Origin of the sequence: uncultured Parabacteroides sp. (assembly GCF_902493135.1) — a bacterium.
Classification (GTDB): Bacteria; Bacteroidota; Bacteroidia; order Bacteroidales; family Tannerellaceae; genus Parabacteroides.
Genome location: NZ_CABUOD010000023.1, coordinates 1 through 57,671 on the forward strand (window position 1 = coordinate 1; position 57,671 = coordinate 57,671).

Below are 57,671 nucleotides of genomic sequence, written 5' to 3' on the forward strand. Positions count from 1 at the left end.
ATAAGCTGGCATAGTCCATAGATAAAGGCGGTTAGCATATTTTGCTGCCCCGAAAGTGACGAAGAACCGAAAACTTTATCTATATTTGTTTTTCCATTGATGTATATGGTTAATGATTCATCCATTGTTCTCGAAAATATATTGTTTCGTGAGGAATACGTATAGACACACAATTGTGTATCTATACGTTGGTGATTATGAAATGCTTAAGTGGATGCCGGGGTCAGGACGAACGTATTCCCTTTTTGTGTATCGAACATCGCTTGGTGATATTCCTTGCCGTCCGATCGGATAGGGGAGGAAGTTGTGACAACTTTGCCGTCTTGTTTGACTGTAAAGGGCTGGCTTGCACGCAACGTGCAGCTTTTCCCCGACAGCGAACGGATATTGGCCTCCGTCAATTTTCCCTCTTTCCAGTTCATCGCGATCTCGAAGTTTCCCCGTGCTTTCAGACCTGAAACAGAACCTTCCGTCCATACGTCGGGCAAAGCAGGCAACAGATGAATGTATCCGGCATGGCTTTGCAACAATATTTCAACGACACCTGCCGTATAACCGAAGTTTCCGTCGATTTGGAAAGGAGGATGTGCACACAGTAAGTTCCGGAAGAGTCCTCCTCCTTTATGTGCACTGTTTCCGAATCCGACAGGATTGAACAGGTTGGCGATGATTTTGTAAGCATGGTTGCCGTCCAACAGGCGTGCCCAGCAGTTTATTTTCCAGCCCATCGACCAGCCGGAAGCCAGATCGCCCCGCAGTTCGAGCGTTTTGCGGACCGCATTGAACAGCTCCGGTGTCTTGTCCGGCGTGATCTGGTCGCTCGGATGGAAACCGTACAGATGGGAGAAGTGGCGGTGCTGAGGTTCCCGTTCCTTGAAGTCATATATCCATTCCTGCAACTGTCCGCGTTCCCCGATTTGATAGGGCAGCAAGCGTGCCAGTTTGTCTTTCAATTCATCCCGTAACGGTTCGTCCAGGTTGAACATTTCCGAAGCCTCGATCGTGCGGGTAAAAGTCTCGCGGATGATCGCCATGTCCATCGTCGGACCCATGCTCATAGCTGCCGTTTGCCCGTCTTCTGTGACGAAACTGTTTTCCGGGGAGACGCCTACCGGAGTCACCAAATGACCGTTGCCGTTGTCTATCAGCCAGTCGGCAAAAAACTCGGCGGCCCCTTTCATCAACGGATAGGCTTCGTTTTTCAGGAATGTTTCATCTTGGGTGAACTGGTAGTGTTCCCATAAGTGGCTGCACAACCACCCTTGCACCATCGGCCAGAAAGAAGCTGTCGGCACGTTGTCGTTCGGCAGGGATTCCCGCCAGATGGATGTGTTATGATGGGCCACCCAACCGCGACGGTTATACATGTTCCGGGCTGTTTCGGCTCCGGAGACAGACAGTTCCCGGATCATCCGGAAAAGAGGTTCCTGGCATTCCGACAGGTTGGTGAGTTCGGCCGGCCAGTAGTTCATTTCGGTGTTGATATTGATCGTATAGCCGCAGTTCCAGGCCGGAATGGTGTCTTTATTCCACATGCCTTGCAGGTTCAAAGGCTGCCCGCCTGGGCGCGATCCGCTGATCATCAGGTAGCGTCCGAACTGGAACAGGAGAGCTGCCAAGTCGGGATCGGCGTTTCCGGCAAACTGTTCGAGACGTTTGTCGGTCGGCATCGCCTTTTGTTCGGGAGAGGAAAACAGTTCGAAATCGACTCGGTCGAAAAGGGAACGGTAATCTTCCGTATGGCGTTGTTTCAGAGTCGGGTAATCATAGGCGAGCGCTTTGTCCAGTATTCCGGCGGCTTTGGCGGATGGATCGATACCTTCCCGGCTCGGACTCTTGTCGAAACCGTTGAAGCCGGTTGCCATGCTGAGTACGAAATAGACTTCATCCGTATCGTACACATGGATGCCGGAGTCGGTAATCTCACATTTCCCGTCTTTAGGGAAGACCGGTTTCAACTGGGCTTCGAAAAACATGCCTTTCCCGCCGATCTCGTCGCCGTAAAGCATCCGTTTGTCGAACTTGCGTTTGCCGTTCGCATCGTAGAGTTCAGGGTGTTTGTATTGGTCGCCCCATTGTTCGATTTGCTCGAATGTACGCCGTTCCACATAGCCGGGAGCCTGTCCGTGCAGGACCAGACGGTCGCCGGTCCCTTTTTGCAGGGCTGTAGGATGGGGTGAAGTGAAATCGAGTGAGATGTCGATACCGTCCGGAGTGTCGCTTTTCAGGCGCATCACGATCACATCGTCCGGTTGGGAGGCAAACACTTCCCGTTCGTATTTCACGCCGTTTTGTTCATAGGCAGTCGTGGCAACCGCATCCGAGATGTTTAATGCCCGTTTGTACCCGACGGCATCTCCCGGCTTGTTGTTTTGGATATGCAGGTCTCCGAACGGTTGGTAATATTGATGCAGGCGTCCCAGCCAGTTCTTGCAAACCAGGTTGGAAGCTGTCTCGTATTTTCCGGCCTTCATCAGCCCGACCACTTTGTCGAACATCTCCGGTGTTATTTTCACATCTTTGAAAACGACTGACGGTTCCCCGCTGTATAACGTGTTTTCATTCAATTGAAGTTGTTCTTTTTCAATTCCTCCGAAAACCATTGCTCCACTTCGCCCGTTACCGACTGGAAGAGCTTCGTCCCAGTTCCGGGCTGGTTCGTCGTACCATAAGGCGAGCGGTTCTTTTTGTGATGTTCTCGCACACGCGACCAACAACAAGAATGAGATCAAATAAGTAATAATGCGCATATACATGGTATTTTTAAGATTATACAAAAAAAGTATCCGGATGCAAAGATATGCAATTCATTCGGACACTTTGAAAGTTTATTTGTAATTAATATCCCGGATTTTGTTCGATCGTGGCATATGCGTTTCGCGCAACAGGCTTTATCGAATGAAAGACCGGATAAACGATAATTTGAAGCAAGTGCCTGATAACTCGATGCAAGGAAAAAATGGTACGTGCAGAATAATAATCCAAAAGTGTCAAATATTTTGACGCTCGCTTGCAAGGTAACAGGGAAGCGGATAACTTTACCGGAAAAAGATCCTATGCAAGCCGGAACTATCCTGATCGTTGATGACAACAAAAGCGTACTGACCTCTCTCGAACTGCTTCTGGAAGATGAGTTCGAAGAGGTGGAGACTGCCTCGAACCCGAACAGTATCCTTTCGGTCCTGGACAGCCGGCCGGTCGATCTTGTCTTGTTGGATATGAATTTCTCTGCCGGTGTCAATACCGGCAACGAAGGGCTTTTCTGGCTCCGTCGCATACGGGAGATCGCACCGGGACTGCCTGTTATCATGCTGACAGCCTACGGGGATGTCGAACTGGCAGTCAAGGCGTTGAAGAGCGGGGCGGCCGATTTCATATTGAAGCCCTGGGAGAACGATAACCTGATCGGGAAGATACGTGCCGCCCTGCACGAACGGAAATCCCGTCAGCCGGTGCACCCGGTACCGAGGCCGAGCGAACCGGCTATGATTATCGGGCATTCTCCTGTGATGATGAAACTGATCAAAGTGGTGACAAAAGTAGCCAAGACAGATGCTAATGTCCTGATCACCGGAGAGAACGGTACAGGTAAAGAGATGCTGGCACGTGAGATACACCGCCTTTCGCTCCGCGGCGGCCGAGAGATGGTCAACGTGGATATGGGAGCCGTCAGTGAATCGCTGTTCGAAAGCGAGTTGTTCGGGCATGAACGGGGGGCTTTTACGGATGCACGCGAGAGTCGTCCGGGGAAGTTCGAGGCGGCACACGGGAGCACGCTGTTTCTCGACGAGATCGGAAACCTGCCGTTAGGATTGCAGGCCAAGCTCCTGGCAGCCTTGCAGAATCGCGAGGTCACCCGCCTTGGGAGCAACCGGAAGATTCCGGTCGACATACGCCTGATTGCCGCCACGAACCGCAACTTGCCGGAGATGGTGGCGCAGTCGCTTTTCCGTGAAGACCTGTTCTACCGCATCAATACGATACAGATCGAGATTCCGCCTCTTCGGAACCGGCGGGAAGATACCGCCCTGTTTGTCGATTATTTCCTGAAAAAATATACGGACCTTTACAGTCGGCCGGGACTAACCCTGCATCCGCAGGCGTTGGAGAAGCTCGCGAACTATGACTGGCCCGGCAACATCCGGGAATTGCAGCATACGATCGAGAAGGCGGTGATCCTGGCGGAAAAGAATGTGATCCGTGCCTCCGACCTCTTTATCCGTCCGGGAAAGGCACTCTCTTTTAGCGAAGTGCCCAATTTAGAAGAGGTGGAGCGGCAGGCGATCTTGGCGGCTATCACCCAGAATGAAGGGAACCTGACGGCTGCGGCGGAGCAGTTGGGCGTGAGCCGGCAGACGTTGTATAATAAGATGAAGCGATTCAATCTCTGATTTTCCGCCGGTATGTTCAGTGTCCGTCTATACATACGCATTCTTTTGCAAGTAGTCGCCATCGTATTGGTGGCGGGCTTGGGCGTGGCCGGCATTGTTACGGGACGGGCGGTCATACTGGGTCTTGTGGCTCTCTTTATCGCAGCGTGGCTGATCAGTCTCCTTGTCTATTATCTCAACGCATCGAACCGGAGGATACAGCTTTTCCTGGATGCCATCGAGGACGACGAGTCGATGCTCAATTTCCCGGAAAATATCGGCAGCCGGGAGCAACGTCGCTTGCATGCCGCTTTCAACCGCATTCACAGGCTGATGACCGAGAACAAACGGAAGGCGTTCGACCGCGAGCTGCACCGTAAGGAATATGAATCGTGGGATAAGCTGATGCATGTCCTGACACACGAAATCATGAACTCCATCGCTCCGGTCGTCTCCCTCTCCGGCACGCTCCTTTCTTATTTCCGGACGAAAGACGCGCCGAAGAGCAGCGGGGAGATCACCGATGCCACCATCCGCAAGACGATACGGGGATTGGACACCATCAAAAGCCAGGGGCAGACCCTGATGCATTTCACCGAATCGTACCGCCAGTTTGCTTACCTGAAGGAGCCGGCGCCTAAGCCATTCCCGCTTACGTATCTGCTGCAAAACCTGCAGACCTTGTACTTGCCGGATATGCAACGGCAGCATATCGATTTCTCCCTCGTTCTGTTTCAGCCGGAGATAACGGTCCATGCAGACGAAAAGCTGCTGTCACAGGTTTTGATCAACCTACTGAAAAACGCTATGCAGGCACTTGAAGGGCAGGCGGATGGAAAGATCCGCATGGAAGTCGATACGGAGAAGAACCAATTGCTTATCCGGGTGACGGACAACGGTCCCGGCATCCCTTCCGACCTGATGGAAGATATCTTCGTCCCCTTCTTCACCACCAAGGCTACGGGGAGCGGTATCGGGTTGAGCCTTTCCCGGCAGATCATACGGATGCATGGAGGAGAATTGTCGGTGGCTTCGCAACCTTACCGGGAAACCTGCTTCACGGTTTCTTTACCTGTAAAGCCTTAAGAATTACCGTCTCTTGATTTCTACCCGCGAAGTGAGCGGATAGCGCAAGCCTTTGGAGGACTTATAATAGACTTCGGCCGCGCCGATCTTCAGCTTGGCGCGTATCTTGATCGGGATATGGTTCTCGTCGTCGCCGATCCAGATCTCGGCGGCTTCCTTGCTTTGGGTAAAGGCGTCGTCGTAGATGTCGATATAGAAATGGCGGGTCCTGTACTTCAACGTCTCGCTCCGTTCCACGATCTGCTGCCCGGTATAGCGGAAACTGATGTTGATGCGTTCGCGCCCGATCGCCACCTGGAAGGGAAAGCTCTCGCCGCTCTTCATCTTGTCCCAGTCCAGGGAACGCAGATACATCGTTGCTCCCAGCATGTCGAACATGTGTGGGTCTTCCGTCACGAGCATCGTGTCGATCTTCGTGCGGGTGGGCGTATAACGGTGGGAATGAGCGAGTATCTTCTTCCGGTCGTAGGAGAAACGGATGTCGTCTATCAGATAATAGTCATTCTCGTTTACCCGCTTCTCACTCCGTAGAAGCAGCATGTCGGGGGTAAAATGGCAATCGATCGTATCTCGCATCTTATAGACCTTCTCGATAATGCCGGAGGTACGGAAGATGAGCCGGTAGTGATAGGACGGCTCGCCCTCGTATTCCGCGTCGCGGATGGAAAGTGTGGCGTGGCCTGCACGGGGCATCAGAAGGCCCCATTTGAAGTATAACTCATACTGCACTTCCTCGCCGGGGCTGAACCTGTGGCGGACCGGGATTTCCTGCGCTTTCGCACACACGGCCGATAGCAATAGCAAAAATATCAGCCACAGGCGGACGATGTCAGAACGGCATTCCCATGTTGCCGCCGCTATTATTCCTTGACGATGATTGTTGACTTTCATCTTTGTAGTTTCTTTTCTTCTTGGTTGCTTCCTTCGGCTTATTCTTCGTTATCTCAAGAGGCTTCTGCTTGGCCAGCGGGGTGGAGTTGACATTCCAGGTCTCTTCGACTTGCCAGTTCTGCATGATCTCGTACATCTTGGGAGAATAATAAACCTCTTCGGGCTGCCGCTTTTCGGCATAATTACCGGTATCCCACACTCCGTTGCCGTTCGTGTCGATCACGATACGAGCATAATACTTATCGGGCTTCAAGTCCATGAAAAGCACTCCGCCGTCTTTTACTTTCGCTTTGCGGACAGGGGCGTCTCCACTACTGAGCAATTCGACGAAAGCGGTCGTGTCCACACCGTTGATATTGAGATAGAGATGGCCGTATTCGTCTTCTTTCTTGATCTTGAACTCGCCGGTGAAGAAATCGTTCCACTTCCCGTAAAGGCTGTGGATGGCGGCGGAGTCCACTTCGATGCGGTATTCTTCCCCATACTTCCACGGACGTCTGATAAAGTAGTTCAGGCTGTTGGTCGAATCGGGGAAGAAGTCGAAATCGACCGTGTTCCAAACGGTATCGACCTTTTGGTCGAGGAAGAACATCTCTTTGTTGATATCCAATACCGGTTCGTTGAAGGTTACGGATATCGTATCGAACAAGTCCATCGAACCGGGAGCGTCTACCTGCATGCCTAAGAACACGATCGGATCGGGTTCGTCTTTCTTTTTCTTCTTTTTCTTTTCTGCCGGACGGCGGCGCAATACCAGTTGGACCGTGTCGGTTTGCGGGCGCAGGATGTTCAGGGAGTCGCTCTTCGGATAGGAGACCTGCACCTGCAGGGTGTCCTGCTTCCAGACGGTCGAATCGGCAAGCCAGTAGTTAACGGCCGCGCCGCCTTCCGTCTGCTGCACAAAATACCAGGTGCTGTCTTCCGGGGTGAAATTGATGGGGACAGGCACCGGTACGGTGTCCAGCTTCGTATTGAAACGCAGCGTAAAGTATTTCTCGTCCGGGCGTTCGGGCTTTACCATATACTGGCGTTCGAATTTTTCCTTGAACAGGCGGAGTTCGATGTTGTCCGGGAAGAAACGGGTGTAACCGACCGTCCGGATCGTATCGATCGTCAGACTGTCCTTCCAAGCCGTATCCTGTCGGGTCGTCAGTTCGAAGGAAGGGACGATGACGGAATCCAGGAACGCGATATCCTCGCCCGGCTGGTCGAATTTATAATCGCGGTTCACATCGTTCAGTGCGAAAATATGATAGGTTCCGGGGGCAATGTTACGGATCGTGAACTGCCCTTTGTCATTTGTACGGGAGGTGCGGTCGAACGGGAGTTTCATGAATGCGGAATCTGCCAGGTCGCGATGCAGGCCGATCGTAATGCCGGGCATCGGTTCGAGGTTCTCTGCATTCAACAAGACTCCCGAAACTTCGAGTGTGTCGATCATGTCTCCGGTAGAGAAAGCGAAAGAGAAGTTCTCGAACACGTTTTTCTCATTATTATCGGAGATGGAATTGGTGAAGTCGATCGTATAGGTAGTGTTGGCTTTCAACGTGTCTTTCAGTTCGATTACCGCCTTCTTCCCGGCAGAGCGGATAATCGGCAGCTCCATCTGGGGCGGAGTGATAATCACATTCTCCGAAGGTTTATCGATCTGGATCAGTTCGTCGAAGAGGATTTCGATCTTTTTCCCTTTATAGTTCACCTGGTTCGGGATCGGCGTGCTGCTTACGAACTTGGGAGGCGTTTCGTCATAGGGTCCTCCGTTCGGACTACCGATATTGGCGCACGAATAAATGACCACCAACAACAGCACCCCATACAACAGGCGGAATGAATTTCGTATATATTTCGTATCCATTTATGTCTATTTCAAATACATTTGACAAACACGCGCAAAAATAGGGAAAAATCCGGTGAAAATTAGTAGGATATCCTGCCATTAATCAATCTTTGCATTTAAACGGTCTTTTGTTCGATTGTCGTTTTCAACATCCTGAATCCGATCCTGCAATACAAACATTTCTTCTTTTCGCAATATTCGCGTTTTAATTGGATCAATGCCTGGCTGTCGCCGGCGTGGCGGACGGTGATACCGGCGTTGCAGAAGGTGGAGACGATGGTGTTCTTTTCCGGGGGGATACTTTCTAAAAGGCGGGTGGCACGTTCGCAATATTCGGGTCGCTTGTTGTGCAAGCCGTAGGCAAAGAGCATCGGGACGACCGTGTTTATCAGCAGGATGTTCAGGGCGTTTTCGCCTATGGTCTTTTCCTTCCGGGGAGAAGCGTACCGGAAATGATAGTGTGTCTCCCAATAACCGGAAGGAGGAATCCTGAAATACTTTTTGATCTCTCCGGTACTCCCGGCTTCAAGGATGGCTGAGAACAGGGTGTCGTGCCGTACCCAAAGAGCGGCCAGCTGCGCCACTTTCAGATACGGGAAATTGAGAGGGCGTGTCCGCAGGTTCTTAAACACGAAATCTTCCATTGGCGAAAGGCCGAACTTATGGCGGAGAAAATCGTACTCCCGTTGCAACAGGCGGTAATAATGGTCGTCATTCTCCTCCGCTAACATCCCCGCCTGCCCGAAAAGCATCGCCTCTATCTGAGATTGGCTGCTCCGCTGCTTTTGGATGCAACGGAGCGGCAGGCTCTTCGCCAGCCTTTCAAAAGCGTCATTATTCACGCCAAAGCCGAAGTTCCGGGTTAAAGTAATATAAAAGACTTCGTTCCAGTCTGCCTGATACGCATCCAAAAGGAGGAAAATGTCATGTGTTTTCCGTTCCAGCCGCTCGCTCAGCAAAGCTTCCATCCAGCAGGCTATATGCAACGGGTCGATCCCGGTTATATAGTCGAGGCACGGAAGAGCCGCCTCCCGGTAAAGCAACCAGTCTATACTGCGGAGAACATTCTCCGGAACGGTCAGGAGCATTTGTGGGATCGGCTCCCCGTTCGTCCGGACCGGCTGGAAGTCATCAATGCCTGTAATATGAAGGATTACACCGTCATAAGCCTTATCCGTCTCATGATGATGAAGCAGCCAGTCGGAGGATTTATCATGAATTTCGACACTTCCCGCCCATAGCGTTCCGTCTATTTTGATTTTCGCATTGAAGAAATCGGGGCCTGCGTCCGTATTCTGCATTCCGGGATCGATTACCTGTACGGGGCGTCCGTCTGTGGTTGCCAATGGGGTGGCTGTGTAAAGTTTGTATTTCCAAACATAATGTAATAAACGTTCCATCTTTTTTCAGAGTTAAGATTTATGCCCCAAATCTAAGCATTATTCTTTATATTTGCAGCACGTTATCAGTTGAAAGTTGAAAGTTTAAAATTGAAAGTTAAATATATAAGTATGAAGATTGCACTTATCGGTTACGGAAAGATGGGAAAAACTATCGAACAGATAGCACTTGGCAGAGGACACCAGATCGTGTCTGTCGTAGATATCAATAACCCCGAGGAAATACACTCCGACAATTTCAAAAGTGCTGACGTCGCGATCGAGTTTACGACTCCTGCAACAGCATTCGACAATTATATGCAATGTTTTGCTGCTGGCGTTCCGGTTGTTTCCGGTACGACAGGCTGGCTCGACAAGATCGGACAGGTCAGAGAGATGTGCGAAAAAGAAGGTAAAACCTTTTTCTACGCTTCCAACTTCAGTATCGGTGTGAACATATTCTTCGCCCTCAACAAATATCTGGCAAAGATTATGGATAATTTCCCCGCCTACGATATTAAAATGATGGAAACCCATCATATCCATAAATTGGACGCTCCCAGCGGAACCGCTATCACACTAGCGGAAGGAATCCTTGAAAACGTGGACCGTAAGGACCGCTGGACTTTGGAAACGGCTGAGAAAGCAACCGATATTCCTATCCATGCCATTCGCGAAGGAGAAGTTCCGGGTATCCACGAAATCACTTACGAGTCGGATGTCGATATGATCAGTATCAAGCACGATGCGAAGAGCCGTGCCGGATTTGCCTTGGGCGCCGTTATTGCCGCCGAATTTACCGCCGGAAAGAAAGGTTTCCTCGGAATGGACGATATGCTTAAATTCTAATTAATAACAGAAACAAATGAAGAAGTTTTCCAAGAAACAATGGATTAAATTCAGCATAGCAGCCGTTCTCTACCTGCTTTTCACGCTTTGGATGCAGAATGCCTGGTTGCTGTTGGGCCTGATCGTCCTTGTCGATATTTTCCTGACCGGGTATATCCCCTGGGGAGCCTGGAAACGCACCAAGAACCCGCAGGTGCGCAATGTGTTGGAATGGGTGGATGATATCTTGTTTGCACTGGTTGCCGTCTATTTCATCAATATTTTTATTTTCCAGAACTATCAGATTCCCAGTTCATCCCTGGAGAAATCCTTGTTAGTGGGCGACTATCTGTTTGTCAGCAAGCTAAGTTATGGACCGCGCGTGCCGAACACGCCGGTCGCTTTCCCGCTGGTACAAAACACATTGCCGTTCTTCAACTGTAAGTCGTATCTGGACTGGCCGGAGTGGGACTACAAACGGGTGAAAGGCTTCGGCCATGTAAAACGGAATGATATCGTCGTGTTCAACTTTCCTGCCGGCGATACGGTCGCACTGAAGGTCCAGAACCCGGATTATTACCACTTGGTAGAACAATACGGACGGGAAGCTATCCTGTTGAATAAAGCGGATTTCGGTGATGTGATCTACCGTCCTGTCGATAAACGCGAGAATTATGTCAAACGGTGTATCGGTATGCCAGGCGATACGATTGAAATCCGGAACAATCAGGTCTATATCGATGGCGTTGCCGCCAAGAATCCGGAAAAAATGCAATTTAACTATTTCGTCGAGACGGACGGTTCCATGTTGAGTGAAGAGCAGTTCCGTTTGTTGGATGTCAGCAAAGCCGACCGTGTGTTGATCGACGGGAGCTATAACCCCCAATATATGTCTATGTTGAACATCCAGCCGAACGCCAACGGAAAGTATAACCCGGTTTACCATTTCCCGCTGACTCAAAAGACATTGGAGGTGGCTAAAAAACTTCCGGTCGTGAAACGTGTGGTTCTCGAACCGGACCCCGTAGGGGCCGATTCCTACTATCCGGTAGATTATCAGACCGGCTGGAGCCGTGACAATTACGGACCGCTATGGATTCCGAAGAAAGGAGCCACGATCCCGCTGACGGAGCGCAATATCGCTCTTTATAAACGTTGTATCGTCAACTACGAACATAATAAGCTGGAAGTGAAGGATGGCAAGGTCTACATCAACGGCAAGCCGGAAACGACCTACACATTCAAATATGATTACTACTGGATGATGGGTGACAACCGCCATAACAGTGCCGATAGCCGTTCCTGGGGCTTCGTGCCGGAAGACCATGTCGTAGGTAAGCCGATCATGATCTGGCTCTCACTGGACAAGGATCGTAGCCTGTTCGACGGCGGTATCCGTTGGAACCGTATGTTCCGCTGGGTGCATCCTGACTAAGCAAATCGCCATGGGGGAAAAGGTGAATGATAATATGAACGGGACGGGCGACCGTGAAGGTCGCTCTTACGTGGGGTGGGTGGTAACGATCGTTATCGCCTTTCTCATTGTTATACCTGTCCGCCGTTTCTGTATCGAATCTTACCGGATCTCGACGAATGCGATGGAGGAGGCGTTGCACCAAGGCGACTATATCTTAGTGAATAAATTACCGCTCGATGGGAATCCGGGACGGAACAAAGTCGTGTTGTTTACCAGTCCGCTTCTGAAAGACACGGCGAGCAGCCCCTTGTTCCTGAGCCGTTGCATCGGTATGCCGGGCGACACGATCCTTGTAAGCAATGACGGATATGAGGTGAACGGGAAACTGTTGCCCCACTCCCCGCGCTCGCTCAATACCTATTTCATCACTCAGAAAGGAGCTGACGACTTCCTGAAAGTCTTGCAAAAGCTGAATATACCGGTGCGGAACTGGAAGAACGAGACATTCGGCTTTTCTTTCTCCCTGACTACCTTCGAAGAATATCAATTGCGTGAAGAACTGACGGAAGAGATGAACATTCATTTCATCCGGAACCAAGTCGCCCCGTACAAGCTGGTCGTCCCCCGTAAAGGCCGGGCATACCGCCTGGATGAAGCTGCCCTTACCGCCTGCAAGGAAGCGATACTGGCCGAGGCCGGAGAAAAGGCAGCTTTCCGTGATGGAAAACTATATTTAGATGGAAGGGAAACTACGTTTTTCTTCTTTGAACAGGATTATTACTGGATGCTCTCCGACAACGTAAACGAATCGGTCGATTCCCGCCACCTGGGCTTTATCCCGCGTGACCGTATCATCGGAAATGCCTGGTTCTGCTGGTTCAGCCGTGACAAACAACGAATCTTTAAACCCGTAAACTGATGCAACCTGTCTATATTTCTACAACCTACCTGGGCCCTGTCCAGCAGTATTGCAAATTGTTCCAATATCCGGAAGTGCGCCTCGAAACAGCTGAAAACTATTTGAAGCAGACTTACCGGAATCGTTGTACCATTGCGGCTGCCAATGGGCCGTTAGCCTTGTCCGTCCCCATTGTAAAGCCGGAAACTTTGAAGTGCCCGACCAAAGACATCCGTATCTCCGATCATGGGAACTGGCGTCACCTGCATTGGAACGCTTTGGTCTCGGCTTATAATATGAGTCCGTTTTTCGAATATTACGAAGAGGATTTCGCTCCTTTTTACGAGAAGAAGTATGAGTTCCTATTCGATTACAATGAGGAACTGCGCCGGTTGATCTGCCGCCTGCTCGACTTGCATCCGCATGTTATTTATACCGAAGAGTATCAACCCGAAGTTCCGAACGATTTCCGCGAGATCATCCGTCCGAAACATGAAGGAGAGGATCCGTCCTTCTCTCCGAAACCTTATTACCAGGTTTTTCAGGACAAGCACGGATTCCTTCCGAATATGAGTATTGTGGATTTGCTGTTCAATATGGGACCGGAAGGGCTGTTGGTGCTGAAGGATTCCATTGTGGCACCGGAACAGCCCTGATCGAGGTTATGTCAATTCTTTTTCATTGTATAATCTTTCACCCCTAACGAATCGTATGCCTGTAACAGGGCTTCATCGTTATCGGAAATCATCAGGAGCTTGTCGTTTTCTTTCAGTTCCGTATTGCCTTTCGGAATGAAATAATGCCCGTCGCGTTTCACCATGACGGCAAGTGTATGGTCGGGCAAGGTGAGTTGCATCAGCTTGTTTCCGTGAGAAAGGACAGCCGGAGTGATGTCTATTTCACTCATGGCACTCTTGATATCTTCCGGCAATTCGATACCGAACACGTCTTTCCGTTCCGGCTCGTCGACAAGTCCGAGCCATTTGGCTGCTTGCGTTACGGTTGTTCCCTGTATCAATAGGGAAAGGATCGTAATGAAAAACACGATATTGAAGATCATGCCTCCGTGATCGACCCCGGCAATCCAGGGATAGGTCGCGAAGATGATCGGAACTGCTCCTCGAAGTCCCACCCACGATATATATAGTTTTCCTTTTGTCGTAAAGTTCTTAAACGGAAGCAAGCACAGGAAAATCGTTGCCGGACGCGCTATCAGTATCATAAATACTCCCACCAACAGGCCGACCGGAGCGACAGGCAGCAACTCATGCGGGTTCACTAACAGGCCTAACGTAAGGAACATCACGATCTGCCACAACCAGGCAAAACCATCGAAGAATGTCCCCATGCTCTTTTTATGTACAATCTTGGCATTCCCTACGACCAGGCCGGCGATATATACGGCCAGATAACCATTCCCCTTGCATAAGGTCGTAGCCGAGAAGGTGAAAAAGGCGGTTGTCAACAACAAGATCGGGTATAGCGATTCATTATCCATATTGATCTTATTGATCATCAAGACGGCAAGCTTGCCCAACAGGAAACCGGCAATCGCACCGACCGACAATTGGATGACCAATTGCAGGACTGCCTCCTGGAGATTCATGCCTCCGACTTGTATATAGGCGATAATCAGCAAGGTAAGCATATACGCCATCGGGTCGTTGCTACCGCTTTCCAGTTCGAGGGTCGGACGCAGGCGTTGTTTCAGATAAACGCCTTTGCTTCTAAGGATGGAAAAGACGGAGGCAGAGTCCGTAGACGACATCACCGCCGCCATCAGCATAGATTCTGCTACCGTAAGTGTTTCATAACCTGTAGACCACAAAAACACATAATAGATAAAACCTCCTGTTATAAGAGTCGTCAGCAAGACGCCTATTGTCGCAAGGACAACCCCTTCCGTGGCTATCGGTTTGATCTCGGACATTTTCGTATCCATACCACCCGAAAACAGGATGATACTCAACGCCAACATACCTATAAATTGTGCCGCGCTGGGATTGCTGAACTGAATGCCCAAGCCGTCGCTACCGAACAGCATTCCGACCCCTAAAAAAAGAAGCAAGGCGGGAAGGCCGAAACGGAAACCGGCTTTACCGGCAATAATACTGAAGAAAAAAATAATCGAAGCAACCAACAGGATTGCTTCCGGATTCTCGAAGATTTGTAATTCGTGGAACATAGGCTACTAACGGTTTACTCTATAATTTGTCACTTCAAAGTAAAGAAAAAATAACGATATGCACAACAGCTTAACACTTAAAAGACAGGGTTATCTACTGACTAATAAATATATTCCGTATATTTGTGCTGATAAAATTAACGCTATGATTAAAACAAATCTATTCCTACTATTGTTCGTTCTCCTCGCGGGAACTTCATGCAATAGACAGCAACATTTCATTTCGGACGACACGTTTCGCGCCGAAGTGGAGAAGGATTTCCGGGCAAAGCAGGCTGCTCTGCCGGATGGAGACCTTTTTTCAGTCTTTAACCAAAAGATGACGCCCGACGAAAAGGAGGCGCTGACTTTCTTGTATGCCTATATGCCGATCGGGGATATCACGGATTATGACGGGCAATTGTATCTCGACAATATCCGCAGCTCGTTCCGCGCACGGGTGGAAATGCCTTGGGGAGACAGCATACCGGAAGATATCTTCCGCCATTTTGTTCTTCCCGTACGTGTCAACAATGAAAATCTGGACGAGAGTCGTATGGTCTTTTATGAAGAGTTGAAAGACCGGGTGAAAGGCCTTTCCCTTTATGACGCCGTGTTGGAAGTAAACCATTGGTGTCACGAGAAAGTGATCTATACACCGTCGGATGCCCGGACAAGCTCGCCGTTGGCATCTGTGAAGACTGCTTACGGGCGTTGTGGCGAAGAGTCGACGTTTACCGTAGCCGCCCTCCGTTCGGTCGGCATACCGGCTCGCCAGGTCTATACGCCGCGTTGGGCGCATACCGACGACAACCATGCCTGGGTGGAAGCCTGGGTAAACGGCAAATGGTATTTCCTCGGAGCCTGCGAACCGGAACCGGTACTCAACTTGGGATGGTTCAACGGACCGGCTTATCGCGGTATGTTGATGCACACGAAGGTATTCGGCAAATATAACGGACCGGAAGAGGTCATGGACGTAACCGACGGCTATACCGAGATCAACGTGATCGACAATTATGCCCCGACCGCCAAAGCGACGATCACCGTTGTGGATGAAAACGGCCGGCCGACAGCCGGAGCCGATGTCGAGTTCAAGATATACAACTACGCCGAGTTCTACTCCGTAGCCAATAAGAAAACGGATGCCGAAGGGAAGGCTTTCCTTTCCGCCGGTAAAGGCGACATGCTGGTATGGGCGACCAAAGACGGCAAGTTCGGATACGGCAAGGTGTCGTTCGGCAAAGACAACAATGTCACGATCACCCTCGATAAGAAACCTGGCGACATCGAAACCGTCACACTCGACGTCATTCCTCCGGTAGACGGCTCCATTGCCGCCGAAGTGACGGATGAACAGAAAGAGGCCAACGCCAAGCGCCTCCATGAAGAAGACGTGATCCGTAATAAATATGTAGCTACTTTTTATACGGAAGAGAAGGCGAAAGAGCTTGCCAAAGAATTAGGTATCGACCCGCTGAAAACAGCCGATTTCATGATCGGCAGCCGGGGAAACTGGCGTGAGATCGAGCAGTTCCTTCGCGAGACGCCCGCCGACAAACGCCCGATGGCGATGGACTTGTTGAATGTCATCTCCGCTAAGGATTTGCGCGATACGCCTGCTTCCGTATTGGCGGACCATCTGAACAATGCCCAAGCGGTACAAAGTTCCCTGTTCACCGAATATATCCTCAATCCGCGTGTGGCAAACGAATTCCTGACACCTTACAGGAAGTTCTTCGCCGCCAGTGTCGATCCGGTATTGGTGAAGAAGGCTAAAGCCGATCCGCAATTAATTGTTGACTGGGTGAAGGAAAATATCAGTATCAATGACAGCCTGAATCCGCAACGCATTCCGATTATGCCGATGGGCGTATGGAAATCGCGCGTGGCCGACAAAGGTTCCCGCAACATATTCTTTGTTGCCGTATGTCGTAGCTTAGGCATTCCGGCACGAATCGAACCTGTGGCGGGAAAAGTGCAATATGCGAAAGGCTTGAACTGGGTGGATGTGGATTTCGAAGCCGCCGAGCAGATGGTTGCCAAGCAAGGCAAAGTCATTGCCTCCTACCTGCCGATCAAGGCGTTGCAGGATCCGAAATACTACAGCCATTTCACAATTGCCAAAGTATTGCCGACCGGCAAGCTACAGACGCTTAACTTCGAGTCGGGCGATGTCGACATGGGCGGTGGCGACACTTGGAGCGCTCTATTGAAAAAGCCGCTTCCGATGGATGAAGGCCATTATGTGCTGGTAACCGGTACACGTATGGCGAACGGTAGCGTACTGGCTGAAATATCCTTCTTCAATGTGGAACCCGGCAAGACAAGCAATATCAAACTGGAAATGCGTGAAAGCGAAGATGATGTGCAGGTAATCGGCAATTTCAACTCCGAAAACAAGTTCAAACGGGCCGATAACGGCGAAGAAACAAGTCTGTTGGCTACTACCGGACGCGGCTATTACATCGTTGCCATCCTTGGGGCACGCCAGGAACCGACCAACCACGCCATGCGTGACATCGCCGCCGTAAAGAAGGACCTCGAAGAATGGGGGCGCGGCATGGTCTTGCTGTTTCCCGATGAAAAGGGTTTTCAGAACTTCGATCCGAAAGAGTTCGGAGAGTTGCCAAGTACCATCACCTACGGTATAGATATCGATAAAACGATCCAGAAAGAAATTGCCGCGGCTATGAAGTTGCAGAATGCCAATACACTTCCCATCTTCATTATCGCCGACACTTTCAACCGCGTCGTTTTCGTTTCACAAGGCTACACGATCGGCTTGGGAGACCAGTTGATGAAGGTGATACATAAGTTATAAGCTTTCGACAAAGAGGGTGTCAAAAAACAACTTACTAATAGACATAATTTAGGCACGGATTTCACGGATTTACACGGATGAGTTTATTTTCTTTCCGTGTTTTCCGTGAAATCCGTGCCTAAAAGATCGTGATGTAGGTGTTTTGACACACTTTCTTTATATATGATTAGGAAAAGCTTTTACCGACGGCGGCGTACGCTGCGGACCGGGGAGCTTTTCTGGGCTTTCGGAGCCTTGACTTTGGCCTCTTTCTGTTTGTTTTCTTTTACGGCTTCCGTCTTTTTACCACGGGCGGAGACGGTTGCACTTTTGGATTTCTTGCCTTTTGTGTCAGCAGCCAACTGGGCTGTATCCGGTTGCAGATAGAGGGATTTCTCGAACGTGACCAACTGGTTCTCGATACGTTCCTGTTCGCGTTTCATCGAATCGGGTGTCGGACAGTAGGCTTGAAGAGGCTGGTTCATCAGGTTCTGCGTCTTGAAGATATCGCCCTCGAACATCCGGCGACGGAAATAGTCGTCGAGCGTGAAGGTCATGGCGTTGTTGATGTTGGACGTCATGATGTAGGCGGTATTGATATAGGGACGCAGGTTTTCATAAGGGATCCAGAACATCGGCATGGTGTTCTGTCCCATATCGTCCACGATCGTCAGGATCGGGCAGATTGCCAGTGTCTTGACATCGAATACGGAGTTGTTCTGGTCGAAATACCAGGCTTCCTTTATATAATAGGAGCGGACATCGCCGGAAGGAATATCGCTTTCGTTCACGACAAAACCGGCGGGCTCGTTGTCTTTGCCCGGCGTCTCTTCATAGAAGATGCGGCAGCGGTCCAGCATGACTTTCAAGTCGAGCTTACGGTTGTCGCTGAAATCCTCGTAACCGTCCAGATATTCATAAGCGGACAGCTTGCCCTCGCATACCAGCTGGAAGATGATCGAGAACAGGTTCATCTGTCCGTTCATCGGTTGGGTGGGATAATAGAGAGGAGCATTCTGTTCTTTCGTCAGGTCGATCTGGCGGTAGATGACACGCATCCAGCGGGCATTGCCGATATGCTGCGTCATCCGCTCGTTCATATCTTGGGCACGGACGGTCAGTTCGGGCATGCCGTTCTCTTTTTTATCTTCTTCACGGGCGCCACGGCTCGATACGGGACCACGGCGTCTTTGTTGCTGCTGCTCTGTATTGCCGGCCTCTTCCTGCGCCTGCATGGGGTAGGAAGCGAACAGGGCGATGGCGAGGGTTGCTATGTAATATAAACGTTTCATATATCTTTATACATTACGGGACGAGCAGACCTCGTCCCTACGTTATGTTAATTGACGATTACTTCGACGGTCGGAATGATACGTTCCTTGTTGTCCGGGCCTAACACTTTCACATGGGTGATGTAGAAGCGTTTGCCTCTTGCCAGACGGCGGATATAATCTTTCTGGCGCTGTGAGAACTGGTTGCCTTGCGTGACTTCCGGAATGATGTTGCCCATCGAATCGTAGAAAGTCAGTTCGAAACTCAATACCTTGAACGGCACGTTCAGCAGGTCGTCGTCGATAGCAGCCTGGATGCCGTCGGCTTCCACCAAATTGCGTTTGGAGAACTGGCCGCCACGGAACTTGCGCATATTACCGTTCTGATCCTTATATTCGATAAAAGGCATCGGGTCGGGCAGGGCACGTACGCGGAATGTCGTTTTCGCCATCTCGACGCTACGTCCATCCGCCATTTTAGCATGGACGGAAACGATGGCGTCTGTTCCGACCGTAGCGGGACGGGCTTCCCACTGGTCGCCTTTGCGGACCAATGTCCCGTTTGTCATGGTCGCCGTCACGTTACCGCTCGGCACACCCGGCACGGCAATACGGATCGGGTTGGCGATTCCGGCATACAACACATTCATCAACATCGGGGCGACCGTCGCACTCGGTTCCGTCACGAAATACTCGCTTTCGAACTCGCGGCGCATCACGCTGCCGTCGCTACCCGGCATTTCTATATATCCTTTGACCGGATAAGTGCCCGGAGTACCGGCTACAGCCGTAAACATGCCGTTTGCATCGTATGGCAATTCCTTGCCGTTCACATAAACGGTCGGACGTTTCGTCGAGTCGACAGCCGATAGGACGATATTGGCCTTGTACTGGCTGCCACGCATGACGATCTGGCTTTCCGGGATCACCTGTGCCGTGATCTGGTTTACACGATAGTCGCGCATGTCGACACTGCTCAGCAGGTTCGACAACACTTCACCTTCGGCGTAGCGGATATCGCTTTGCAATTTCGTCAACAAGGTAACGGCTGCCGCCACCGGCATACTTTCAAACAGGGCTTCCTCCCAGGTGCGGGTATTGATACCGGCCTTGTGAGGCGGTGTCGTCGAGAGGCTGGCTTCGATGATGCGCGTCTTGGCCGAGTCTTCCACCATCTCGCCCATCAGCGTCCGGTATTTTTCGATGCTCTGGCGTAATTTCTTGCCTTCGCCCGAAACGGGAGACAACATCACGCGGGAAGCCGCTTCGAGGTCGTCCTTATGATCGATATTGTTGACATCGGCATCCTTGCCGTCGGCAATCTGCGCAATACGCACTTTCAGATCCTGCACATAATTGTATAGGCTGTCGGAGGCCTGCTTCACCTTGTTCCCCTTCTCGTACCATTCACGTACTTTTTCAGGGTTTGTCTGATAATAAGCCTCCAATTCCTCCGTAACGATCTCATTACGGGTCGAGGTATTATCGATAGAAGTCCGCAAGCTGCCTTCCACCAGTTCGAAACCGTCAAGTACCTCCGACGACACATTGAGTGCCATCATGGCGATGAACACCAGATACATCAGGTTGATCATCTTCTGACGGGGCGAATTGGGATTATTTGCTATTCCTGCCATATCCGGTTACTTCATTGGGTTGTTTGTATAGGGAGCCTGCTGCTGATATCCGTAGGGCTGCTGATAGGGCTGCTGGTAATGCTGCGGCTGTGCGGGCTGCGGTTGCTGCTGTTGGTAAACAGGCTGCTGCGGTTGTGCAGGTTGCTGATACCCCATATTGACCGTCATGGCCTGCAACAGGCGGCTGTAGACCTGGTTCAATTCGGCCAGCTGGCGTGTCATCTTTTCCGTTTCGTTGCGGAACACGGAACTGTCGACCACGGAACCGTCGTACATTTCGCGAATGCGGTTCAGGCCGCCGTTGATATGTTCGATCGATTCGATCTGCGAGCTGATGCTCTTCAACTGTATTTCGTAGATCGTGTTCAAGCCCGAAATGTTGCGGTTCAGCATTTCCATCTGCTGCACGTAGCCGCGCGAATTCTGGTTGATGCCATCGGAATTATCCGTAATGCTCTTGTACGAGTTCAAGAGCGTGTCGGAAACGTCGGTCAGCGAGTTGGTCACCTGGCTGAAACGTTCCATGTGTTCGGACATGCCCGAAAGCTGTTCCAGATATTTCTGCGTCGCTTCCGTCAGTTCCGCCATCTTGGAGATTTGTTCGGCTGCACCGCTCAGTTTCTTGATACTGTCGGAAAGGTTTTTCGTATCTTCTTCGCTCACATCCAGGCCGAGATTACCCAATCCGGCAGCCTGTTTGCCGCCTAAGTTGAAGTTCAAACCGCCAGCGACCTCATCGTCGGCTGTGTTCTCTGGCGAATTGACCAGGCTGGACATAGGCGTATTGGCGAAATCCGGACGGTCGAGCGGATTCTTCGATTTCAAGACCGGGAACACTTCTTCCCAGTGATATTCGTTGAACGGTTTCTCAAATGCAGAGATAAAGAATACCAATGCTTCGACCGTCATGGCCACAAACAGGATCTGGTTACCATACGGCAAGTGCAACAATTTGAACAAGGCACCGATAATGACGATGGAGGCACCCCAGCTATAACAGAAATTCAGTACCCGCTTGCCTTTTTCACTGGCGAGGTACATTTCCACTCTGTTTTTATATCTTCTATATTTTCCCATAATATGATGTATATTCGTTAATTAGAGAGGACGGGAGAACCCTATCCCTGCGTTATTTTTTACCTTTTGCTCTCGAAAAACCGATTTGTGTACGGGCGCAACGGAAACCGATGTATGAACGGGTTTCGTTCTGGTATTCGAAGGTGCGCATATCCGAACGGATAAACTGTGCCACGTCTTTCCAGGAACCGCCGCGTACGACTTTCTTCTTCATTGCGTACGGGTCTTCCTTCGCGGCATTGTAGCGCAAGTCCGGATTCATGTCGCTCATCTGGCTTGGTCCGGATTCGGAATAAGAGGTCGATGTCCATTCCGCCACGTTTCCGGCCATGTCATAGAGGCCGAATTCGTTCGGGGCGAAAGAACCGACACGCGAAGTGATCAGGTGACCGTCTTCCGTATAGTTACCCTTGCCCGGCTTGAAGTTGCCTAAGAAGCAACCTTTTCCGCTCACCAGTTCATCGCCGGCCCACGGATATTTGTTTTCGTTCTTGCCTGTACGGGCCGCATATTCCCATTCGCCTTCGGTCGGCAGGCGGAACGGTTCGATGGCCTGTCCGCTGGGGAAGTTCAGAGATTCCTTGAAAAGGTTCGTGCGCCATACGCAGAACGCGGTCGCCTGTTCCCAGGAAACACCTACCACAGGATAATCGTCATAGCCCGGATGCGAGAAGTACATACGCATATAGGGCTCGTTATAGGCATTGTTGAAGTCGTTCACCCAGCAGCTTTCGTCCGGATAGATATTCACGATGCGGGTATGAAGGAAATCCCACGGCCCGCTAAGCCGGCGCGTGATGGTTTCGTTCACGATCTCGCCTTCCTCGGTGATGTAGGCCGTATCTTTGGATATCATGATCACTTCGTTAGGATCGACCTGGATATCGGTGTTACGCACGCGGGCTGCCGGATCCAGGTTATGTTTGCGAAGGGCTGCCGACGTATAGTCGTACCATTCGTAACGATAGACCATCTGTTTCGGGTCCAGCGTCTTTTCGCCTGTCACCGGATTTACGGTATAGACGCTTTCGATCGCCCGGACCTCGTCTTCATTGGCGCGTTTCCAGGGAATCGGGCGGCTCCAGTCCAGATGCGGGGTTACCGGTTCGCCATATTTGTCTTCGGTAATCTTAAACAGGTCGTTGCCGCCATAAGCCGGATCGGCCAGGCGTTCGCGGATAATGGAATCGCGCACCCAATACACGAACTGGCGGTATTTGGCATTCGTCACCTCTGTCTCGTCCATCCAGAAAGCATCGAAAGAGACGCCTTTCGTTTCCGGATTGATCCCCCACAAGGAATCCTTATCAGCGGGTCCCATCTCGAATGAGCCTCTTTTGATCAGAACCATCCCGTAAGGGGCAGGTTCGTTAAACGCAACCGAGCGTACCCCCGTCACTTCGCCCCCGCCACCGGAAAGGGTTTTGCCACATGAGGTAAACAGGGCTACTGCCGCAAGTACTAACAATACTTTTTTCATATACTATAATATACGTACACTTTTGTGTCTATTCTTTCCTGACTTCGATTTTTTCAACTTCAACTTGTAGCTCACTACCAGCTCGTGGCTTCCACTCGTGGCTTTCAAGATGGGTATGGTAGAGATCGGAAAATCATACGCATATCCTACCTGGAAACTCCCGATCTTGGCTCCTAACAACAGGATCAGCGACTCATTCACACGCCAGGAAAAACCTCCGTTAAACATCTTATTATAAAACAGCCGGGCCGTTATGTCCGCCTGAAAACTCTGCATGTCTGTTTTCAAGAATACAGACGGCTGTAATTCATACAACGGGTTCCGAAACTGAATATTGTATCCGGCTATCAAATTATATGTACTGGCAAGATACATGGAAGAATAATCGTCCAATGAGATCTCTGTCTTGTTTAAGTGCGTGACGCCCAAACCGGCATAGAGATTCTTGCGTTGATAGTAAAGTCCGGCATTCATGTCGAAGCCCATTCCGCTTGTCTGCGTCTGTGGAATCGCCTGGTCTTCCTGTTGATGGAACTGGCTGGTCGGATAAAAGACCTTTTCTCCGTCGAACGACTGGTTTACCACTCCGAACTGCATTCCGATACTGAGCGTGCCGCCAAACAGTTTCTGCTTATAGGCATATTGCAAATTGACATGTGTATTGACGAAAAGCCCGATCCCTTCGGTAAAGACGACCAGCCCGACGCCATGATTGGTTTTCCCGATCTTCAGCGGCATATCCGCATTGATGAAGAAGGAAGTCGGCGCCCCGTCGATCCCGACATATTGCAAACGGGACAGCGCCAACATATTCAAATCTCCCGCAACACCCGCATACGCCGGATTATAATAACTCAATGCCATGAAATACTGGCTCAGCTGCGAGTCGTATTGCGCCCGCGCTCCCGTGAGGCCGGTTACCAAAAGGATAATAAGCAGGAGATATTTGTTCATATATCAAGAAACGGAATAAATCCGAATAAATTGTATAAAAAGCAAACGAGGCGGCGGGACATAGCCCTGCCACCTCGTTATTATTTCATGCCTGTACGTTTTTATCGCACATTAATATTCTTCTTCGTTGAAGAAAAAGTCTTCTTTACTTGGATAGTCGGGCCAGATATCTTCCATGCATTCATAAATCTCGCCTTCGTCTTCCATTTCCTGCAAATTCTCAATCACTTCCAGTGGCGCACCAGAACGTTGTGCATAGTCAATCAATTCATCCTTGGTTGCAGGCCAGGGTGCGTCTTCCAGTTTTGAAGCTAACTCTAATGTCCAATACATAGCTGTCAAGTATTAATAACCACCTTGCGGCGGTCGGGTTCTCAAATTTTCCGCAAAAATAAGACAATATTCTTTAGATGCAAGTATAATCCCAGATAATTTCTTTGCCATTATTCCGTATGCATTCCTTACGTGCCAGAACAAACAGATAATCAGACAGTCTGTTCATGAAAACCAGGACAGGCTCTTCAACGGGGATCGTCTCCGCCAAACGGTAGATCTGTCGTTCGGCACGCCGGCAGATCGTCCGGCACACATGCGCCAAAGAGGCCGAACGGCTTCCTCCCGGCAAAACGAAGTTGCGCATCTTGGGCAATTCGTTATCCAGGCGGTCTATTTCCCTTTCGATACGGGTGATCGTTTCCGGCATCACCTTGCTTTCTACTTTCAGTTCCGTGTTTTCCTGGTCGGTCGCCAGGTAGGAACCGATCGTGAACAACTTATGCTGGACAAACAGCAGGAAATCTTGATCCGCTTTCTCTTCGAGCGAAGTGATCAACAACCCGATAAACGAGTTCAGCTCGTCGACCGTACCATAACTCTCGATGCGTTGGTGCGCTTTCGACACCCGTTCGCCGCCAACCAGGGAAGTAGTTCCCTTGTCGCCGGTCCCTGTGTATATAATGCTCTTTTTCATATGACAATAACTTATCGTTTTATTATATAATCGCACATCCTTGCCGGATGTTGCAAAAAGGAGTACAATATTCGTCAGATTCCGGGATTTGTGCAAGGATTCGGATTATTTATTTTGATGGAAAAAGCGAATTGTCAGGTTTAACATGTTATTCCGATTGATGGATATATCTGTATTACATTTCGCTTGTATCCGGATAAAAAGTCAGAAATAAACAATATAATCCCTCTTATGCAGCCTCTTGTTGAAAAACACGATTCCCATTGAATACAGGTCGATCGTCACCGTTACTTCGGGATGGGCGCATACTTCCTGCCAGAACTCGCGCATCTTGCGGCTGGCTTTGATACCTTCGAAGACAAAGACCGTATCGCCGTGCACATGTTTCAGACAGGTTTCAAACAGCCAGCTATTGTTTTGCTGCTCATAGAGGGTATTGAAAAAGACAAAATCGAGTCGCTCCATGTCTTTCAAGGCTTTCGGTAGTAAGTCCTTATATTCTCCGACACGAAGGTCGACCGGGTTACGGGCGGCTTTGTCGAAAGCGATACGGGCGATGGAGGCAAACTCCGGGACGTTTTCCAGCGCGATACATTTCAGATCGGATGCATATGAAGTCAGATACAAGGTAGACAGGCCCATAGAGGGGCCAATCTGAAGGATATGCTTCGATTTGAAATAGTTGGCAAGACGAAAAAGCAAGGCGCCGTGCTTGGGACGGATCGCTTCGCGTTCGACAATCCGGCCGATCGTGCGGCGACGCATCTTCCCCTTTTGCCGGCGGTCGGGATAAGTGATCTCGCCATTCTGGAAAAGCAGCTGCTTACGGATCAGTTCGATGTCATAGAAGCTATAGTATTGGCAACGCTCCTCGATCACTTTCGTGATCAGGTTGAAAACGAAGGGGGAGTGAACCCCGAAGCCTTTGCGGTAACGGATGCCCCGGTATAAAAGTACGCCTTTTCTTAGTGTATTAGCTTTGGGAATGATCTGCATATCCTAACTTTTTATTGTTTTAATCATGAAACATGTCCATGATTTTTCCGCTAAGCTGCAAAAGGGATATTTCGCATATCTTGGTGGAATATTCGGCGATGGACTGGCGCTCTTCTGCTTCCAGCAGGCTGTTCTGGGCTTCACGCAGTTCGATACCGGACAGGTCACCCAGTTTATAGCGGTCGATCGCAATCCGGTAATTCTCCTGTGCCGCGACCAAATTCTCTTTTTCCAGGCTCCATAAATCCAGGTTGTTGCGATAGGCCATCCAGAAATTGCTCATATCGGCCCGCAGCCCCAGTTCCAGTTCCTGCATACGTAATTCCTGGTTCTGAATCTGTATCCGCGCATTCCGCTGTTCGCGTTTGCGGTTGAAACCGTCGAACACGTTGATGCCGACCGTCACCCCGTAATTGAGTCCGAGGCGGCGCTGGAGGTCGGTCGTTCCCACCTCGTACCAGTTCGTCGTATAGCCGTATCCGGCATTCAACTTGACATACGGGTAGTTACGGCTTTTTATCTTTTTATAGTCCAGTTCGGAAATCACCTGGTTCTTCTTGGCGATCAGCAGAGATGAATTGGAGGCAAGCGTGCTCTTCCAGAGTTCCACCTCGTCTAAGAACGGGTTGGGGGTAATCAGGGAGTCTTTGATCCGTATCTGTTCCTCTACATCTTCCAAAGCCATCAGCCGGTTCAGGCGGATACGGGAAGTATGCACTTGTTCCAACTGGTTCAGGACATTCGAACTGTCGGCATTGAAGTCGACCTGTGCCTGCTGGAGGTCCAGGCGGGACATCGAGCCGATATAATACCGCTCTTCCACGATGCGCAGGCGTTCGCGGGACAGTTCGAGCGTGGAACGGAGGTTGCGCAGGCGGATCTTCTGGCGGATCAGGTTGTAGTATTCGCTCGAAAGGTCGGCAACGAAGTCCTCGATCGTCAGGCGGGTGTTCAGTTCGCCTAAGTTCTGCAATTCTCTGAGTTTGTCGTAAGTGGCCTGTATGCCCAATCCGTCGAAGACGGTCCAGTTCACGTTCAGGCCGATATCTGCCGTCTCGTTGTTGACACCGTTCGTTTTCTCGGTCGTTCCGTCGGACAACTTATTATTGGTATCGGTAAGCGTCCCGCTGAAACCGCCGCTCAGATCGACTGTCGGCAAATAGCCGGCATTGCCGGGGGTCGCATTGTTCGCGCTGACCTGTTGTTCGTTGCGGATGATGCGGATGGAGTAATTATGCTCCAATCCGGTCCGGATGCAGTCGTCCAGGCTGAATACCCGTTGCGCACCGGCCGGAACGACCGCAAATGCTATACATATTAATAAAAGAAACCTCTTCATCCTCAATCGCCTTATTTTTTAATTCTTAATTCTTAATTTTTAATTTTTAATTTTCGATTGCCTGTCCGTCGAGATAAAGCTATACATCGCCGGGACGATGAACAACGTCAGGAATGTCGAAACGATCATACCGCCCACTACGGCGATACCCATCGCAATGCGTCCCTGTGCCCCTTCGCCCGATGCATATACCAGCGGAACCAGTCCGAGGATCGTTGAAATACTGGTCATTAGGATCGGACGCAGGCGCTGCGTGGCAGCCGAACGGATCGCTTCCGCCATTTTTTGGCCGGCTTCCTGGCGCTGATTGGCAAACTCCACGATCAGGATACCGTTCTTCGCCACCAGGCCGATCAGCATGATGATACCGATCTGGCTGAATATATTCATGGTCACACCCGAATAACTCATAAAGATCAACGCCCCCGCGATAGCCAACGGAACCGTGAACATCACGACCAACGGGTCTTTGAAACTCTCGAACTGCGCCGCTAAGACCAGATAGATCATAAACAGCGCCAGGATCATGGCAAACATCAGGCTGGACGAGCTTTCGCGGAACTCTTTCGATTCGCCCGACAGAGCCGTACGGAAACTGTTGTCCAACGTTTCCGCGGCGATACGGTCCATCTCGTCCAGGCCGTCGCCGATCGTATAACCTTTGTTGAGGCCGCTGGAAACCGTCGCCGACACAAAGCGGTTGTAACGGTACAGCTGGGGCGGCGCGACGTCCTCTTTCAACGTGACGAGGTTATCCAGCTGGATCATCTCCCCGGCATCGCTGCGGACATAAATGGATTTCAAGTCCAACGGCGTGTTGCGTTGCTGGCGGTTGATCTCACCCAATATCTGATACTGTTTCCCGTTCATGTAGAAATATCCCATACGCTGGCCGCTCAACGCGTACTGCAACGTCTGTGCGATCGTACGGGTGCTGACGCCCAATGAGGAAGCCTTGTCGCGGTTGATCTCGATACGGGCTTCAGGCTTTGTAAACTTCAGGTTCACGTCCGCCATCTGGAACACCGGGCTTTCGTTCACTTTCTGCATGAAAGCGGGCAGAAACTCTTGCAGTTTCTCCAGGCTTGTCGCCTGCAAGACATACTGCACAGGCATTCCCCCGCGACGTCCGCCGAAAGTGGACTGTTGCTGGACGAAAGCACGTGCTTCCGTCTTGCCGCGCACATGTTTGGAGAGGACATCGGCGATCTCCATCTGCGAACGTTCACGTTCCTTGATGTCGGGAAGCAGAACGGTTATGAATCCCATGCTGTTATTCGCGCGTACTGTCAAGGCCTGTCGCTCCGGAGCCAACGTGTCCGCCATCGCTGCAATCTGATCCGTGAAATTACGGATAAACTCGAAGGTAGCACCTTCCTGGGCCGATATGCGGATAGAGATGGAAGAACGGTCTTCTAACGGGGACAGTTCGGTACGGATGGTCCGCCAGAAATAGCCGATGGAGCCGAACAAGATCGCGACAACCGGTATGGACCACCACTTATGGTCCAGGAATGCATTCAGGGATTTTGCATAGATCGTATTCATGCCTTCGAAGAAAGGTTCGGTCTTCACATACAACCATCCTTTGCTTTCACGTTTCTTCAATAGTTTAGTCGCCAGCATCGGCGTAAAAGTCAACGCTACAAAAGAAGAAATCGTCACCGAACCGGCGATCACAATGCTGAATTCCTTGAACAAACGCCCTGTCATCCCTTCCATAAAGACAATCGGAAGGAATACGGACACCAATGTCACCGTCGTAGACACGACGGCGAAGAAGATCTCTTTCGACCCCTCTATACCCGCCTCTTTCGGTTCCATTCCCTGCTCGATGCGGACATAGATGTTTTCCGCCATCACAATCGCATCATCCACCACCAATCCGACCGAAAGCACTACCGCCAACATCGTCAGCACATTGATGGAGAAGCCGGAGATATACATCACGAAGAAAGCTCCCACGAGCGACACCGGAATTACCACCACCGGGACCATCGTCACACGCCAGTCGCGGAGGAACAGGAAGATGATCAACACGACAAGCAGGAAAGCCACATAAATGGTCTCTTCCACCTCCTTGATCGAGGCACGGATAAAACGGGTATTATCGTACACCATCTCGACTGTCACGTCTTCCGGCAAGTCTTTCTTCAGTTGCTCGATACGCTTGTAGGCCTCATCGGCAATCTCGATCTGGTTAGCACCCGGCTGCGGAATGATGACGTCGATGACCATCGGTTCGCCGTTCTTGCGCATCACACTTCGCAAATCCTCCGGACTCACCTCGGCGCGTCCTACGTCTTGGAAACGGATGATGTTTGCGCCGTCCCGTTTGATAATCAAATCATTGAACTCTGTTGCCGTGTGCATCAGTCCTAACGTACGGATAGACAAATCGATCGTATTTCCTTCGATACTGCCGGAAGGAAGTTCCACGTTCTCGGCATCCACCGCGTTCTTCACATCCAAGGGAGTAACGCCATAACCGGCCATCTTGATCGGATCGAGCCACAAACGCATGGAGTAGCGCTTCTGTCCCCAGATATCCACGCCACTCACGTTCGGAATGGTCTGAAGCCGCTCCTTCACCGTCAGTTCGGCAATCTCGCTCAGCTCCATCAACGAACGCTTGCTGCTTCGGATACCGATCTGCATGATCGGGGTCGCGTCGGCATCCGCCTTCGACACGGTCGGAGGGTCACAGTCGCGAGGCAGATACCGCTGGGCACGCGAAACCTTGTCGCGCACGTCGTTTGCCGCCGTTTCCAGATCGACGGACAGTTCGAACTCTACCGTAATACGGCAACTTCCCTGGCTGCTGACGCTGCTTAATGAACGAATCCCCGGAATACCGTTGATATTCTGTTCGAGCGGTTCCGTAATCTGGTTCATGATTACCTCGGCATTGGCACCCGGATAAGATACGTTCACCGAAATAATCGGATTGTCCACGCTCGGAAACTCACGAACCCCCAGGAATTTATAGCCGATCATCCCGAACAACAGGAGGATCAGCATCATCACGGTCGACAGTACCGGCCTTTTTATACTTATTTCAGAAATATTCGCCATACTGCTTCGTTACTTCAGGTTATCAATCGACACTTTCATCCCCGTCCGAAGCTGCATCACGCCGGAAGTGATCACCGTATCACCCACGCTCAGTCCTTTCAAGACCTGCACCTGGCTCTCCGTGCGAAGTCCCAGAATGATCTCGGCAGGTTCCGCTACCCCGTTCTTATATAGGTAGACGATATTCTTTCCCATCTCCGGGATCAATGCCTCGCTGGGGATCGCCAGTGCCTCTTTGATCTCACGACGGGTAATTTCGACAGAGGTATAACGTCCCGGCACGATCGATTCGTCCCGGTTCGGATAGGTCGCACGCACTTTCAGCGAGCGGGTCGCCTCGTCGATTTTGCTTTCCACGGCATAAACGGTCGCTTTGTAGTCCTGCATCATGCCGACAGACGAGTTCATCCTGAACACGATCGGCGTACCGTCCTTTATATCCGCTGAGTAGCGTTCGGGGACGGAGAACTCGATTTTCAGAGGAGAGATCTTTGTCAGTTTGGTGATCACGGTCGAAGGAGAGGCATAGGCGCCTTCACTGACATTTCGGAGGCCGATGATCCCGTCGAACGGTGCCCGGAGTTCGGTCTGGGCGATATTGGCTTTTACCAGTTCGATATCCGCCATCAGTTTTTCATATTCGGTCGCCACCTGTTCATAGGCTTCCTGGCTGACTGCATCTTTTTCCAAAAGCGTATGCTGGCGATACACGCGATCCTTTGCCAGCGGCACCTGCGCCTCTAACTTTTTCAGTTCCGCCTGCAGCGGCTTGTCGTTGATCTTGGCAAGCAGGTCACCGGCTTTCACATGCGTTCCTTCCGTAAAATAGATGGCCACGATCTTGCCCGACGATTCGAACGAGAGGTCTACCTCCTCATCCGGGATCGTGCTGCCGGTTACAATGGTCTTATCGGTAAGGGACTGATATTTCAGTACTTCCGCATTAATATTCAACACTTGTTTCCGAACTTGGCTTCCGGCTGGCGGAACCATTTCGGCAGCATCTTTGGATGCTTTCATACGGCTTTTAATCTGCGGGTAAGCGATCATTCCGGCAATCATCAGAACAATTGCGGCCGTCACGCTCCACTTCACTCTCTTCGTCATATTTTCCAGGTATTCTACTTAAAAACACTTATCGACACGTAAATATATACAAGTACGCGGAATTATAGACGAATTAGGAGCAAAAAGGTTTAATAAAAAACAAATTTTTATTTTAATCCGGTAGAAAAAAGACAGCAAGGACCTTCACAGGCGCTTGCTGTCAAACACAAATTATGTTGAAAATCGTTTAGTCTTCCGTGATAACGGAAAACTCAGCAATTCCAACATGTTTTACGTTATCCACTATGCGTGTTGCCTTAAAAACTAATTTTTGGCCTTTGACAGGCGCAAAGCGTATTTCTTGTTCGATCGGGTTGTGCTTGATGTTCGAAAATTCACCGGAAGCTACGACTTTGCCGTCCACCAGCAATTGGTAGTTCGAGATATGCCCCTGCGAGTCGCGCCCTTGGTTAGGAGTATAGATAAAACCGCTGATCGTGTGAGGTGCAGCCAGTTCCACTGCTATTTCATTCTTGCCTTCGGGCAGATAATAGGTAGAATAGCCATTCCCGTCAAACATGAGATTCGTCCGTTCGTCAACGGGACTCACCACCTTATAGTCGGCAGCCGGCAAATCAAAATCGCGAATAGCAACAGGACCGGTTTTACCGGACTGGGCGTCGTAAGTAATCGCCTTGACAGTCCCTTTCTTGTCGAGTGTGAATGGGGCTTCATATTTTGCAGACTGCGCCGTCGGCTCCGTTCCGTCTGTCGTATAATAAATATCAGCTCCTTCGCTTTCCACGTCTATGCGTACTTCATTCTTCGTATTCCGCATGATACGCGGTTGTTCCAACAGCGGGGGAGCCAGGAAAGCTGCCACGTTATTGATGCACAACGGCCCTTTTGCCTCCGTGAAATGGATGCGCAAAGCATCAGCCGGGGTCGTTTTGAAACGGACGATACGTTTGTAACCTACTGTCGAAAGCGTATCGGTAGTTTCTACCGGTAGCCATTTGCCATCCTTTTCCACTTCAATCGTAAAGGCGCATACACGTTGTCCGAGCGGGATATACTCCTGGATCATCACCCGGTTGAGCGAAGTACCTGCCGGCAGCGGAAAAATGAGCGAGCCTGACGTTACACCATCGGAAGTGGCCCAGTAAGAGTCCCAACTCTCATCCGTCACATTCGACGCCTTATAAGCGCCGCCACGGGTTTCGCTCGCTTTTGGCTTGACACCGGCCAACAGGTTGTCTTTCAACTCTGCCAGGATCGTATGATACCAGTCGACGGCACGTGCCGAATCGACCGGATGAATCTGTCCGCTCAATGCCACAGGGAAGTTCAGCAGGAAGTTGGCATTATGTCCCACGCTGCGATAATACAGGTCGACCAGATTCGGAACGGTGCGCACCTGATGATCTTCACGATGGTGATAGAACCACCCCGGACGAATGGAGACGTCACATTCTCCGGGCAACCATAGATTCCCGTCTTTCATTCCCCATTGGTTCTGAGTATAATGGGTTTCCTTATCCAGAGAATAAGGCGACCAGTTCGTTTCGCCAGCCCAACCGGACTCGTTGCCGATCCAGCGGATATCGGGAACCGTACCGCCGAAGATCATCGCTCCCGGATGTTTCGACTTGATCATTTCGCGTGCCTCCTCATAGCCATAATAGGTTTTCGGATCGATCGAACGCGTTTCGTTCGTTCCGCCGTACCAGCCGTTTCCGCCGTTCGCCCCGTCAAACCAGAATTCGAACAGCGGGCCGTAGTTGGAAGTCAGTTCGTCGATCTGCTCGTGATAGGTTTTCTGGTATCCTTCCCGTCCGTATTCGGCATTGTGGCGGTCCCAGGGAGAGAGATAAAGTCCGAACTTCAAGCCGTGCTTTTTGCAGGCATCGGACAGTTCCCGGACCATATCACCCTTTCCGTTTTTATAAGGAGAGTTGGAGATATTATAATCGACGGTTTTTGTCGGCCAGAGGCAAAAGCCGTCATGATGCTTAGCTGTCAGGATCACCCCTTTCAGGCCGGCTGCCTTGATGATCCGCACCCATTGTTCGCAATCCAGGTCTGTCGGATTGAATGTTTCGGCAGGCGTATTTCCGTACCCCCATTCCAAATCATTAAACGTATTCAACCCGAAATGCACAAATGCATAATTTTCCATTTTCTGCCACTCGATCTGTTCCGGCGTCGGAACCGGCAAAACAGGTGCAGGCGGCTCCGCTTCCTTGCAGGAAAGGGACAGCCCGGCAAACATACCGGCGATTAAAAGATTCTTTGTGTTCATGTTGTTATTTTATAAATGAGACTTTCCGGTTCTTCCCTTCTTTTATCAGAGAAGCAAATTTGTATGTATCCGTTTTCACTTTGCCCTTGACAAACTCCGGGATGTTATACGATTTGGTGAGAAACGTATAATAATCCGTCGATTTTTGGGGTAAGACGAACGGTTTGGAGAGGACGCCGCCTTCACCGACGTGTGCGATGAAAGGACGTGTGTATAAGCCATCCAAGCGACGGCTGCTGAATACCACCCACTTGCTGTTGGACGACCAGGAATGATAGCTGTCCGTATCGGGACTGTTTGCTTCTTCCGTCGGGATCTGTTCACCTGTGTCCAAGTCGAACATACACAGATCCGCGTCTTTATGCCAGATGGGGAACGTTCCGTAGGAAGTCGTTGTACAGAGCAGATATTTCCCGTCCGGGGAGACACGGGGGAACAGGATGCTTCGCCCTTCTGTTTCCGCCTGAAAGATCGTGTCGACAACCGAACCGAACGTTCGACTTTCAGGATCGAAGGAGACGCGGCAAAGACTATAGCGGAGATCGCGCAATTGGCCCGGAACTTTCAATGCCGGGGCGGAACAGAAATAAAGCTCCTTCCCATCCGGCGAAAAGGTTGGGAACGTTTCAAAACGGCTTTTCGAGAACAAAGTTTGCGTTGTGACAATTTCCTGTTTCTCCACGTCGTAGACGACTACATCCGATGCCTTGTCATATACTTCCGTACGGTGCACTGGATGCGTGTCTTGCGTCGTATTGTTGACGGAAAAAGCAACAAACTTTCCGGAAGGATGCCAGGAAGGATAGACCAGGGCCGAGATCGTCTGGTCGGTTTTCGTATCGAGCGTTTCCACCCGGTCGCCATCCACCAACACGGTGCAGCCATACTTTGCACGGACATGGAACAGCATTTTATCCGGATCCTGCATGCAAAACGAATGACAGTTCATGCAATTATTATCCGTCAGGCGGTTTTCCAGAATCGGTTCCTGATCGAAAGAGGATAATTCGCGTTGGTAGATTCCCATTTCATTCCATAGCTGGTAACCGGGATCGATCAGGCGGTAAGCGATATACGGATCGACCGGATCTTCGGAAACCCGGATATGAAACGGGAGAAAGGCCTTCCATTTCCCCTTTTCTTCTGTCAGGACAGATACCTCCACCTGTTTGCCTTTTGCCGCAGCTAATAACTTTTTCCAGTCTGCACCGGGAATGGAAAAGGCTCCGCCGGAGGCGTAAACGGCAAATGTATATCCTTCGGTCGTAAATACCGCACACGCTTTCCCATCCGTCCGTATGGCAAAATTCAAAGGAGCGATCGATTGCGGCACAGTCACACCGGTATAATCCGGATAGATGGCCGGAAGTTCATCTATTTGCACGGAGACGGCTGGCGGCCGGTCGGAAGAGCATCCTATCAACAACAGGAATATGTAGAAAAACAATTGTTTCATTTGTCCATCGTATTAAACATATAATAATACCAATACGTCTTGCCATATTCGGAAGCCAAAGCCACCGCAGGATTCTGACCCGAACGGGAAACTTCCTGTACCTTCTGCATAAAAGCAAGCGCCTTGTTCCTCACTTTGATGCTCACCCCGTGCTCCAGCCAGAAATGCGGATCATTAGGACTGCAAATCACGATTGCCTCCTGCTGGCATTCGGTCATATCGCGCCAGGCGGGAGAACGGTACAGGTTTTCCTGCAAGGTTTTATAAGTCTCTATATCTTTGTTCAGCAGTAAAAACGAAGTCAAATATTGTAAGCCGGCACTGTTTTCCGGACAAGCAGGAACCAGATGAATCAAAGTGCTGACCGGGTCCGTATATAATTCGGGAATAAGCGTTTCCGCTTTCCAACAACGGCGTCTCGCTCCTAATTCCTTATCTCTTTCGACAGCTTGGTCATTATAAAGGAAATAGCGATGTGCAGCCGCCCAATCCTTATAATACCAGGTATTTTCCAATAGCCGGATATATTTTTCGGCAGTCGGATAAGCTCCCGTAATAAGGTTGGTTTCCACCAGCCTTTTCAGCATCCGGGGATTACCGGAGGGGTGAGAACTTACGAACGCTTCAAAAGCAAACTTCTGAGCCGTACTGATAATTCCCATGCAATAGTAGAGGTCGCTATGCAGTTCCGCTGTGAATACCGACTGATCCCAACGTAGCATCAATGTTTCGATACCGCGTTGGGGATAATCCAATAATCTTTCCGAAAGTATTCCATTATGCGCAAGCGCCAAGTTTAAACCGCACATACGCCGTTTAGACAGAGTGGTTTGATTAAACGACGTTATCACCTTATCCCACTTTTCATTGCGAATATAATAGTCCTGTTCGAGATGATCGATCGTATCTAATCGTCCCCAATGTATAATTCCCAGATAAGCGACGAATCCCATCGCCACCCACTGAATCCCGATCCAAATACATTTTTTCTTTGAAGATGCCGGCTCTTTCCATTTTTTCAAATAAGCGCCCAATACCATCATAACCGGTAAAGCATACCAGGAGTAATAGATTCGGGAAGTATGTAACATCGGATCATAATAAGCATCCGGCAAAAAAGCTAATTTCAAATTCCTGCTGAATCCTAAATAAGTCCCGATAACAGCAGACAAAATGGTTATAAGCAGATAAACCAAACTTGCGTATTTCTTACTTCCATTGGTCAGGAATTCAAATAACAAAGCGGAAAGAGCAAATAAATGTACAATCGGCCCGGCAATCCAATATAAAACAGGGATCATACAAATCTCGTATATCAGCCGAATCCCAGGTTTCAGATTGGTGTACAGCCATAAAAAAAACAATAAAAACAAATAGGCAATCGTTCCTTGCTCCTGATAGTCATAATCCAATTGCATAATAAATAAGGATAACCAGGGAAGCAGGCTTACGAAAGGAAGATCGTCTCGTAATGATATTTTCTTTAAAAGGAGGGAAGAGAAAAAAGCAATCCCTGTCAGAATAAATGCTGCGATAACAGGCCCTGTACTCATTACGACATAAAACTGGGAAAGAAACTCTGAAATATAAAGAGCCACACCACCGGCCTGTCCCAACGTCATAGCTGCATATTGGCCCGTAAACTGGAACATTTGCAATTGCTCCTTAAAAGGAAACAAGTAGCAAAAGGCATAATAAAAGACTGCGACTTGCAGAAGAAACAGGATAAGTCCGGATATCAGAGCTTTATATTTCATATGCAAACTAATACTATTACACGAAAACTAACCTAATTATCCTTTTAATGGATAATTAGGTTAGTTTAGTTATTCAATGAACATTGTATGAATAAATATTTTCTTTTACTACAATTGGTGTCGTTAAAGTAACAGAATCTGATTTATCATATGTTTCAACTGTTACTTCCACAGCATAAGTACCTTCATGTTCAAGTCTAATACCAAAAATCCCAAGATGAAATCCACAACACAAATTTTGAGAAGCTATTACCTCCCCATTTGATGCTTTCAATTTCCAATATAGATAAAAATTCGAATCAGTATGACTTGATAAAGGTTCTACGACTAATTTGTATAGAACATTTGTTATAAATTCTGTCTGTTCAAGAGGGGCACTTTCATTTTCATATAATCTAATTTCCATTCTTTGGGGAATATTATCTAAATAACCTCTCAATGCGTTTTGAAAAACCGACTTCAAACTATTAGTTTCTTGACTAAAAACAGATGTCCCACAAACAAACAGAGTAGCTAAAATAAATAAGTATCGTCTCATAATACTTGATTTTTGCTTTATTCAAATAGAAAATAGAGGAACAAAAATAGTTCCTCTATTTATAAAAGTTTATTCCCAACCAGGATTCTGTTCCAAATTCGGATTCAAAGTAATTTCATCTGTCGGAATGGCACTAAACCAACGTCTATCGTTTGCTGTCCATTTACGACCGCCAGAACTCATCATATCTGGATATTGTACCAAATAAGAGTTGCCTTTATATTCGTAAAGAGAACGGCCACCTTCGCCACCGAAGTTTACTTTGCCTTCATATAGTTTGCGGACTGCATCTGTTACACGGATACCCAGCATAGTCTTCGGATTTTCCAAAACTTTCATTCCGTTCCAACGCTTCAAGTCATCCAAGCGGAAACCTTCAGTGATTAACTCAATACGACGTTCGCGACGAATTTCATAAATCAAAGGAGTTACTGTATATCCATAATCTATTGCAGCAGGGTCTGCAACCGGATTTGTTGTCAAATGAGGCATTTCTACCCGGTCGCGTAACAAATTAATGGTTTTATCCAAAACATCTTGCGTGCAAGTACCTAATTCTGCATGAGCTTCAGCATTGATCAACAGCACTTCAGCATAGCGGAACACAAACCAATCATAAGTCGTGTGTCTGGCTTCCCACTGTGCAGGTTCCGGTGAGCGGAATTTGACACAAGGATAACCCGTAACAGCACCTGTGCCATCACAGTTAGGATAATCATTTACAGTTTGTTCACCATTAGTAACTGTAAAAGGCTTATTCGTATTATCAATAATCTGATACATACGCGGATCGCGATCTACAAATTCATCTGTTAGTGTAGCATCACCTTTATACTTGTCACTCACTGAAATAGGATTTCCATCTTTACACAGGAATGATTCAACAAAGTCTTTTGTCAATCCAGTTCCATTACTTCCTGCTTGGCGACCTGTTTCATGCATCACATTACTTGCTTCACTGTAGACGCGTGCCAAAATACATTCCTTATTACTCAACAGATCTTCTTGTACGAACTGATTGGAGTAATAAAGAGGATATCCGTCAAACGCTTTCTGTCCACAACCTGCATCCGTACCCTTTACAATTGCATAATTACCTGTAGCCATCACATCATTTGTTACAGAAATTGCTTTCTGTAACAATTCTTCTGCTGTGGGAGAGCCTGATTCATTATGATACTTTTTGTAAGTACCGAAATAGAGGCAAACGCGGGCCAAAAGCGTACGAGCTGCATCTTTTGACAAACGGGCACTTTCTTCTTTCCCTTTCTCCGGTAACCATTGGACACCGAATTCCAAGTCTTCGATGATCTTTCCCAATACAAAATCGCGTGAATCACGTGCTTTATAGAGTTCTTCGGTATCAGAAGTCTGCAAATCTTTTTCATACCAGGGAACATCGCCATACGCCTTTACTTTGTCAAAATAATCCAGCGCACGGAAGAAACGTACTTCTGCAACATACAAGTTGATTTCGGCTTCCGAACCTTCCACTGTCTGGTAACGCTGCATAAAGAAATTGCATGCACGGATATTTTCCCATGTCCATTTTGTATCTTTAGTCGTTGCCGGTGCAGTTTGTTCGTTAAACAAGAACTGGCTGTAGGTAGATGTCAAGCAGTTATCAGTTTCATTATCTTTATCTACTCCCGGAGCAGGCAATTTTTCGTATAACTTATTGGCATATATCTTTAAGTCATTAGTTGTATGCCAGAAAGTTACATCCGTCACAGAATCGATCGGCGATTTGTCGGTTACGTCACAAGAGTATAGTGCTCCGGTGAAGGCCGTAATGCATAATATATATTTTAGTTTCATATAACTTATTATTTAGAATGTTAGATTAAGTCCGACTGAGTATTTCTTTGAAATCGGATAAGTCATGTTATTTAAAGTTTCCGGATCAAAAGTATCCATAAGCGGAGTGAATGTCAGCAAGTTTTCACCTAAGAGATAAACTCTCAAGCGACTAATGCCAATTTTGCCCAATACATTCTTAGGAATCGTATAACCAATTGTCAAATTCTTTAAGCGCAGGTAAGCTGCATTTTGCAAATAACGATCTGAATTTACACGGTTACCACCGTTAGCCCAACCCGGACGCGGATAATATGCATTCCGATTATTTTCATTCCAGTAATCCAATGCATTTGTCAAAGGTGTATCCCATTCAGATGTAAAGCCCCAGAAAGAGTTTCCACCGCACATATAGTCGCGTTTGCCAATTCCCTGCCAGAACATTTCAAAGTCGAAACCTTTATATTCGAAACCGGCTGTAAAACCATAGCTGTAACGCGGAGTCGAGTTACCAATAATTTTCTGGTCACCCATATCGTCCAATGTATTCTTTCCACGAGTGATCTTACCATCACCATCCAAGTCTACATAGCGTACATCACCTGCGCCCCAAGTACCACCATAAAGCTGTGTCTGATCAATTTCTGCAGCTTCCGCATCAGTCTGGAACAAGCCATTTGAGCTATAACCGTAAATCGTATTCATTTTATATCCTTCATAATATTGATTTACAGTTTCATTATTTTTATTTTTTGTAAACAAAGAGCCTGTTGGGTTTGCAAATTTGGTAATTGTTGACTGATAGTCAGATAAAACACCCTTTACCCAGTAATTGAAACCATTTTCCAAGCGGTCGTTCCAACCTAAAGAAAGTTCCCAACCAACAGTTTTCAAATCAGCTGCATTTTCTACTGGCACGCTTGCACCTAACACAGACGGCAAAGCCTGTCCTGCAGTCAACATATCTTTCGTATCACGACGATACCAGTCAAAACCGGCTGTTAAACGATTGTTCAAGAAAGTTGCATCGAAACCAACATCGACCTGGTTAACAGTTTCCCAAGTAAATGAAGAACTAACCAAACCTGAAGGAGAAATAGCGACAGGACGAGAACCTCCTAAAATCATACCCATACTACTTGTTACTCCATATTGAGGCAAATAAGGGAAGTTCCCCATATCATCAGTAGTCTGCTGGTTACCCAACGAACCGTAAGATGCACGGATCTTCATATCATCCCACCAGTCTTTTACCGGTTCCCAGAATGCTTCTTCTGAAATACGCCAAGCGGCAGAAACAGAAGGGAAGAATGCATAACGATCTCCGTCAGGGAATTTAGAAGAGCCATCGTAACGTCCGTTCACTTCGAACAGATAACGCTGTTTATAGTTATAGTTCAAACGGAAGAAGAAACCGTTGATAGCCCAATGACTTTCATTGTATCCCATATTCATTTCACCGATTGCCTGGTTTAATGCGGGTTTAGAATCATCGATCAGGTTCGTACGGCCACTCCAGAAATATTTTGTATGTTTATATTCTTGGTTGTAACCTGCCATCACTTTGAAATTGTGAGTATTGTCATTGAAAGACTTAGTATATTCGGCAAAAGCATTGAAAGATGTATAATAATCTTCATTATTAGCCATTACAACACTACTTGGGTTTGTCCAGGGATAATAGCCTTCAGTACCTGCTACCGCTTTGTATTCAAGAAAGCGTTGAACGTGCTGGTTGGAACCTTTGTTATACATATTAAATGTATAGTCGGCGTTTACAACCAAACCTTCCAACGGAGTAATCTTGATCGCTCCGGTCATCCACAAGTCATTCTGTTTGTCTCTGTTATTACCGCCTTGCGCCTGCAATGCGATCGGGTTGGTATAACCACCCTGTCCTGCAAAGTGACCGTCCGGGTGACGAACCGGCATCAATGGGCTCAAATCGTTCTTCATCATACCGCTATAAGCAGAAATACCCGACCATGCAGTATTATTCATGGCAGTCGTACCACCAGAAGGATGAGATTCTTTTGTATAGGTGTGCATGACCTTTGCTGATACGTTCAACCACTTGGTTATGTCTGTAGAAACATTCAAATTAACATTGAACTTTCTATAATCGTCGTTTGCTTCTTTCAACAAACCGCCCACATCATTATAGCCCACGGATGCATAATAAGTAGTCTTTTCACTACCACCGCTTACATTCACATTATACATTTGGGAGAAGCTGGCTTTTTTATACAATTCGTCGAACCAATCCGTATTACCACAATAATTATAATCGTACGGTTTACTTGGGTCGATAATCAAATTAGGATCATACCAAACAGGTGAATCGTATGTCCCATTAAAGTATCTCTCTGCGTAGTCATAAATGGCTTCATGATAATAATGCCCACTACCGCCACTATTCTGATAAGCCAGATCCTTCATCGATAAAAAGTCCATGGAATTAACATTATGGACACGTTTTGCCGGACTCTGCCAGTAGCCGTTCGCACTTAAAGAAACCTGTGGAGCACGTTCTTTTTTACCATTTTTTGTTGTAATCAAAATTACACCATAAGCAGCACGTGCACCATAAATAGCAGAAGAAGCAGCATCCTTCAATACGGAGATAGAAGCGATATCATCCGGATTAACCAAGTTTGCATCCATCTGTACGTTATCGACCAAAACCAACGGACTACCACCGTTAATGGAAGTCGTACCACGAACATTAAATTCAGAACCTTTACCTGGAGCTCCGGAAGGAACCGTAATATTCAGGTTAGGTACAACACCCTGCAAACCTTGTCCGATATTGGCGATAGGACGGTTTTCCAAAACATCACCAGCCACTTGCGCTACAGCACCGGTCAGGTTGGCTTTCTTTTGCGTACCATAACCCACAACCACTACTTCTTCAAGAGCTTGTGAATCTTCTTTTAAATTCACTTTCAAGACAGACTGTCCAGTGTATTTGATCTCCTGAGTAACATATCCGATAAACGAAATCTGGATAATGGCTCCTTTGTTTACACCTTCCAATGTAAAGTTACCGTCCATATCGGTAACGCTACCATTAGTTGTGCCTTTCACGATAACAGATGCACCGGCAACAGGGCCTAAGGCATCTTCTACAACACCGGACACTTTCCCGTTTTGTTGGGAAATGTTCGTTTCTTGCTTAAACGGTGCAGTTTCTGCAAAAGCACCTGCGGGGACAGCTAAGGCTCCCGAAAGCAAAATCAGACTGATTAGTTTAGTTTTTTTCAACATAGAGTATATATTTAAAAGAAATAATACATCCTACGAAAAATGGCTTTCATCCGTTGAGTGTCTTGTTAGATCAGGCTCATTAGATTGGGCATACTTTTATAGCGTTTTTCTGTGTTTTTGTAATTAGTTCTATCAGAACTATGGTTCTTGGATCTTTCATATCCGGGTCAAAGATATGAATTTTTAATTTCGTTGTGTGTTTTTTGTTTAAAAAATTTTGCACTGGACTCGATATTAACAATTAGGCATTACAGATTCCTTGCAAACATTGAGCAATATCAAGTATTAGCATCCATTTTCCTATGAAAACCGACTTGTTGCTTATTCGTAAACTACATTAATTGCAAAAATTTCACATATATCGTATATAATTCTTTGCAAATGCATGAGTTCTGATAGAACTCATGCCTCTTCCCGATACTTGCGATTTAAAAATAATCTTATTTTTGTAATATTATATATTCATCTGAATATTTTGTAGTTATGTGCATTTTTATCTGTGCAAAACATGATTCTGTACCCATCAAAAAAAGGTGTAAGAACGATAAGTGATGAAACCTAATGCTTGTGTTAATTTATCTATGGTAAAGCAGAGGGCTTATTGTATAATACCGGTTTCTTGACAACAAAATACAATCTTTAATAATAGAGCTGAAATCCGGCTTTTTTGCGGGCAAAAAGGACTTTGTCGGCTGAGGTGCGCAGTTTTTTGACACGAAGACGGTCGTAATTGTTCTGAGGTACGCAGTGTAGATAGCATGACGACCGTCTTGATGGCGATGAAGACGGTCGTAAAGGGAACGAAGACGGTCGTCGTGGCGGGAAAGCCCCGGAATCGGTTTGAGATATACGGGAAATCCCTCGACTTTTTTTATTACAGGCGATTCTTCGGGAGTTCAGGTTTTCCACAATATCCGGTCTTTCTTCTATCTGATTACAAAAAGACATCGTTTTTTCATTTTCTGCCTACGACGTTTTTTCAATCGTTACCAATTCCGGTAAAAAGCCGGCAAAAAGTCAAATCAAAACGATCCGGAATTTTACCCGAAATAGAATCCGGGCCAATCTGGGGTTATTGTCATTTAATTTGGTGATGTTGATGACATAATTCCTTATCTTCTAAACAAAAAAACAGACAATAACCTCCCTTAAAAGGGGCTTTTTGTATATTGTTGGCAATCAGCGTTATAGTATGTGTAAGATTATTAATAAATATTACCCGCAATAGAAAACCGAAAAATATGGGATGAAAATCTCATTTTTATGGGGTAGTATTTCGATTTGGACCAACGGGTATTTTGGAAAAACAGACAATAAGACAAGAAAGAATGCCCCCCCTCTTAGACAATGATTTTGAAGATAAAGTGACAAAAACAAGTTGCCTGGGGTGGGGAAATTCAATCGCGTTCGAAATCGGACAGCACTTCTGCCGTAGTGGCGTTGATTTTTTTGTCCAATACATAAATCCGGTAAGACAGGCTCAGTTCTTTGCCGGGTTCCAAGGTGAACGCCTGCTGCTTGGTCGGCGAGAAATTCCACATGACATCACCGGCAGGCTCGTTGACGGTCTTGTCCCATACGCGCAAAGGTTCGGGATAGTTCAGGTTGGAAGGGTCGGCAACGATCAGGATACAGGCTTTTTCGTTTCCCGCTTTCCCCTGGTAATAGCACCAACGGGCTCTCGAACCGTCAGCCTCGTCGCGGGAAAGGCCTTCCGAAGTGAGCATTTCGGCTGTCTGGTCGTTCCAGTCCTCGCGCGTACGGATACATATACCGCCATAGCGGTAAACCTCCATGGTGATCGGGCTCGAACCGGCGAGGCGGACAGTGGTGTGATAGTCGATATAATAGCCCGGTAAGGATGTCGTTCCGATGCTGATTTCCAGACGTTCGTTCATCGCTACCTTTTCTGCGGGAGAATCGGGGTAGACCACATGGTCCAGCGTCGCAACAAAACCGTTGTCGGATACGCGTTCGAAGTTGCGGAAGCGGACCGTCCCTTGTTTTTTGTGGAGATTCCAGAAGTCGATCTCATGACCTTCAAACGTGGTTTTCGTCCAGGCGTACCACAAACCGAAATGATGGTAATGGTCGGCGGGAGAACAATTGGTCATCACTTCGCCTTTCAACGTCTTCAAGGGGTGGATGAAACCGCTGCGTTTATAAACCGAGTCGACGCCCGGAGCCGGGTAAACCGTGGCATAGTTGTAAGAGAACAGCTGTTTATCCCCCATCTTATAGTCCAGGGCTTTTCCTGTATCGACAACGGAACAGGATGTTTCGGATGGCCGGCAAGAGCCTAAGAACAGAGAAATAAAAAAAACACCGATAGAAAAAATAGCAGTTTTCATAATATGACAATTAAATAATAATCAGTTATCCGGCATGCGGCAAGGCAGCGTGAACCAGAAAGTGGAACCTTTGCCTTCGACCGATTCCAGTCCGATTTGGCCTCCTAAATGGTCTACGAAACCTTTGCATAAAGCAAGTCCGAGCCCTACGCCTTTGGAATGGCTTTCCACAGCCTGCACGAAACGGGCGAATATCTTCTGTTGCATCGCTTCCGGAATGCCTTTGCCCGTATCGGCTACAAAAAAACGAATTTTTTCCGTTCCATCCCAATTATAGCCGATCCGTATTTCTCCCTTCGACGTATGTTTGATAGCATTAGACAGCAGATTCGACAAAATCTGGACCAAACGGTGGCGATCCGTATAGATGGAAATATCGGGAACCGGGCCTTTCTGCAATGCGACGGACGGCTGGATTTGCAATTTCGCCGTTTCGTACAATCCGTTCATGATATCGGGGAGAAAGACCTTCGAGTATGTAAACGAAATCGTATCCGATTCGATCCGGGAGATATCCAGCACATCGTTCAACAAGTTGAGAAGCAGTTCGTTGTTTTCTTTAATGATCCGGATGTATTGCTCGCAGGTTTCCGGGTTTTCCTCTTCTACCAGTAGTTGCGAAAAACCGGCAATCGCATTAAGGGGCGTACGGATTTCATGATTCATATTTGCCAGAAAAGCCGATTTCAAATGATCGGAACGTTCGGCTTTGTCTTTTGCCTTGACAAGTTGTTCTTTCAAACGGCGGTTTATTTGAACCAGGACAAACAGGAAGATGCAAAACAGGGCCAGTCCCAAAATCATCAAATACAGTTCACGGGATCTTGACGTAAGCTGTTCGTTCTCCATCTGGATCAGGGCGGCTTCGTTGCCGGTTGTTTCAGTATAAGATTCCTGCCGGACAGGCTCCTGCAGGCTTTCCCCGTATGCCGGTAAACCGGATCCGGGAAAAACCGACATCAGCAGGGATATTAATATGTAGGACAGTAACCGTTTCATTCCAGACTTCGCTTATTGGTTAATTTAATGGATGGTCCCGCAATATGAATTCAAAACGGGTTCCTCCCGACGGATCCGGAAAGACAGTCAAAGCACCGCCCATCTTGACAAGCAGACCTCTGCTGATCAGCATATCGAGTTTCATATCTTCCAATTTTCCGGAAGTTTGGACGAGGCGGTCAAACAGGAATTGATATTCCTCCTGTGTCATCGTCCAGTTTTCACCGGATATCGTAAAGCAGACCTCATTCGCGAGACTTTCGTATTTGATAAGGATACGCCCTCCGGCCGTGTGGGTCGCAGCATAATGGAGCAGATTGGACAAGGATTGGTTCAACCGTACCGGATCCGTCGTAAACGGCCTGTCTTCACAAGGGAGCAAGAGGATTTCCACATCGTCCGGAATCTGTTGCCGGATGCTGCTGCAAACCTCTTCGACCAATCCGTTCAAGCTGATTTTTTCATATTGGAACTGCATTCTGTCGGACTCGATTTTGGAGACATCCAGGATATCGAATATGACACGTTGCGCCCGTTCGTTACGCGAACAGATTTCGGTGGCGTATTCTTGTTTCTTGCCGGGGTCGGATTCCAGGATCAGAGCATCTGACAGGCCGGATATCTCCTGCAGGAACACCTGTACTTCGTGGCTCATGTTCTGCAGGAAACCGGATGTTTTCTTATCTGCCCGGCAAGCTTTCTTTACTGCAACAGCCAGTTCCTGCTTTATCCGGTAAAAGCGGAACAGATAATAGAACAACAGGAGGACGGTAATGGACAGAGCCAATACCAGAACGATCTGGACCCGTATAATGAAGATCCGTTTTTCGCTTTCCGCCTCCAGGCGGTCCATGTCGTAGGCCGGGCGGAACTGTCCGGATGGTTCGGTAAAGTTTGTGCTGCCGGCAGCCGGGCATACGGTATCGTGAGGTAAAGGAGGGATGGTTTCCACCGCGCCCTCTACCTGCCCCCAAGCCATACTTGTTGTGTAGAACAATAATAACAAGGAGATTGCATATTTAACAATAGTACTCATTCACTCCTTCAAGTAATCATCAACCTTACTTTTACCCTATCACGCAAGTTGCAGATTCTGATCAAATAGTTGCCTATCCTAATCAATTTACAAATGTAATAAAAGAATTGGAAAAACAAGTAAATAATCCGATAAGCCTTCAATTTTAATGGAAATAAAAAACATGCCGTAAAGCCGTATCGCGATTGGCGAAATATTTCTTTAATCGTTTGCGTTATATGGGGATTTAGCATACCTTTGCACGATAATAACCATAGATTGGAAGAAATTTCTAAATACAATTAAATAACTTAAATTATTATCTTATGTGGTTACTTAATTCTTCTATCGGGAAGAAGCTGATAATGAGTATATCAGGTCTCTTTCTTGTTCTGTTCTTATTGTTCCACTTGTCAATGAATGTGGCGGCTGCTTTCTCTGGAGAGGCCTATAACATGATTTGTTCATTGTTGGGAGCAAACTGGTATGCCGTCGCTGCCACTTTGGTTTTGGCTGCAGGCATTGTGATTCACTTCGTGTACGCTCTTATTCTGACACTTCAGAACCGTAAGGCTCGCGGAAACGACCGTTATGCAGTTAACGTTCGTCCGAAAGGAGTGGAATGGGCATCTCAGAACATGCTGGTACTGGGGATTATCATTCTCCTGTTCATGGTACTACACTTCAGCCAGTTCTGGTATAAGATGATGTTCGCCGAATTGTTGGGCCATCATGAGGTCGCTTTAGGCGCTGCTACGGTATCTCCACAGGATGGCGCGGCATTTATCAACTACTATTTCCAGGGAAACATTTTGATTACTGTTCTTTACCTGATCTGGTATGCAGCCTTGTGGTTTCACCTGACTCACGGTTTCTGGAGCGCTATTCAGACAATCGGATGGAATAACACGATCTGGATGAACCGTTGGATTTGCATCTCTAAGATTGTAGCGACTGTCATCTGCGTACTGTTTGCTATCATTACTGTTGTTTTCTACGTGAACGGTGTAGGAGGCGATTGTGCTGCTGTTTGTGCAGGCCATTAATTTAAGGTGTAACATTATTGAAAATAAATCATTATGACTCAAATAGATTCTAAAATCCCTCAGGGTCCGTTGGCTGAGAAGTGGAAAAATTATAAAGATCATCAGAAATTGGTGAACCCCGCAAACAAACGTCGTTTGGACGTGATTGTAGTAGGTACGGGTCTGGCTGGAGCTTCTGCTGCGGCTTCTCTGGCTGAAATGGGATTCAACGTGCTGAACTTCTGTATTCAGGACTCTCCCCGTCGCGCACACTCTATCGCTGCGCAGGGTGGTATCAATGCCGCAAAGAACTATCAGAATGATGGCGACTCCGTCTACCGTCTGTTCTACGATACAATCAAAGGTGGTGACTATCGTGCCCGCGAAGCTAACGTTTATCGTTTGGCAGAAGTCTCCAACAATATCATCGACCAGTGCGTGGCACAGGGCGTACCTTTCGCACGCGAATACGGCGGTCTGCTGGACAACCGTTCATTCGGTGGCGCCCAGGTATCGCGTACGTTCTATGCCCGCGGCCAGACCGGACAGCAGTTGTTGCTGGGCGCTTACTCCGCGTTGAGCCGTCAGATCGGTTTGAACAAGGTGAAGATGTACACTCGCCACGAAATGCTGGATGTTGTTAAGGTGGATGGCCGTGCTCGCGGTATCATTGCCCGCAACTTGATCACCGGCCAGATCGAGCGTTTCTCCGCCCATGCCGTAGTGGTTGCAACAGGTGGTTATGTCAATACTTTCTTCCTGTCTACCAACGCGATGGCTTCCAACGGCTCTGCTGCATGGCAATGCTATAAGAAAGGCGCTTACTTCGCTAATCCCTGTATGGTGCAGATCCACCCGACTTGCGTGCCGGTGAAAGGTGATTTCCAGTCTAAATTGACGCTGATGTCCGAGTCTCTGCGTAACGACGGTCGCATCTGGGTCCCGAAGAAGCTGGAAGATGCGAAGGCTTTGCAGGCAGGAACTAAGAAAGGGAAGGATATTCCCGAAGCAGACCGCGACTACTATCTGGAACGCCGTTATCCGGCATTCGGTAACCTGGTTCCGCGTGACGTGGCTTCACGTGCCGCCAAAGAACGTTGCGACGCCGGTTTCGGTGTAAACAGCACAGGCTTGGCTGTATTCCTGGATTTCTCCGATGCCATTAATCGTTTGGGTAAGGAAGTCGTAAAACAGAAATATGGTAACTTGTTCGATATGTACGAAGAGATCACGAATGATGATCCGTACGAAACTCCGATGATGATCTATCCGGCTCTGCACTACTCGATGGGTGGTCTGTGGGTAGACTATGAATTGATGACTTCTATTCCGGGTCTGTTTGCTATCGGTGAAGCAAACTTCTCCGACCACGGGGCGAACCGTCTGGGTGCTTCCGCTTTGATGCAAGGATTGGCCGACGGTTACTTCGTATTGCCTTATACGATCCAGAACTATCTGTCCGACCAGATCCAGGTTCCGCGTTTCAGTACCGATCTTCCTGAATTTATCGAGGCGGAAAAGGCTATCAAGGCTCGTATCCAGAAATTGATGAATGTCAAAGGTAAAGAAACGGTCGATTCCATCCACCGCAAATTGGGCCGTATCATGTGGGAACATGTAGGTATGGCACGTGACGCCAAAGGATTGGAAGAAGCGATCCAGATGTTGAAAGACTTGAAGAAAGAGTTCTGGAGCAATGTGTTTATTCCGGGAGAGGCAGAAACCCTGAACACGGAATTGGACAAAGCTCTGCGTCTGGCCGACTTTATCGAGATCGGTACGCTGATGGCGCACGATGCTTTGGACCGTGCAGAGTCTTGTGGAGGACATTTCCGCACAGAGCACCAGACGGAAGAAGGAGAGGCTTTGCGTCACGACGACAAGTTCATGTACGTGTCTTGTTGGGAATATCAGGGCGAAGACAAGGATCCGGTTATGCTGAAGGAAGATTTGAACTATCAGTTCGTTGTTCCTCAAACACGTAACTACAAGAAGTAATAATCATCAATCACAAAAATTAGAATCATGGATAAAGATATAAATGTAACACTTAAAGTTTGGCGTCAGAAAGGTCCGAAAGAAAAAGGGCAATTCGAGACCTACCAAATGAAGAACATCAATCAGAGTGTTTCTTTCCTGGAAATGTTGGATATTCTGAATGAGCAGTTGGTCAACGAAGGTAAGGAACCGATCGTATTCGATCATGACTGCCGTGAAGGTATCTGCGGTATGTGTTCACTTTATGTAAACGGACATCCTCACGGACCGGCTACAGGTGCCACTACCTGCCAGCTTTATATGCGTCGTTTCCACGATGGCGAAACGATTACGATCGAACCGTGGCGTTCTGCCGGTTTCCCGGTTATCCGCGACTTGATGGTTGACCGTTACGCTTACGATAAGATCATCCAGGCAGGCGGTTTCGTCTCCGTAAATACCGGTGGTGTTCCTGATGCTAATGCAATCGCTATTCCTAAGGCGGATGCCGATCTGGCTATGGATGCTGCTGCTTGTATCGGTTGCGGTGCTTGTGCTGCTGCTTGTAAGAACGGTTCAGCCATGCTGTTCGTTTCTGCAAAGGTGAGCCAGCTGGCTTTGTTGCCGCAGGGCAAAGTAGAGGCTACACGCCGTGCAAAAGCTATGGTGGCTAAAATGGATGAACTGGGCTTTGGCAACTGTACCAACACCCGCGCTTGTGAAATGGAATGTCCGAAGAACATCTCTGTTAGCAACATCGCCCGCTTGAACCGCGAGTTCATCTCTGCTAAGTTGCAAGACTGATACATTATATATATGTATATGGAAAAGCCTGTTGCTATCGGCAACGGGCTTTTTTATGCCTGTTCAAGTCCACAAAAAAGCCGCACTCCCTATAATAAACGGATGCGGCTTTTTTGTTGCTTTCCAGTGAAACAGTCTCTCGATTCCCCCTCTGCAAAGACTTTGTTAACCTTAGATCTAAAATACTATGAAAAAAACTCACTGCAAATATAAAGTATATTTACTAAACATGCAAGAGTTTTTGTTGCATTTTATTGCAAATTTGCCACTTTTTGTTTTAAATTTGATACTGTGTGCGGATTCACATTGTTATTATATCAAAAATCTATCGATTTTGTCACTTGAGAGTCGCTTTGAAATCCACTTTCTGTATGAAATTTTCCGGGGATGGAATCCAGGATGTCGAACAACGCTTCCACTGTTTCCGCACGCAGCATGGCGACACGCGTCTGCTTGAAGTCGGCAATACCCTTAAACAATGGGGTTGCAGCCAAATGACGGCGGATGTGGAGGATTCCCCGACGCTCGTCCAAACGTTCCACGCTTTGTTCTACCTGCCTTTTCAGTATGTCCAAATACCAGGAGAAGGATTCGGCAGGCAATAGCTCGCCCGTATTCAGGTAATGTTTTACTTCCTTGAAAATCCAGGGGCGGCCTATACTGCCGCGACCGATCATAACGGCATCTACGCCATATTGTTCGAAACGTTGTTTACAGATTTCGGCGGAGGTTACATCGCCATTGCCGATGATCGGGATCTGCATGCGGGGGTTCTTTTTTACCTCGCCGATCAGTGTCCAGTCTGCTTCTCCTGTGTACATCTGCGCCCGGGTACGTCCGTGGATGGAAAGGGCGGCAATGCCGCAATCCTGCAACTGTTCGGCCAATTCCACGATAATCCGGTTGTCGGCATCCCAACCCAGGCGGGTCTTTACGGTGACAGGGAGGTTCACCGCTTTTACGACTTCGCGGGTAATGTCCAGCATCAATGGGATATTGCGCAGCATGCCGGCACCGGCACCTTTGCCTGCCACCCGTTTGACCGGACAACCGAAATTGATATCGAGTATGTCCGGATGGGCGGCTTCGCAAATCTTTGCGGCCTCGACCATGGTCGGGACATCGCGGCCATATATCTGGATGGCGACAGGACGTTCTTCGTTCGCCACGTTCAGTTTTTGCTGTGTTTTATTTACGCTGCGGATCAGGGCGTCTGCCGAAACGAATTCGGTATACACCATGTCGGCACCGAAATGTTTACACATCAACCGGAAAGAAATATCTGTAACATCTTCCATCGGGGCCAGGAAGACGGGGCGTTCGCCTAAATCTATTGTACCTATTTTCATGTTTATATCATCAATAACGGGTACAAAGGTATTGATTTCCTGCTAAAAACAGGGATAAAAGAGTGTCTACTAAAAAATATAGTAAAATAACTATATAATATAGTTGTATTACTAAATAATATAGTTATATTTGTGCATTCCTCTAATAAAAAACGGATTATGGTCAGATTAACATCAAAAGAAGAAGAGATATTGGGCTACTTTTGGGCGAAAGGTCCTTTGTTCGTTCGCGAATTGCTCGACTTGCAGGAAGAACCCAAGCCGCATTATAATACCTTGTCCACGATTGTCCGCTCGCTGGAAGAAAAAGGATATATCGGATACAAGGTGTATGGCAATACGCACCAATATTATGCACGGGTATCGGAAGACGATTACCGGCGAAATTTTCTGAAACAGGTGATCGGCAAATATTATGACAACTCGTACACCCGTGTCGTTTCGACGTTGATAGAAGAAGAGGCGCTCACGATCGACGAGTTGCAGGAGCTGATCCGGCAGATCAAAAACAAATAAAAGCCAACGTTTATGGAAGCCTTTCTGCTATACATATTAAAATCCGGCATTTGTCTGGCTGTATTCTACGTCTGTTTCAAGGCGTTGTTCAGCAATGACACGTTTTTCCGCTTCAACCGCTGGATGCTGCTGGCGGGAACAGGGATTTGCATGCTCCTGCCACTCTGCCGGATCAAAACGTCCCGGCCTCTTCCTCTTAGCCGTCCGGTCAGTCAACTGGAGATGGTTTTCCATGAAGAAGAAGAGGCGATGGTGCTTCCGGTTCCGAAAAAGGAAGAAATGATTACGGGTGTGACGGAGCAGGAAAAGACTTCCGTCCCCTGGACTGGGATCATCGGGATTGCTTATTTTACAGGCTGTTGTATATGTCTGGCCACAACAGCCCTGTCATTCAGGAAAATGTATCAACTGGCGGGGAGTGGCAGAAAATTGAAGCAGGGGAAGTACACGTTAATCCTGCTTTCCGGTTCTGTGTCCCCTTTCAGTTGGGGGCGTTATATCTTCCTTTCGGAAGACGATTACCGGAATCATCCGGACGAAATCCTTACACACGAGAAAATGCACCTTCGTCATAACCATTCGGTCGATCTGGTTTATATGGAAACGATCCTTCTGTTGCAATGGTTTAATCCCGCCGTATGGCTGTTGAAAAGGGAATTACGGGATATACACGAATACCAGGCGGATAAAGGCGTACTCAATCAAGGCATCGATGCAACAAAATATCAACTATTGCTCGTGAAAAAAGCTGTCGGCTCCAGCCTCTACACTCTTGCCAACAGCTTCAATCACAGTAAGATTAAAAAACGTATTACTATGATGTTAAAAAAGAAATCGAACAATTGGGCCCGGTTGAAGCTTGCGCTCCTGGTCCCGGTAGGCCTTGCGGCCTTAAGTGCGTTCGCCCGTCCGGAGGCAAGCCCGCCGCCGGCAGCGATCGGAGACATTCGTCTATCGGCTAACAAAAGTACGGCAAATCAGGAAACTATGCAACAGGATCATGTAGTTTTCCTTACCTACAAAGAATCGGGTTCGGAGGATCTGAACAGTATAGTATGTAAAAATCTGGACAGGATCAGAACGCGAGTAGCGGAAGGGCAATTCAAGAACGCCCAGGAAGTGGCAATTAATCCGGCTTTTGAGGATGTCCCGGCTTCTTATCTGGAGAAGGTAAAAGCGGTTTTGGAAGAAAGAGGGATTCAATGCAAGATCGATAAGACTGTTCCGAACACGATCATGGATGATGTTGCCAAGCCTCATCGCAAATATGATGATGTAGTTTATTTGATTCAGAATAAAAAGATCGTCATGGGACTCAGTGTAAGCAAGTTCAGTGCGAACCAGAATGATCCTCGACTGGATCGGATATCCAAGTCGGTTCCTCTGATTTTTCAACCTGAGAACTCCAAAGTATCCAGGCAAGAGATGGAAAAACTCAAAGGACTGTTGGAGAAAAAAGGGGTGACCGGTGAAATCAATATGAATGTCTTTAAGATCGGGGATGCTGCAGCTCCACCTCCTCCGCCACCACCTCCTGCGGGACAGGTTATTTTCAGTTATCGGGACGGACAGCCGGACCGGCAGTTCGTTTTATATGATCGCCATGCCAAACCGGGGCCTAATCTCGGACAACGCATAGACAAGATTTACAGGGATAATATTACGAAGGTAAGCGTCAGGATCAACAAAAGTGCTCCTAAAGATCTGGTGGAAATCGTTAAGCAAGAGCTGAAGAAAAAGATCGATTATCCTGTTCAGTACGAAATATTGCAATACGTCGACTAAGGGGCAGTGGTATAGAGCCTATATTTATCATCCTCTCCGTTTGCAAAACCCATTGCGGGAGCGTGGACGGGGAGGAATAACCTTTTCACGGAAGGGATTGTCTATTACAGAATGTTAGTATCTTTACTCCTTCAAAAGAAGGATTCGGATGATACATAAAATAGAGCTACTTTTTCTCGTTTGCTTTTTTACGGCTTGCTCTTCTTCCGGGCAGAAAGAAGTTGCGACCACCGGTGAACTTCTCCGGCAGGCGGCTTTTTATGGAGAGAGGTTGCAGTTTCAGCCGGCGTTGGAGACTTATCGGCTGGCAATCAGGCAGGCGGGGAAGGAAAAAGACAGCGTTGCCCTTTCCGTTGCCTATCTGGAAATGGGGAAAATTTACCGGAAGCAATCATTGAAGCGGAAAGCGCTCGAAAACGGGCAGAAAGCATTAAGCTATATCAAAAGCCCTGCCGCTGACTCGTTGCGGCTGGAGCTTTATCGGGAAATAGGGGATGTCTACACCTTGTCCGGACAGGCAGACAGTGCCTTTCACTATTACGAAATGGCCGGTTGCCGGATAAAACAGGCGACGATCCTGCGGCAGAATGGAAGAGGCAGAGAAGCTGAAACTTTATTAAAAGCGGAGTTGGAACAAGTGATTGCCCCAAAGGAAAGAGCGGAGGTATGCTTGGCTTTGGCCGATTTGCAGCTCTCTTTGGGGAAATGGGAGGAAGCCGAAAAGAACTTAAACCGGGTGCCGCCTTCCCACCCGCATTTGTATGCCGCCCTGTCACGCATCGCTCAAAGCCGTGGAGACAGTTTGCAGGCTGATTTTTACCACAAAAGCTACCTTCACCACTTATCTGAACTGCGACAGGAAAGAGAACAAAAGCAAATCACCCGACTCCTTTGGACTTCGGAGCACAAAGAATGGGAGAGGCGTTTGTCCGATACCCAGAAGACGCACGAAGGGCAGATATATGTCTGGATCGCTCTGCTTATCTCCTGTAGCACCGGAATCTGGGGATATTCCCGTTACCGGCAGAAGAAGGCTGTCGTTTCTCTGTCCGAGGCGGACTTCCGTTCTTCGGAAATCTGCCTGCGTTTCCACAGCAAAGAGGAATGGAAACCGGCTTCCAAAGACTGGGAAGAATTATTGCAAGCGTTCAACCGGGCCTATCCGGAGTTTCGGGAACGGCTGAAGAAAGAAGTCCCGAAGTTGAGCGAACAGGAATGGCGGATGTGCTGCCTGGTCAAAATGGAAGTTCCCCCTTCGACCGCCGCCATGCTTCTCTGCTGCACCAACCAGGCTATTTCGATGCGCCGCGTACGCCTATACCGGAAAATAACGGGCGAAAAGGGGACACCGGAACTATGCGACTCCTTTATTCGTGATTTTTAAGCGGATGTGAACTGATGTGAAACCGGAAAAGTAGCCGTATCTTCTACTTTTGTCTGAAAAAAAGCGTATGAAAAAGATGTTGTTCGGGCTTATGACAGCCGTTGCCACTTTTACCGGATGCGGATCGAATCCATCCACCGGAGAATTACCCCGGATCGATCTGACGGCAACAAGTTTTGCTTCCGGCCAGTTAGGGATTGCAGACGAAATTGATTCCATCGAATATGTCCCGTTGGAACTGACGGATGAATCCTTGATCGCAGATGTGTTGGACTTATGTGTTTCCGACGAATACATCTTCGTCTATTCCACCCGTCAGGACGGTGTCCTGCAGTTCGACCGGAAAGGAAAGTTCCTTCGCTGCATAGCCAAGACGGGAAGTGGGCCGGGAGAGACCGGGCAGATCATCTCGTTAACCGTAGACGAAGAGAACCGCCTTTTCTGTGTCAGTGAATACTTTTCCACCTCTTTCTATTCTTTTGATGGAGAATTTATCAAAAAAATAGAGAATCCCCGTCCTTACTCTTACCAATTTTCGGTCGGGCCGAATACGATGGCTGAATTGGGCAGGATGTATGTTCCTCTGAATACACCGGGCATGTTCAGTCTCGGAGTGTTCAACTGGGCTACGGGAGATACGGTCGCATTCAGGCATACGATCGGTAATACGGATCTGATGCCTTTGGAAGAAACGAGCCTGAAAGGTTGGATCTACAGCGGCAGCATGGACGGAGTGCTTTGCTATTCGGACGGGATAGACACGGTCTGGAATGTGAATGCCAGGAGTATCGTTCCGGCTTTCCTTATCAACACGGGCTATTCTGCCGAGGAGGAGAAAGAGACGCGCTCTTCCGAGACCGGAAACGAGGTGGTAGACGGGAAATATAGCGTCTTCAGTTTCTTCGAGACACCCCGGCATTATTTCGTCAAGTGTTTCGAAGGTTCCGACCAGTCCCAATTCTATCTATACGGTTTGGATAAGGAAACCGGTGAGTTGAAGCGTGAAACTTCTCCGCTCAATGCGCAGGAATTATTCAAAAACAACTGGACACTGGCAGGAATAGGCATCCGGAATACGAAAGACAACGGTCTACCTGTCTGGCCTTACCTGTCTTATCCCAGCAAAAAACAAATGGTGCAGTTTAATACAGCCGCAGAAATCGAATATCTAAAAGAGAAATATCCCGGCCTGAAGAAGCACCCGGTTTTGCAGCAGGTAACGGAAGATTCGAATCCGCTCGTCACGATTTATCATTTATACTGATTCCTATAAACACTGACATAGGAATCCTCCTGAAATTCCATGCTGGTGGAACAACTGTTCCCTGCAAGTGGAACTAAAGTTTCATGCCTATGGAACCGGAAACGGATGCCTATGCAATTCTTCTCGGATATTATTCCTACCTTTGCGAACGAACCAGTAAATGTATAAGAACTTGAACGAGAAAGATTTTGAAATAATGGCGCCTGTCGGTTCGTACGAATCACTGATGGCGGCTATCCAGGGAGGAGCCGATTCTATCTATTTCGGTATCGAAGGGTTGAATATGCGTTCGCGCTCTTCCAATAACTTTACGACAGACGACTTGCGCAAGATCGTTGCGATCTGTCGTGAGCACGGTATTAAAAGCTATTTGACCGTCAATACGGTTATTTACGGGGAAGACTTGCCTCTGATGCGCGAGATTATCGACGCGGCGAAGGAGGCGGAGGTTTCGGCGATCATTGCGGCCGATGTGGCGGCCATGAGCTATGCCAACAGCATCGGGCAGGAAGTGCATCTCTCCACACAGCTCAACATCTCCAATGCGGAAGCGCTGAAATTCTATG

At 48.3% G+C, this 57,671-nt stretch carries 41 protein-coding genes (1 of these 41 running past the window's edge); 15 read left to right on the plus strand and 26 right to left on the minus strand.

Translation table 11 applies throughout. The features are described 5' to 3' along the window. Window positions 1-206: 206 nt before the first annotated feature. Window positions 207-2,750, minus strand: a complete 2,544-nt coding sequence (locus RDN79_RS11525) for a glycoside hydrolase family 95 protein (RefSeq protein WP_298548654.1) — start codon at window positions 2,748-2,750, stop codon at window positions 207-209. Between the two features lie 306 nt (window positions 2,751-3,056). On the opposite strand from RDN79_RS11525, the gene RDN79_RS11530 reads away from it, so the two are divergent. Together RDN79_RS11530 and RDN79_RS11535 are read left to right on the plus strand one after the other, a co-directional pair. Next, a complete protein-coding gene (locus RDN79_RS11530; RefSeq protein WP_298548664.1) occupies window positions 3,057-4,391 on the plus strand; it encodes a sigma-54 dependent transcriptional regulator in 1,335 nt (444 codons plus the stop codon). 12 nt (window positions 4,392-4,403) lie between these two features. Beyond that, window positions 4,404-5,456: a PAS domain-containing sensor histidine kinase gene (locus RDN79_RS11535; RefSeq protein ID WP_298548652.1), complete on the plus strand. Its 1,053-nt coding sequence runs from the start codon at window positions 4,404-4,406 to the stop codon at window positions 5,454-5,456. A 3-nt stretch (window positions 5,457-5,459) separates the two neighbouring features. Here RDN79_RS11535 and RDN79_RS11540 read toward each other — a convergent pair whose 3' ends face one another. From RDN79_RS11540 to RDN79_RS11550, 3 genes are all read right to left on the minus strand, one after another. Continuing rightward, window positions 5,460-6,347: a DUF3108 domain-containing protein gene (locus RDN79_RS11540; protein ID WP_005649646.1), complete on the minus strand. Its 888-nt coding sequence runs from the start codon at window positions 6,345-6,347 to the stop codon at window positions 5,460-5,462. Continuing rightward, complete coding sequence (locus tag RDN79_RS11545) at window positions 6,286-8,202, minus strand: Ig-like domain-containing protein (RefSeq protein WP_298548647.1); 1,917 nt, start codon at window positions 8,200-8,202, stop codon at window positions 6,286-6,288. Before RDN79_RS11545 ends, RDN79_RS11540 begins: the two co-directional genes overlap by 62 nt. A gap of 98 nt (window positions 8,203-8,300) precedes the next feature. Next, window positions 8,301-9,584 (minus strand): DUF2851 family protein, encoded by a 1,284-nt coding sequence (locus tag RDN79_RS11550; protein WP_298548645.1) that lies wholly within the window; start codon window positions 9,582-9,584, stop codon window positions 8,301-8,303. Between the two features lie 111 nt (window positions 9,585-9,695). Here RDN79_RS11550 and dapB point away from each other — a divergent pair, with 111 nt between their 5' ends. Genes dapB through RDN79_RS11570 form a run of 4 tightly spaced genes read left to right on the plus strand, consistent with a single transcriptional unit; the run spans window position 9,696 to window position 13,362 of the window. Further along, entirely contained in the window at window positions 9,696-10,412 is a 717-nt protein-coding gene (gene dapB, locus RDN79_RS11555) for a 4-hydroxy-tetrahydrodipicolinate reductase (RefSeq protein ID WP_298548643.1), read from the plus strand. 16 nt (window positions 10,413-10,428) lie between these two features. Next, window positions 10,429-11,826, plus strand: a complete 1,398-nt coding sequence (lepB, locus tag RDN79_RS11560) for a signal peptidase I (RefSeq protein WP_298548641.1) — start codon at window positions 10,429-10,431, stop codon at window positions 11,824-11,826. A 10-nt stretch (window positions 11,827-11,836) separates the two neighbouring features. After that, window positions 11,837-12,727, plus strand: coding sequence for a signal peptidase I (gene lepB, locus RDN79_RS11565; RefSeq protein ID WP_298548639.1), 891 nt, complete (start codon window positions 11,837-11,839; stop codon window positions 12,725-12,727). After that, entirely contained in the window at window positions 12,727-13,362 is a 636-nt protein-coding gene (locus RDN79_RS11570; RefSeq protein ID WP_298548637.1) for a WbqC family protein, read from the plus strand. The genes lepB (RDN79_RS11565) and RDN79_RS11570 overlap by 1 nt, the downstream gene beginning before the upstream one ends. A gap of 11 nt (window positions 13,363-13,373) precedes the next feature. On the opposite strand, the gene RDN79_RS11575 is transcribed toward RDN79_RS11570, so the two are convergent. Continuing rightward, on the minus strand, window positions 13,374-14,891 hold the full coding sequence (locus tag RDN79_RS11575) for a potassium/proton antiporter (RefSeq protein ID WP_298548635.1): 1,518 nt from the start codon (window positions 14,889-14,891) through the stop codon (window positions 13,374-13,376). Window positions 14,892-15,036: 145 nt separating this feature from the next. On the opposite strand from RDN79_RS11575, the gene RDN79_RS11580 reads away from it, so the two are divergent. Further along, window positions 15,037-17,694: a transglutaminase-like domain-containing protein gene (locus RDN79_RS11580; RefSeq protein ID WP_298548632.1), complete on the plus strand. Its 2,658-nt coding sequence runs from the start codon at window positions 15,037-15,039 to the stop codon at window positions 17,692-17,694. A 179-nt stretch (window positions 17,695-17,873) separates the two neighbouring features. Here RDN79_RS11580 and gldN read toward each other — a convergent pair whose 3' ends face one another. From gldN to RDN79_RS11680, 20 genes are all read right to left on the minus strand, one after another. Continuing rightward, window positions 17,874-18,965, minus strand: a complete 1,092-nt coding sequence (gldN, locus tag RDN79_RS11585; RefSeq protein WP_298548628.1) for a gliding motility protein GldN — start codon at window positions 18,963-18,965, stop codon at window positions 17,874-17,876. A 47-nt stretch (window positions 18,966-19,012) separates the two neighbouring features. Further along, entirely contained in the window at window positions 19,013-20,581 is a 1,569-nt protein-coding gene (gene gldM, locus RDN79_RS11590; protein WP_298548625.1) for a gliding motility protein GldM, read from the minus strand. Between the two features lie 6 nt (window positions 20,582-20,587). Continuing rightward, entirely contained in the window at window positions 20,588-21,658 is a 1,071-nt protein-coding gene (gene gldL / locus RDN79_RS11595; protein ID WP_298548622.1) for a gliding motility protein GldL, read from the minus strand. A gap of 52 nt (window positions 21,659-21,710) precedes the next feature. Then, window positions 21,711-23,138, minus strand: a complete 1,428-nt coding sequence (locus RDN79_RS11600) for an SUMF1/EgtB/PvdO family nonheme iron enzyme (RefSeq protein WP_298548619.1) — start codon at window positions 23,136-23,138, stop codon at window positions 21,711-21,713. Window positions 23,139-23,141: 3 nt separating this feature from the next. Next, on the minus strand, window positions 23,142-24,092 hold the full coding sequence (locus RDN79_RS11605) for a type IX secretion system membrane protein PorP/SprF (RefSeq protein ID WP_298548616.1): 951 nt from the start codon (window positions 24,090-24,092) through the stop codon (window positions 23,142-23,144). A gap of 111 nt (window positions 24,093-24,203) precedes the next feature. Next, window positions 24,204-24,425 (minus strand): DUF2795 domain-containing protein, encoded by a 222-nt coding sequence (locus RDN79_RS11610; RefSeq protein WP_005633363.1) that lies wholly within the window; start codon window positions 24,423-24,425, stop codon window positions 24,204-24,206. A gap of 73 nt (window positions 24,426-24,498) precedes the next feature. Continuing rightward, window positions 24,499-25,062: a cob(I)yrinic acid a,c-diamide adenosyltransferase gene (locus RDN79_RS11615; protein ID WP_298548613.1), complete on the minus strand. Its 564-nt coding sequence runs from the start codon at window positions 25,060-25,062 to the stop codon at window positions 24,499-24,501. Between the two features lie 204 nt (window positions 25,063-25,266). Continuing rightward, on the minus strand, window positions 25,267-26,058 hold the full coding sequence (locus tag RDN79_RS11620; RefSeq protein WP_298548610.1) for an O-methyltransferase: 792 nt from the start codon (window positions 26,056-26,058) through the stop codon (window positions 25,267-25,269). A gap of 19 nt (window positions 26,059-26,077) precedes the next feature. After that, window positions 26,078-27,397: a TolC family protein gene (locus RDN79_RS11625; protein ID WP_298548607.1), complete on the minus strand. Its 1,320-nt coding sequence runs from the start codon at window positions 27,395-27,397 to the stop codon at window positions 26,078-26,080. A 39-nt stretch (window positions 27,398-27,436) separates the two neighbouring features. Next, the gene (locus tag RDN79_RS11630; RefSeq protein ID WP_298548604.1) at window positions 27,437-30,472 is read right to left on the minus strand and encodes an efflux RND transporter permease subunit; all 3,036 of its coding nucleotides are present in this window, start codon (window positions 30,470-30,472) and stop codon (window positions 27,437-27,439) included. Between the two features lie 9 nt (window positions 30,473-30,481). Further along, window positions 30,482-31,579 (minus strand): efflux RND transporter periplasmic adaptor subunit, encoded by a 1,098-nt coding sequence (locus tag RDN79_RS11635; RefSeq protein ID WP_298548602.1) that lies wholly within the window; start codon window positions 31,577-31,579, stop codon window positions 30,482-30,484. A 187-nt stretch (window positions 31,580-31,766) separates the two neighbouring features. Then, window positions 31,767-33,821, minus strand: a complete 2,055-nt coding sequence (locus RDN79_RS11640) for an alpha-L-fucosidase (protein ID WP_298548600.1) — start codon at window positions 33,819-33,821, stop codon at window positions 31,767-31,769. 4 nt (window positions 33,822-33,825) lie between these two features. Beyond that, the gene (locus RDN79_RS11645) at window positions 33,826-35,277 is read right to left on the minus strand and encodes a hypothetical protein (RefSeq protein ID WP_298548597.1); all 1,452 of its coding nucleotides are present in this window, start codon (window positions 35,275-35,277) and stop codon (window positions 33,826-33,828) included. After that, window positions 35,274-37,034 carry a DUF6057 family protein gene (locus tag RDN79_RS11650; protein WP_298548594.1) on the minus strand — a complete coding sequence of 587 codons (1,761 nt, stop codon included), beginning with the start codon at window positions 37,032-37,034 and terminating at the stop codon, window positions 35,274-35,276. The genes RDN79_RS11645 and RDN79_RS11650 overlap by 4 nt, the downstream gene beginning before the upstream one ends. 73 nt (window positions 37,035-37,107) lie before the next feature. Continuing rightward, entirely contained in the window at window positions 37,108-37,572 is a 465-nt protein-coding gene (locus RDN79_RS11655; RefSeq protein ID WP_298548592.1) for a hypothetical protein, read from the minus strand. A 69-nt stretch (window positions 37,573-37,641) separates the two neighbouring features. Next, complete coding sequence (locus RDN79_RS11660) at window positions 37,642-39,390, minus strand: RagB/SusD family nutrient uptake outer membrane protein (RefSeq protein WP_186928446.1); 1,749 nt, start codon at window positions 39,388-39,390, stop codon at window positions 37,642-37,644. Window positions 39,391-39,402: 12 nt separating this feature from the next. Further along, the gene (locus RDN79_RS11665) at window positions 39,403-42,636 is read right to left on the minus strand and encodes a TonB-dependent receptor (protein ID WP_298548588.1); all 3,234 of its coding nucleotides are present in this window, start codon (window positions 42,634-42,636) and stop codon (window positions 39,403-39,405) included. A gap of 1,397 nt (window positions 42,637-44,033) precedes the next feature. Further along, window positions 44,034-44,987, minus strand: a complete 954-nt coding sequence (locus RDN79_RS11670) for a PmoA family protein (protein ID WP_298548586.1) — start codon at window positions 44,985-44,987, stop codon at window positions 44,034-44,036. 21 nt (window positions 44,988-45,008) lie between these two features. Then, complete coding sequence (locus RDN79_RS11675) at window positions 45,009-45,986, minus strand: sensor histidine kinase KdpD (RefSeq protein WP_298548583.1); 978 nt, start codon at window positions 45,984-45,986, stop codon at window positions 45,009-45,011. 19 nt (window positions 45,987-46,005) lie between these two features. Next, entirely contained in the window at window positions 46,006-47,022 is a 1,017-nt protein-coding gene (locus RDN79_RS11680; protein ID WP_298548580.1) for a HAMP domain-containing sensor histidine kinase, read from the minus strand. A gap of 305 nt (window positions 47,023-47,327) precedes the next feature. Here RDN79_RS11680 and RDN79_RS11685 point away from each other — a divergent pair, with 305 nt between their 5' ends. From RDN79_RS11685 to RDN79_RS11695, 3 genes are read left to right on the plus strand one after another with little or no spacing between them, the layout of a single operon-like run. Beyond that, complete coding sequence (locus RDN79_RS11685) at window positions 47,328-48,047, plus strand: succinate dehydrogenase/fumarate reductase cytochrome b subunit (protein ID WP_298548577.1); 720 nt, start codon at window positions 47,328-47,330, stop codon at window positions 48,045-48,047. Window positions 48,048-48,080: 33 nt separating this feature from the next. Beyond that, window positions 48,081-50,024, plus strand: a complete 1,944-nt coding sequence (locus tag RDN79_RS11690; RefSeq protein WP_298548574.1) for a fumarate reductase/succinate dehydrogenase flavoprotein subunit — start codon at window positions 48,081-48,083, stop codon at window positions 50,022-50,024. Between the two features lie 27 nt (window positions 50,025-50,051). After that, on the plus strand, window positions 50,052-50,807 hold the full coding sequence (locus RDN79_RS11695; protein WP_298548573.1) for a succinate dehydrogenase/fumarate reductase iron-sulfur subunit: 756 nt from the start codon (window positions 50,052-50,054) through the stop codon (window positions 50,805-50,807). A 317-nt stretch (window positions 50,808-51,124) separates the two neighbouring features. On the opposite strand, the gene dusB is transcribed toward RDN79_RS11695, so the two are convergent. After that, window positions 51,125-52,156, minus strand: coding sequence for a tRNA dihydrouridine synthase DusB (gene dusB / locus RDN79_RS11700; protein ID WP_298548571.1), 1,032 nt, complete (start codon window positions 52,154-52,156; stop codon window positions 51,125-51,127). Between the two features lie 159 nt (window positions 52,157-52,315). Here dusB and RDN79_RS11705 point away from each other — a divergent pair, with 159 nt between their 5' ends. The 5 genes from RDN79_RS11705 to RDN79_RS11725 all read left to right on the plus strand — a co-directional run. Further along, window positions 52,316-52,672: a BlaI/MecI/CopY family transcriptional regulator gene (locus RDN79_RS11705; RefSeq protein ID WP_298548569.1), complete on the plus strand. Its 357-nt coding sequence runs from the start codon at window positions 52,316-52,318 to the stop codon at window positions 52,670-52,672. 12 nt (window positions 52,673-52,684) lie between these two features. Further along, a complete protein-coding gene (locus RDN79_RS11710) occupies window positions 52,685-54,457 on the plus strand; it encodes a M56 family metallopeptidase (protein ID WP_298548567.1) in 1,773 nt (590 codons plus the stop codon). Between the two features lie 148 nt (window positions 54,458-54,605). Next, window positions 54,606-55,841: a tetratricopeptide repeat protein gene (locus tag RDN79_RS11715; RefSeq protein WP_298548564.1), complete on the plus strand. Its 1,236-nt coding sequence runs from the start codon at window positions 54,606-54,608 to the stop codon at window positions 55,839-55,841. A 67-nt stretch (window positions 55,842-55,908) separates the two neighbouring features. Then, a complete protein-coding gene (locus tag RDN79_RS11720) occupies window positions 55,909-57,105 on the plus strand; it encodes a 6-bladed beta-propeller (RefSeq protein ID WP_298548563.1) in 1,197 nt (398 codons plus the stop codon). 160 nt (window positions 57,106-57,265) lie between these two features. Continuing rightward, on the plus strand, window positions 57,266-57,671 hold the 5' portion of the coding sequence (locus tag RDN79_RS11725; protein ID WP_298548560.1) for a peptidase U32 family protein. It continues 866 nt past the right edge of the window; only the first 406 of its 1,272 coding nucleotides appear in the window; it begins with the start codon at window positions 57,266-57,268; its stop codon lies beyond the right edge, outside the window.

Bases quoted from the DNA above. Each gene is read 5' to 3' on its own strand.
- dusB (WP_298548571.1), bottom strand. From the start codon at position 52,156: ATGAAAATAGGTACAATAGATTTAGGCGAACGCCCCGTCTTCCTGGCC.
- RDN79_RS11615 (WP_298548613.1), bottom strand. From the start codon at position 25,062: ATGAAAAAGAGCATTATATACACAGGGACCGGCGACAAGGGAACTACT.
- RDN79_RS11675 (WP_298548583.1), bottom strand. From the start codon at position 45,986: ATGAAACGGTTACTGTCCTACATATTAATATCCCTGCTGATGTCGGTT.
- RDN79_RS11670 (WP_298548586.1), bottom strand. From the start codon at position 44,987: ATGAAAACTGCTATTTTTTCTATCGGTGTTTTTTTTATTTCTCTGTTC.
- RDN79_RS11715 (WP_298548564.1), top strand. From the start codon at position 54,606: ATGATACATAAAATAGAGCTACTTTTTCTCGTTTGCTTTTTTACGGCT.
- gldL (WP_298548622.1), bottom strand. From the start codon at position 21,658: ATGGGAAAATATAGAAGATATAAAAACAGAGTGGAAATGTACCTCGCC.
- dapB (WP_298548643.1), top strand. From the start codon at position 9,696: ATGAAGATTGCACTTATCGGTTACGGAAAGATGGGAAAAACTATCGAA.
- gldM (WP_298548625.1), bottom strand. From the start codon at position 20,581: ATGGCAGGAATAGCAAATAATCCCAATTCGCCCCGTCAGAAGATGATC.
- RDN79_RS11640 (WP_298548600.1), bottom strand. From the start codon at position 33,821: ATGAACACAAAGAATCTTTTAATCGCCGGTATGTTTGCCGGGCTGTCC.
- RDN79_RS11540 (WP_005649646.1), bottom strand. From the start codon at position 6,347: ATGAAAGTCAACAATCATCGTCAAGGAATAATAGCGGCGGCAACATGG.
- RDN79_RS11650 (WP_298548594.1), bottom strand. From the start codon at position 37,034: ATGAAATATAAAGCTCTGATATCCGGACTTATCCTGTTTCTTCTGCAA.
- RDN79_RS11535 (WP_298548652.1), top strand. From the start codon at position 4,404: ATGTTCAGTGTCCGTCTATACATACGCATTCTTTTGCAAGTAGTCGCC.
- RDN79_RS11600 (WP_298548619.1), bottom strand. From the start codon at position 23,138: ATGAAAAAAGTATTGTTAGTACTTGCGGCAGTAGCCCTGTTTACCTCA.
- RDN79_RS11550 (WP_298548645.1), bottom strand. From the start codon at position 9,584: ATGGAACGTTTATTACATTATGTTTGGAAATACAAACTTTACACAGCC.
- RDN79_RS11710 (WP_298548567.1), top strand. From the start codon at position 52,685: ATGGAAGCCTTTCTGCTATACATATTAAAATCCGGCATTTGTCTGGCT.
- RDN79_RS11575 (WP_298548635.1), bottom strand. From the start codon at position 14,891: ATGTTCCACGAATTACAAATCTTCGAGAATCCGGAAGCAATCCTGTTG.
- RDN79_RS11720 (WP_298548563.1), top strand. From the start codon at position 55,909: ATGAAAAAGATGTTGTTCGGGCTTATGACAGCCGTTGCCACTTTTACC.
- RDN79_RS11705 (WP_298548569.1), top strand. From the start codon at position 52,316: ATGGTCAGATTAACATCAAAAGAAGAAGAGATATTGGGCTACTTTTGG.
- RDN79_RS11610 (WP_005633363.1), bottom strand. From the start codon at position 24,425: ATGTATTGGACATTAGAGTTAGCTTCAAAACTGGAAGACGCACCCTGG.
- RDN79_RS11665 (WP_298548588.1), bottom strand. From the start codon at position 42,636: ATGTTGAAAAAAACTAAACTAATCAGTCTGATTTTGCTTTCGGGAGCC.
- RDN79_RS11660 (WP_186928446.1), bottom strand. From the start codon at position 39,390: ATGAAACTAAAATATATATTATGCATTACGGCCTTCACCGGAGCACTA.
- RDN79_RS11645 (WP_298548597.1), bottom strand. From the start codon at position 35,277: ATGAAACAATTGTTTTTCTACATATTCCTGTTGTTGATAGGATGCTCT.
- RDN79_RS11620 (WP_298548610.1), bottom strand. From the start codon at position 26,058: ATGCAGATCATTCCCAAAGCTAATACACTAAGAAAAGGCGTACTTTTA.
- RDN79_RS11625 (WP_298548607.1), bottom strand. From the start codon at position 27,397: ATGAAGAGGTTTCTTTTATTAATATGTATAGCATTTGCGGTCGTTCCG.
- RDN79_RS11605 (WP_298548616.1), bottom strand. From the start codon at position 24,092: ATGAACAAATATCTCCTGCTTATTATCCTTTTGGTAACCGGCCTCACG.
- RDN79_RS11630 (WP_298548604.1), bottom strand. From the start codon at position 30,472: ATGGCGAATATTTCTGAAATAAGTATAAAAAGGCCGGTACTGTCGACC.
- RDN79_RS11695 (WP_298548573.1), top strand. From the start codon at position 50,052: ATGGATAAAGATATAAATGTAACACTTAAAGTTTGGCGTCAGAAAGGT.
- RDN79_RS11635 (WP_298548602.1), bottom strand. From the start codon at position 31,579: ATGACGAAGAGAGTGAAGTGGAGCGTGACGGCCGCAATTGTTCTGATG.
- lepB (WP_298548639.1), top strand. From the start codon at position 11,837: ATGGGGGAAAAGGTGAATGATAATATGAACGGGACGGGCGACCGTGAA.
- RDN79_RS11655 (WP_298548592.1), bottom strand. From the start codon at position 37,572: ATGAGACGATACTTATTTATTTTAGCTACTCTGTTTGTTTGTGGGACA.
- gldN (WP_298548628.1), bottom strand. From the start codon at position 18,965: ATGAAACGTTTATATTACATAGCAACCCTCGCCATCGCCCTGTTCGCT.
- lepB (WP_298548641.1), top strand. From the start codon at position 10,429: ATGAAGAAGTTTTCCAAGAAACAATGGATTAAATTCAGCATAGCAGCC.
- RDN79_RS11570 (WP_298548637.1), top strand. From the start codon at position 12,727: ATGCAACCTGTCTATATTTCTACAACCTACCTGGGCCCTGTCCAGCAG.
- RDN79_RS11545 (WP_298548647.1), bottom strand. From the start codon at position 8,202: ATGGATACGAAATATATACGAAATTCATTCCGCCTGTTGTATGGGGTG.
- RDN79_RS11690 (WP_298548574.1), top strand. From the start codon at position 48,081: ATGACTCAAATAGATTCTAAAATCCCTCAGGGTCCGTTGGCTGAGAAG.
- RDN79_RS11530 (WP_298548664.1), top strand. From the start codon at position 3,057: ATGCAAGCCGGAACTATCCTGATCGTTGATGACAACAAAAGCGTACTG.
- RDN79_RS11525 (WP_298548654.1), bottom strand. From the start codon at position 2,750: ATGCGCATTATTACTTATTTGATCTCATTCTTGTTGTTGGTCGCGTGT.
- RDN79_RS11685 (WP_298548577.1), top strand. From the start codon at position 47,328: ATGTGGTTACTTAATTCTTCTATCGGGAAGAAGCTGATAATGAGTATA.
- RDN79_RS11580 (WP_298548632.1), top strand. From the start codon at position 15,037: ATGATTAAAACAAATCTATTCCTACTATTGTTCGTTCTCCTCGCGGGA.
- RDN79_RS11680 (WP_298548580.1), bottom strand. From the start codon at position 47,022: ATGAGTACTATTGTTAAATATGCAATCTCCTTGTTATTATTGTTCTAC.